Raw genomic sequence first — 50,024 nt, 5'->3', positions numbered from 1 at the left:
TATCTCATATTCACTTGTCAAAGACCAAAGAGCCAAAGAACTTAGCAGAAACTCTCATCCCCGCCAAGACTGCTTCGTCTCGGTGAAGCAGCTTCTATACCCCCAAACACCCACCCGTCAACACTACCCAACAAAAAAAATGAAACAAAATCATAACCTAATCAAAAAATCCCTGAAAACCGCCATATTCCATCTCAACCATTCCTCACGCAAAATAAAAACGGGCCCATAAGGCCCGTTCTTGGTTTGAAATATCTTATACGCTCAAGCGGTTAGGCGTGTTTGGGCTGCGCAAGTGGGAAGGTTGTCTGCCATCCCCCACCCAGCGCGTTATACAGGCGCACCAGATCGTCCGAGATGTTTGCCGTGCTTTCGGCCAGACTGGTCTCGGACGAGAGCAGCCTGCGCTGCGCGTCCAACACCTGGAGATAATTCTGCAATCCATGTTTGTACTGACTTTGCGCCAGATCCATGGAACGCCTGTCTGCTGCGACCTGATCGGTCAGGCGCTGGTTTTTTTTCTGTTCCGCCTGATAAGCCGTTAGGGCGTTATCCACCTCGCGCCATGCATTGAGCACCGTTTTGCGGTAGCTCAGGGCTGCGGCCCTCTGGGACGCCTTTTTCATCTGCAACTGCCCAGTCAGGCGGCCACCCTGAAAAATGGGAATGGTAATAGACGGCCCCACGTTCCACATGCGTGAGCTCCACATGCCCATATCGCGGAACGAGAAGGACTGGAGCCCAAAGCCTGCATCAATTGTGACCTTGGGGTAAAAATCAGCCATGGCCTGCCCCACTTCGGCCGTTGTGGCATGCAGTTCGGCTTCTGCCTCGCGGATGTCGGGGCGACGGTGCGCCAGTTCGGACGGCAGACCAATGGGCACGGTGGGCGGCACCAGTGGAATACCAGCCGTTTGGACCAGTTCGGTATTCAACCCGCCCGGGGGTGCCCCCATAAGCAGATTGATCGCGTTGATCTGCATGGCAATACGCTGCTCAAACTGGGGGATAAGCGCGCTGGTGTGCTGGAGTTCGGACTGCGCGCTATCCACATCCAGTTCACTGACCAGACCAGTTTTGTAGCGCGACTGGCTGAGTTGCAGCAGCTTGGCCGCCACATTGCGGCTGGCAACGGTAATGCGCAACTGTTCTTGCAAGCTACGCAGCACCATGTAATCGGACGCAAGCTCGGACTGGCGGGCGATCAGAATGCCGCGCCGTTCCTCCATGGTGGCATCTGTGTAGGATTTGGCAGCCTCGTACTGCCTACGCACACGCCCCCACAGATCAACCTCCCAGCTCGCCTGCACGCCATCCTGCCAGTTGTTCAACAGGGGAATGGTAGCCTCGGAAGACTGGCTGGTTAGCATATTGCCCAACTGGCTGCCTGCGGAGTGCTCGCCAATGCGCTCCACAATCCGCTGCAACTGCTTACTACTGTGCTGCACACGGCTATACGACCCGGAGGCCGTAAGATCTGGAAAACGCTCGGCGCCGGCCAGCAGCAACTGCCCACGACTGACAGCAAGCTGCTCGGATGCCTGCAACACATCCAGATTCTGTGCGGCCAGACGCTGTTCGAGCGATGTCAGCTCCGGGTCATGGAACACGGACCACCATTGCGCGTCCGGCTCCTGCTCCGTAGGCACGCTCAGAGCACTGGTGCGTTCCTGCGTTGCAGCCTTCTGCCACTGTGAGGGAGACCACGTCTGGGGCTTTTTATAGTCTGGCCCTACGGCACATCCTGCCAGAATAAAACCGACTGCCAGTGCGCCCGCCCGCCGTGCATTCCTTCTTGCCACCCGCTTACCCTCGTCGAAATTATGCGCCTGCTTTAATATGCGTTATAACCGCTACGCTGACCGACCAGTTCGGTCAGGGCATACCCTATCGTCTTTCCCTACCGCGTCAATCACCAGTCTCCAAAGCTCGAAAATCCATGGCTCCATCCTCCCTCCTCCCAACACCCTCCTGCTCCCCCTGCGCGGGCGAGTCCGAGCCCAAACGACAGCAGATTCTAACTGGTGCCAGCGCGGTGTTTGCCGAGCATGGCTACGAGGGGGCAAGCATGTCCGCCATTGCGCGGCAGGCCGCTGTATCCAAGGGAACGCTGTATAATTACTTTACCAACAAGGCTGATCTGTTTGCCGCTTTTGTGGAGCAGTGCTGCCGGGAAAAACTGCCCGTGGCTCTGGCCCCCGTGCAGGAGGATTCGCCCCCGCGTGAGACACTGACCGCCGTGGCCCGCGCCATGGTGCGCCTGATTACCCAGCCAGACAGCCTGATGCTCTACCGGATTATTGTCTCCGAGGCACCGCGCTTTCCCCAACTTGGGGCCGTGTTCTGGGAGAATGGTCCCCGAGTCGCTATTGCCACGCTGGCCAACTGGATACGCGAGCAGGAAGCACAGGGCGCATTACAGACCGAAGACCCGGTTTTTGCCGCCGAACAGTTTTTTGCACTCTGCCAGACACGCATCGCCCATATCAGGCGCTTTAACCTGAGTCAGGAAAACAGCACCGAGGACGAGGAAAAAGTGATCCACGCCGCGGTCAAGGTGTTCATGGCCGCCTACGGGCGCGAATAACCCCATGAAAAAGGCCCGCATACCACCGGGTATACGGGCCTTTTGAGCATGGATCAGTGGAGAGGCGCTTACTTTTTAAGCTCTTCCACCAGTTGCGGCACAACCTCGAACAGGTCGCCCACAATGCCGTAATCCGCCACCTGAAAAATAGGGGCTTCGGGGTCTTTGTTGACCGCTACGATCACGCGGCTGTCCTTCATGCCTGCCAGATGCTGGATCGCGCCGGAAATACCGAACGCCATATACAGTTCTGGCGCTACGATCTTGCCAGTCTGGCCGACCTGCAACTCGTTAGGCACAAAGCCGGAATCGACGGCCGCACGGGACGCACCAACAGCGGCACCCAGCGCGTCGGCCAACGGGTCGAGCGCGTGGAATTTTTCCTCGCTGCCCATACCGCGACCACCGGAAACCACAACGCGGGCCGATTCCAGATCGGGGCGTGCGGAGTCGGATAGCTGAACAGCCTCAAAGCGCGACACGTCCGGGCTGTCCACCACCGCCACAGCTTCGATCGGGGCACTGCCACCTTCAGCCGGTGCTGCATCGAACGATGCGCTGCGCACGGTCAGAACCTTTTTGGCATCGGAAGACCTTACGGTCGCCAGCGCGTTGCCTGCATAGATCGGGCGTACAAAGGTCTGCGCGTCCACAATGCTCACCACATCGGGGATGGGCTGCACATCCAGCAGGGCAGCGGCACGCGGCAGCACGTTTTTGCCCGTGGCACCGGCTGCGGCCACAATATGGTCGTAGCTACCAGCAAGCGAGACAAGCAGGGCTGCCAGAGGTTCAGCCAGTTCGTGCGCATAACGCGCATCGGCTGCATGCAGGACCTTGGACACACCAGCAATCTGGCTTGCGGCCTGTGCCAGAGCGGCATCGCCCGTGACCAGCACATGCACATCGCCCAGACGGGCAGCGGCGGTTACAGCAGAAAGGGCTGCCTTTCTGATCTGGCCGCCTTCATGATCCAGAAGAACAAGAGCGGTCATGTTCAGATCACCTTTGCTTCGTTACGCAGTTTTTCCACGAGCTCCGCAGCGGAGCCAACCTTGATGCCAGCCTTGCGTTCGGCCGGTTCGGCAACGGACACAATGGTCAGGCGCGGGGCCATGTCCACGCCAAGATCGGCGGCAGGAATGGTTTCCAGCGGCTTTTTCTTGGCTTTCATGATATTGGGCAAAGAGGCATAGCGCGGTTCGTTCAGGCGCAGATCGGCCGTGATAATGGCAGGCAGAGCAAGGGAGACCTGCTCCGTGCCGCCATCAATTTCACGGCTGACATTCACGCGGCCATCGACCACATCAACCTTGCTGGCAAAGGTACCCTGCCCCCAACCCAGCAGACCGGCCAGCATCTGGCCCGTTGCGTTCATGTCGTCATCAATGGCCTGTTTGCCCAGCACAACCAGCGAGGGGCCTTCTTTTTCGACCAGCGTTTTCAGCACCTTGGCAACAGCCAGAGGTTCGGGGCTTTCATCGGTCAGCACCAGAATGGCCCGGTCAGCGCCCATGGCCATGGCGGTACGCAGGGTATCTTGGGCCTGCTGCACACCAATGGACACAACAACGACTTCCGAAGCAGCACCTTTTTCACGCAGGCGCACGGCTTCTTCCACCGCAATTTCGTCAAACGGATTCATGGACATCTTGACGCCAGCGGTTTCCACTCCGCTGCCATCCGCCTTGACGCGCGGTTTGATGTTGTAATCAACAACCCGCTTTACAGGTACGAGTATCTTCATGACTTCTTTCGCTTGCAGACGCAGGATGGTTCGGACGGTTCTTTATCGTACTTTGACCGAAATTCACATACCAGCCGGATAATTGGGCCCACCACCCCCTTCTGGCGTGGTCCAGTCTATGTTCTGGGTGGGATCCTTGATGTCACACGTTTTGCAATGCACGCAGTTCTGGGCATTGATTTGCAGGTGTGGCGCGGTTTGTTCATCTGCCACTTCGTACACACCTGCGGGGCAGTAACGCGCCTCTGGTGCGTGGAACACATCCCAGTTGACCGTTTTCCACAAGGACGGGTTTTTAAGCCGCAGGTGGACCGGCTGGTCTTCCTCATGATTGGTCGCGGACAAAAACACGGAGGACAGGCGGTCAAATGTCAGCTTGCCATCGGGCTTGGGGTAAAACGGCTTTGTGCACAGGTCCGCTGGGCGCAGAGTTTCGTTATCCTGATGTTTGAAGTGCAGCGTCCACGGTGCGCGTCCACGCAGCAGCATGGCGTCCAGCCCCGCGTACACAGCGCCACCCATGGCGCCAAAACGTGCAAAGGCCGGGCGGATGTTGCGCGCGGTGCGCAGTTCCTGCCACAGCCAGGACTGCCGGACTTTTTGCGTAAAGGACCCCGGCTCCACACGATCGGTCTTTATGGCCTCCACCACGGCTTCGGCCGCCAGCATGCCCGACTTCATGGACGTATGTGTGCCCTTGATCTTGGGCACGTTCAAAAAGCCTGCCGAATCCCCGATCAGCGCGCCACCGGGGAAGGTCAGGCGCGGCACGGACTGCAACCCGCCTTCGGACAGGGCACGCGCACCGTAGGAAATGCGCCGCCCCCCTTCCAGATGATGGCGGAAAGCGGGATGCAACTTGACGCGCTGCATTTCCTCAAACGGGGAGAGCCATGTGTTGGCGTAGTCCAGCCCAACCACAAAACCGTAAGAGACAAGATTTTCACCAAAATGGTACAGCCATGCGCCACCATAGGTCTTGTCGTCCAAAGGCCAGCCAAAGCTGTGCTGTACCAGACCGGGGCGATGGTTCTCGGCCGGGATTTCCCATACTTCCTTAATGCCAAGGCCGTAGGTCTGCGGGTCCACGCCCTTGCGCAGGTCGTAATGGGCCATGACCTGCTTGGTCAGGGAGCCACGGCACCCTTCGGCGAACAGGGTGTAGCGCCCGCGCAGTTCCATGCCCGGCTGGTAGTTGGGGCCGGGTTTGCCGTCACGGCCAACGCCCATGTCCCCCGTGGCCACACCCACCACACGGTTACGCTCGATCAGCACTTCGGAGCCAGCAAAACCGGGGTAGATTTCCACACCCAGCTCCTCGGCCTGCACGGCCAGCCAGCGGCAGACCTCGCCCAGACTGACAATATAGTTCCCGTGGTTGGCCATGTGCGGCATGACCTTGTCCAGCATAGGCACACGGATACTGCCTGTTTCGGTCAGGTAGAGCATGTCTTCCGCCGTAACTGGCGTGTTCAGCGGTGCGCCGCGTTCACGCCAGTCTGGCAACAGTTCGGCCAGAGCGCGCGGCTCGATAACCGCACCAGACAGAATGTGCGCCCCGATCTCGCTCCCTTTTTCAATCAGGCAGACACTGGTCTGGGGCGAAAGCTGGCGCAGACGAATGGCAGCAGCCAGTCCGGCGGGACCACCGCCAACAATGACAACATCGAACTCCATCGACTCACGCACAGGTTCACTCATTCCCGTTTTATCCCCGTTGAAATTTCTGTAGCTTTCCTAAACCCGATTTGTCACAGAATTGCAAAAAACGGGCATCCCGGCCCGTTTTGCGCCATTTCCGCCAAACAGGAAAGGTCAGGACCGGGCCATACGTGGCCCAAAGGCCAGTTCGTGCACGGCACGCCAGTTTTTATCGACAAAATTGACAATCAGGGTGCGTCGCGTTCCCCTGATCGGGCGCTGGACAAAACCATGCCACGTCCTGTCAGACGGAATGAACAGCACCCCCGAATTGAACACCCCGGATGCACGGGCCACGGACTCGCCTTGCGGGGTCATCAGGTCCGTACCCCATTGCTCCGCCTCATCCCCGGTGGAAAGGGAGATCAGCAGGGTCAGCTTTTTGGCCCCGATATCCGTATGCGGCTCCAGCCAGAATCCATCCGTGTCCAGACACAGCTCCAGACGTAGGGCTGCTTCATCAAGCGGGGTTTCGCACACGCGTTCGAATGTTTCGCGCATGGAATCGGAGTCCAGCAACCGGGCCATACGGTCCAGCCGGGTATCCCTTGCACGCACCGCAGGGTCCACAAAAACGCGGAAGGCATTGCGCGTTTCCCGCCGCCCGCCAACATCCCCCGCTATGGCGGCCTCGCCCGGATTCCACGCCACCAGAGCATCGCAAGCAGGTCGTTCCAGCACGTCGTCCAGCATCCAGTGAGGGAACGGATGTGTGGCGGCAGGTGTGTGGGGCAGACGGTCTGGCAGGGTAAAATGTCCGGTCTGGCCGGGCAAAGGAGCATCAGGACGCATGATGTCCGATCCTTCCGCTGAAACAGAAAATATGGTGGAGAACCAGAGGTGCAGGGCTTTTTGCAGCATTGCCTCTGCGGTTCAGACGCTGTTCCTCAATGCGCCAAAACAACAGGATGATCAAGTTGCATGGCAGAAATGCCAATTTGAACGGTCTGTGTTTACAGCGCGCCGGAAAAACGGGGCGCTGGCGATTTGCCCGTGCTTGCCGCAGCCAGTTCTTTTTGGCGCGTATCAAAAACAGCGGCAACGTTACGCAGGAACGGACGCCCTTTTTCCGTTACCTCTATGCGGCTGTCAGTGCGCGTAATCAGCCCATCGCGCTCGAACAGGTGCAGGCTGGCCAGTTCCTCCACAAACCCGTCCATGCCCGGGTTGCCGGGAATATGGTGCGCGCTCAGGTCCACTGCCAGATCGCACATAATGCGTTCGATAATGGCCCCACGGTAACGGTCTTCTGCCGTGCAGGCAACGCCGCGCATGACCGGCAGTTCCGCCGAATCGGCCAGTGCGCGGGCATAGGTGGCAACGGTGGGAATGTTCTGGGCAAACCCTGCTGGCGCCATGGAAATGGCCGAGGCCCCCATACCCAGCAGAACCGGGCAGGAATCCGTTGTGTAACCCTGAAAATTACGATGCAGGGAGCCCGCGCGCGCGGCCTTGGCCAAGGCATCGTCCGGCAGGGCGTAATGGTCCAGCCCGATGGCCTGATACCCCGCCGCCTGCAACACCGCATCAATCTGCGCCCGCTGGGCCAGCCGTTCCGACGAACCCGGCAGAGCATCTTCAGGAATAAGCTTCTGGCGCTTCTGCTTCCACGGAATATGGGCATAGCCAAACACGGCCAGCCGGTCGGGGCGGAGCAGGGCAATCTGGCGCGCCGTCTCGCCCACGCTTTCCACCGTCTGGTAGGGAAGGCCGTAGATCAGGTCGATGTTCACACCCGTTACACCGGCTGCGCGCACCTGTTCAATACAGCTCCGGGTCTGCTCGAAGGACTGGTGGCGGCCACAGGCTTCCTGCACTTTTTCGTCCAGATCCTGCACACCAAGGCTGATGCGGTTGAACCCCAGAGCCCCCAGTAGCGCAGGGTAGCCTTCGGGCACATGCCGGGGGTCCATTTCCATGGCCAGTTCGGCATGATCGGCAAAACGGAAGAAAGTGCGCACAGCCCGCATAAGCTGGCGGAGCGATGCGGGGGGCAATGTGGTGGGCGTGCCACCGCCAAACTGGAGATGATGGACCGTACGCTGCTCGCCCGTTAGGGCTACAACCCGGCGCATTTCCTCGCGCAGCAGGTCGCCATAGGCCACGCGCCCGTCCTCATGCCGCATAACGGAGGTATTGCACCCGCAAAACCGGCAGAGCTCATCACAGAATGGAACATGAAAATAAAGCGAGACAGGCAGGTCTGCTGGCAGCGTACGCAGCCAGTTTTCCACGTCCTGAGACCCGACCGCATCTGAAAAACTCGCAGCGGTCGGGTAACTGGTGTAGCGCGGCAGATTCCCGCCGTAGCGGGAAATCAGGTCAGAGACGGGGTCCGCGCTCATCAGCTTAGATCAGAAGCGGTATGCAATACCGGCGGACACCACGGTGGGGTCCAAAGATTCATGAACGCGAACCTTCAGGCTTTCGTCCTTGTTTTCAGCCCATGCATGCATACGCACAAAGATCTGCTTGACGTCGGCGTTGAAGAACCAGTTACCAACCAGCTGATAGTCGAAGCCAACGTTCACAGCCGGGCCACCGGTGAAGCCGGAGTTCAGCTTGGTCAGACCACCGCCAACCTGCGGCAGAGCACCTGCACCACGCATGTTGTGGAACCACATGGCGGTTACACCCACACCCACATACGGGTTGAAGCGTTTGTGCGGACGGAAATGCCAAGCGAAGGTCAGGGTCGGGGGCAGCACCCAAGCGGAACCGATATCCAGCACGCGCGAACCACCGTTCAGGGGCTGCAGATCGCTACCGACAGCATTCACACGGTGGTGGGTGCTGGTGGCAATCAGGTCAACAGACAGGTTGTCGGTAAGGAAGTATTCAAGCGTCAGTTCCGGCATCGCCTGATTGGTGGTGGACAGATGCGTGTTGTTCAAGTGACCAAGGGCATTAACCCTCACGCTGCTGTCACGGTCCTGCGGCAGAACGCCAACGCCGGACAGACGGACCATGAAGTCACCTTTACCCAGACCAATTTTGGTGCTGGCGCAGGTTTCAAAAATCCCGCAGTGGCCAGAGCCTTTCTGCGCATCGGGGATACGGTTCATGACCGGGGCATTAACGTAGGCAGCATTGGGTTTTGCTGTCTGCGCCTGAGCAGCACCCGTCAGGGCGGCCACACCAGCCACTGCGGCTGTCAGAAAGGAACGGAACTTGACCATTGTGTTTTGTCTCTTCCACTGCACTGTAATTCTGTGCCGGAAAGACCACGCCCACGCCGTCGCAACCTTGATTTAGATCAAGTCTGCCCCATACTGGTTAAAGATGAGTCAAAACTGTGTCATTTTGAGCACAACCCCCGGTTTCGACTTTTTTGCAGTTCTGGCCTGCAATTAAAATAATCCCTTGGCATGATTGATTTATGTCAACAAAAGCTCAATGCTGCGGTGCGACCTTCTACTGCCCCAACCGTTATAACAAGCCGCAACTGGTTAATACTAAACGGTTTTCTGGATTTATCGCATGACATCTTCTCCGCAGACATCTGCCTTTGCGCATCCCGGCGGGGCCGCGTACGCCCCCAAAGCGGATGTGGATGTCATGCGTTGCCTTGTGTGTGACATCCGGAACAGGAGTCTATGCAACAGTATGGATGAGGAGGGACTGGCCGCCCTTGCCCATTCCTCCCGCCAGTTACTGCTGCCGCCGGGCACCACCATTGTTGAGGAAGGCGAGCCTGCGCTGGCGTTTTTCAATGTGACGCGCGGCACGGTCAAACTGTTCAAATCCCTCCCCGATGGCCGCAGGCAGATTACGGGCTTTGCCGATGCGGGGCAGTTTTTGGGCCTGAGCACGGCGCAGACCTACTCGTTTGGGGCGGAAACAGTGGATAACGTGCGCCTGTGCCGCTTCCTGCGCCCCCAGCTTGAGACATTACTGAGCGACTACCCAACATTTGAACGCCGCCTGCTGGCCGCCGTCACCGACAAACTGGCCGAAGCGCAGGAGCAGATGCTGCTACTGGGCCGCAAAACCGCGCGCGAAAAGGTTGCCACCTTTCTGCTGGACCGGATGAAAGCCTTCCACCAGACCGCGAACCGGCGGCAGGAGGCGGAAAATCTGGCCTCCGTGCCCATGACTCGGGTGGATATTGCCGATTATCTGGGCCTGACGATTGAAACCGTAAGCCGGACCATAAGCGCGTTCCGCCGCAGCCTGCTGATTGCCAGCGCGGAAAACCACCGGATTCGCATTCTGTCGGTTGCGACTCTGCTTAACATCGCCTCCGGGCAGAAGGCGGACTAAACCCGCGTTACCCCTACCCAAAAGCCGGCCAGATAGTGCTCAAAACAAAGGCCGACTCCATGGGAGCCGGCCTTTTGCCTTAGTCAAAACAGAACGACTTAGTTCTCATCATCATCCCCACCGCCAAGGCCGTTATCGGCAGGCAGACCCGCATTACTGCCATCTGGTGAAATAGCGATGAACAGGGACTGCCCGTCCCGCAGAATGCGCAGCAGCAATGGCTTTTTGGCCGTCATGGCAGCTTTGATCAGACCCACGGCCGTTTTGGGTGCATCCACCTGCTGGCTGCCCACAGCCTGAATAACATCCCCCGGACGAATACCAGCCTGATCGGCGGGAGACCCGGCCTCAACATCACTCACCACAACGCCATGTGCATCCTGCGGCAGACCAAGCTGCTGGCGTGTATCGCGGTTGAGGGGGGCAAGGGCTATGCCCAGATGCTGCCCGCCCACGGCACTCGCGGTTTTGCCCGCATCCCCCGAAGCACTGGCAAGGTTACCGATTTTAAGGTTGACCGTCTGCGCCTTGCCTGCACGCACAAAGCCAATTGTGACCTGCGTGCCCGGCGCTACCGCCGCCACACGTACGGCAAGGTCATGCGGGGTGGTGATCTTCTGGCCATTAAAGTCAGTAATCACATCCTCCGCCTTCAGCCCTGCTTTTTCGGCCGGGCTGTCCTGGCTCACACTGGCCACCAGCGCGCCCGCAGGCGGCGTACCGGCCACAGCCGGGGCGGGCAGATTGAGCGCACTGGCCATAACGGGGGAGATAATCTGCGCGTTGACCCCAAGGTAGCCACGCACCACGTGGCCGGTCTTGCGCAACTGGTCCACAACGCTGCGCACCGTATCGGAGGGAATGGCAAAGCCAATACCGATCGACCCCCCACCGGAGGGGGAGAGAATGGCGGTGTTCACACCCACCACCTTACCGTCCTGCGTAAACAGCGGGCCACCGGAGTTGCCGCGGTTAATGGGCGCGTCAACCTGAATGAAGTTGTCGTACGGGCCTTCGTTAATGTCACGCCCACGGGCGGAGACAATACCGGCGGTTACCGTGCCACCAAGCCCATACGGGTTGCCAACGGCAATCACCCATTCACCCGGCTGCACATCATCGGACTCGCCCAGTTCAATAAAGGGGAGCTTTTGCGTGGGCGTGACCTTGAGCAACGCCAGATCGGTCTTGCCGTCGCGGCCAACCACCTTGGCAGGCAGGGTCGTGCCATCATCAAGTGTGACCGTAACCTTGGTGGCCCCTTTGACCACATGGTTGTTGGTCACCACGTATCCATCAGCCGAGATGACAAAGCCCGACCCGCGCGCCTCGATCAGCTGCTTGGAGGGCTGGGGCATCATCTGGAACGGGAAGGGGAACGGGAAAGGCCCGCCACCGCCGCCCATGCCCATGCCACCGCCCTCACCTTCCATGGCGTCAGAGCGGATCATGGAGGTAATGGACACCACAGCCGGTTTGACCTGTTTGACCAGCTCCACAAAGTCGGGAATCCGCTGGGCGGGGCCACTGGGCTTGATCATGCTGGACGTATCCGCCCATGACGCGGTACCGGCCCATGGCCCGGCGGCGGAAACCAGCATGCAGCCAGCGAGCAGAGCCTTGGTCCAGTTGCGGCGGCTGCCACGCGTGCAAACGTTTGTCACAGATTTTTCCGACATCACGATCTTGACTGTTCCTTGTTTTACCCAAGCAGGACTCGTTTCGGGTGATCCGGGTCTGATCGGGTGGCCGCTTGAACCAAACAGCCACCACAACCTGCGACACCTTACGCCCTGAAGGCTAACATGGTTTCCTTTTCGGAAAAAAAAAGCCTTAATCTGGCCCTGCATGCAGGCTTTTATGCGAGGGGCGCAGGTCCCTTATCGCGCAGGGTACGAAAAAAGCTTTTCAGCATCTCTCCCGCCTCACGCTCGCGCACGCCGCCCACAATGTCGGGGCGGTGCAGGGTCTCGGCCCTGTAGGGTAGCCGGGGGCCATGCTCCACGGCGCCGCCCTTGGGGTCATACGCGCCAAAGACCAGCCGCCCGAGCCGAAAATGGGCCATGGCCGCAGCACACATGGGGCATGGTTCCAAGGACACGACCAAGGTGCAGTCGGCCAGCCTGCGCCCCTGCCGCTGGTGCACGGCCGCGCGCATGACCAGCATTTCCGCATGGGCGGAGGGGTCTTGCAGTTCTTCCACCCTGTTGCCCGCCTGCGCCAGCACCATGCCCTGCGCGTCCAGCAATACGGCACCAACCGGCACCTCGCCCCGACCAGCCGCCAGACGGGCCTGCTGCAAGGCCAGTTCCATGCCTCCACCCGGTTCCTTGCCAAGGTGGGGCGTGGCCGTATGACAAACCATTCCAACGCCTTTCATGACCCCTGCTCCCGCATCTGAACAATTCGGGGCCAGACACATCACATTTTTCTTGCAATCCAAACCGTAATTTTGTCATCCCGCCTTAAAGCCGCCACTATCCTTAATTCTTGCGCCACAAAGGTGCATCTGAAACCGGATTTTGGCCTGCTGGTCTCTCACTCTTGGCTGGAAAGGTCGGAACCATGCATACTCTGTCTTTCATTCTGGCCGCTGCTGCAATGGGGTTTGGTCTTGCTGTTGCGGACAGGCTTCCCAGCGAATCCTCCACCCCTGCAACGGCGCAGGCCAGCAGCCACATGATGCCACATGGCATCCCCTCGTTCCTGACCCGCTAGGTCGCCACACGGCGCGCTCGCACATACGGGCCAGACGGGAAAAGATGCAAAATTTCGGCACCTGTGGCACCTGACACGAAACAGTTCCAGTTTTCCTATGGCTTTTCGTGCAGGACCACAGGCTTATGGCAGCAGAGCGCCCCGTTATTGGCATTACCCTTGATCTGGAAGATGGCGGCGTGGAGCGTTACTCCCGCTTTGCGTGGTGTGCCCTGCGCGAAAATTATTTGAGCGCCGTAGCTACAGCCGGTGGCCTGCCGGTAGCCCTGCCCCTGTTCCCGCAACTGGGGCAGGAATACGTGGCCAAGCTGGACGGGCTGGTCATAACCGGTGGCGCGTTTGATATTGACCCCCTGCTGTATGGCGCAACCCAACGCCATGCCAGCGTAACCCTGCGCCCACGCCGCACACGGGCCGAGAGCATGCTGCTGGCAGCAGCGCTGCACCGCAACATACCCGTGCTGGGCATATGCGGTGGCATGCAGCTGATTGCCGTGGCCCTTGGGGCAACCCTTATCCAGCACCTGCCCGACACATACCCCACCGCCCTGCCGCATGAGCAGCCCAACCCACGGGATGAGGCAAGCCACGGTGTGGATATCCAGCCCGACACCCTTCTGGCCCGCATAACAGGCGGGGCCAGACGTATTGCCGTAAACTCCGCCCACCATCAGGCCGTCAGCACCCCCGGACGTGGCCGGGTGAATGCCATTGCCGAGGATGGCGTGATAGAAGGCATAGAAGATCCGGACCATCGTTTTTGCCTTGGGGTGCAATGGCACCCGGAATTTGGCATAGACCCGACAGACAGAACTCTTTTCAAGGCCTTCATACAGGCATCAGGAGAACAGGCGTGACGCAGGAAGCGCGGGGAGAACGCATTGCAAAGTGGCTGGCACGCTCAGGGGTGGCCAGCCGGCGCGATGCAGAGCGCATGATTGAGGAAGGGCGTGTGCGGCTGAACAGCCAGACCGTTACGCACCCGGCAACCTTTGTCACCGATGACGATATTGTTCTGGTGGATAACCAGCCGGTTTCCGCCCCCGAACGCACAAGGCTGTGGCGCTACCACAAGCCTGACGGGCTGGTAACAACCCACAAGGACCCGGAGGGACGGCCAACCGTCTTTTCCTCCCTGCCCGAAGGCATGCCCCGCGTGATCAGCGTTGGCAGGCTTGACCTGAACAGCGAAGGCCTTTTGCTGCTGACCAATGATGGCGAACTGGCCCGCAGACTGGAACTGCCCTCCAACGGCTGGCTGCGCCGTTACCGCGTGCGCGTGTTTGGCGTGGTGGACGAAGGGCGTCTGGCTTCCCTCGCCCAAGGCTCCGTGCTGGATGGCGTGCGCTACGGCCCCATTATTGCCGCCCTCGATTCGCGCAAGGGTGATAACGCGTGGCTCACCGTCTCGCTCAAGGAAGGCAAGAACCGTGAGATCCGCAAGGTCATGGCCGGGCTTAACCTGCATGTCAGCCGCCTGATCCGCACCAGCTACGGGCCGTTCCCCCTTGGCACGCTGCAAAAAGGCGAACTGGAGGAAATTCCCCCCCGCGTGCTGCGTGACCAGTTGCCCAAAATGCCGGAAAAAACCACGCAGTCGAACACCGCACTCCGCAACAAGGCCCGCTGATGGTGCGCATTATTGCGGGGGCGCGCAAAGGCCGGGTGCTGGCCGCCCCCACTGGTGGCACCACACGCCCCACGGCCGACCGCGTGCGCCAGGCCCTGTTTGACGTGCTGGCCCACGCCCCATGGGGTGGTGCACCCCTGCTGGAAGGCGCACACGTGCTGGACGCCTTTGCAGGCACGGGCGCACTTGGGCTGGAAGCCATGTCCCGCGGGGCGGAACATGCTGTTTTTTTTGAAACAGATCGCCCGGCCCTTGCCGCCCTGCGCGCCAACATTCATGCCTGCGGGTGGGATGAGCAGTGCCAGACCTACCCGCGCGATGTGACCAACCCGCCCGCCGCGCGCGTAACCCCTGCCTCCTTGCTGTTTTTGGACCCTCCCTACCATAAGGGCCTGCCCACCAGAGCGCTGGCAGCCCTGAAGGCAAAGGGATGGATTGCCCCCAACGCCGTGGCCGTGATTGAAACCGGGCGCGACGAACCCCTGCCCTTTACGGATGAGGCCGAGGGGGCTCCCCCCTGCCCGCATACCCTGCTGGCAGAGCGCCAGCACGGTGCGGCGCGCCTGTCCATCTGGCGGCTGGCATGGGACAAAGCGTAAAAAACACCGCATAATATCTGGATATCTGGTGACCATGAGCGCCTTGCTGCGCTACACAGACCAGAACAAAACGATTTTACAGGTTACAGAAGGCGAAGAGAAACATGGCTGGAAGCGTTAACAAGGTCATTTTGGTCGGCAATCTGGGCAAAGACCCCGAAGTCCGCACCAGCCAGAACGGGCAGAAAATCGTGTCCTTCTCCCTCGCCACCAGCGACACATGGAACGACCGCGCCTCGGGCGAAAAGCGTGAGCGCACGGAATGGCACCGTGTTGTTATTTTTAACGACCGGCTGGCCGACGTGGCAGAGCGGTTCCTGCGCAAGGGCCGCAAGGTTTACCTAGAAGGCTCGTTGCAGACCCGCAAATGGACCGATCAGGGCGGGCAGGAACGGTACACGACCGAAGTTGTCGTGGACCGCTTCCGTGGCGAACTGGTCCTGCTGGACAGCCGTAATGGTGGTGAAGGCGAAGGCGGCGGCGGCTTTGGTGGTGGCAACGGTGGCAGCAGCTACGGCGGCTACAACACCGGTGGCGGCAATGCGGACTACGGCAATGGTGGTGGCGGTGCTGGTGGCAGCGCTGGCTCCTCCCGCCTGCCTGCCCCGCAGCGTGGCGGCGGCGGTGCACCTTCTGGCGGGTGGGACGCCTCGGGCAGTGGCGATCTGGATGACGAAATTCCGTTCTGAGCACTCCATCTGCTCTGCCATGACCACAGGGGGCCGTTGCCATACGGCCCCTTTTTTTGTGGGTGGAATAAGGCCTCCGCCCCACCTGCCACCGTGGTCAGCCACCACACCAAAGCAAAAAACCGGCCCGAACGGGTTGGTGCATCACATCCGATTTTATTGAAATTTTAATAAAGTGATGTTTTCTGTTTATTACTTTTTCCAAATATCAGTTTTTCTTTATCTTACTGACCGATCATTCTGCTTTTCTTCATGCATTGGTGCATAAATTTCTTGGCGCATGGGCATGATGCCGCTATAAGCCGCGTCATTCTTTCAAGGCAGGTTTCCTGTCATTGCAAAGGCTGACGACAGACATGATTACTTTACCGCCAGATTATCGCCCGTCGGAAGACGAAGAGTTCATGAATCCTCTTCAGACGGAATACTTCCGGCAGAAACTGCTCAAATGGCGCGCCGATCTTTTGAAAGAGGCAGGGGACACTCTGGCCAGCCTTTCCGAAGGTGGCATTCATGAAGCCGATATTACCGACCGCGCAAGCGTGGAGACCGATCGTGCGCTGGAACTGCGTACCCGTGACCGCGCACGCAAGCTGATCGGCAAGATCAACCTTGCCCTCCAGCGGGTTGAAAACGGCAGTTACGGCTACTGTGAGGAAACAGGCGAGCCAATTGGCCTCAAACGTCTGGAAGCACGCCCCATCGCCACCTTGTCCATTGAGGCGCAGGAACAGCACGAGCGTATGGAAAAAACGCATCGGGACGATTAATTTTCGTCTTTTTTTGTTCCCCTCACTCTTGCGGTGTTCCGCCCAAACGGCTAGAACCCCGCAAGCAGTGCTGCTGTAGCTCAGTGGTAGAGCACTCCCTTGGTAAGGGAGAGGTCGACAGTTCAATCCTGTCCAGCAGCACCAGCAATCTTCCGTTCTTCAAAGGCGCTTAGGCGTCTGGTGTTTCTAGCACTTCAAACTAGACAGCACTGTCCGTATATCGGCAGGGTTTCTGGCTTGTAAGCTGCTTATGTTCCCGGCCTTCAAGGCACAAACGGACGTACAGAAGTGCCGTTGGGAACTATTGAATGCGTACTCCCCAAAAATAAATCTTGAGCCGAAAATACCTGTCATCCCGTTACATGATGGTCTGCACAACCGCATGTCATCGACCTTTGCCCAATAGGGCTTGGACAGTTCACTCCATAAAAAAAGACCCCGCACAATGGCGGGGTCTTTTGCAGGCAGGGCCGTAACAACCTGCATAGGCCAGTCAGAGCCGGAGCGGTTCAGCCACGCGGGCCGCCTTTGGAGCCACCCCCACCCGGACCACCACCGTGGCCGCCACCGGATGGGCCGCCTCCATGTCCGCCACCGCCACCACCGCCGGGGCGTTGTCCACCACCCCCACCGGGGCCACCGGACGCACCACCACCGCCAAAGCCACCACCGGGGCGGTTACCACCACCCGGTCGCCCTCCCATACTACCACCATTACCGCCCCCGCCGGGGCGGCCGGGGCCCATGCCGGGCCTGCCCATGGGCGGGCGTGGAGCCGGGCGGGACCAGCCACCACCGCTGTAATAACCGCCGCCATACCCGTAATAATCGTCATAGCGCATGGCGGAACCGGCATATCCGTATGGATAATACGGGCGTGGCCCCGGACCGCCGGGGCCAACACACCCCGCCAGAGTTGTTAAAGAACCCAATGCCGCCAGAGCGCACACAAGACGTTTCATAACAATGGCCTCCTGCTGGTGGTCAGCACTCAGGCGCCAACCTTCACCAGCACATGATGTTTTTTGCCAGCAGATAGCCTGATGGCGCCGTCCACACTATCGTGCTCCATAATCAGGCGATTTTCATCCGTGATCACGGCATTGTTGAGGCGCGCGCCACCACCGCGCACCAAACGCCGGGCCTCGCCATTGGTTTTGGCAAGCCCTGCCTCCACCAGCAGACGGAAAACGGGAATCCCCTGTGCAAGCTCTGGCTGGGCCACCTCATGCACAGGCAGGTCGGCAGCGGTTACCCGGCCTTCCTCAAAGGTCTGGCGGGCGGCCTCGGCGGCGGCCAGAGCAGCCTTGCGCCCATGGCACAGGGCCGTGGCCTCGGTTGCCAGCACTTTTTTGGCCTCGTTAATTTCCGCTCCCTGCAAGCCCTCAAGGCGTGCGCATTCCTCTAGCGGAAGGTCCGTGAACAGGCGCAGGAAACGCCCCACATCGGCATCTTCGGTGTTGCGCCAGAACTGCCAGTAATCAAACACAGGCAGACGCGTGGGGGAGAGCCACACGGCACCACTGGCCGTTTTGCCCATTTTGGCACCCGATGAGGTGGTCAGCAGGGGAGTGGTCAGGCCCATGACGGACTTCTGGTCCGTCCTGCGCACCAGTTCCACGCCCGAGATAATGTTGCCCCACTGGTCGGATCCGCCAAGCTGGAGCACCAGACCGTATTTGCGGCTCAGTTCGCGGAAGTCATAGGACTGAAGAATGGAGTAGTTGAACTCCAGGAACGTCAGTCCCTGCTCACGTTCCAGCCGGTTTTTGACGGAGTCGAACGCCAGCATGCGGTTGATGGAAAAATGTACCCCCACGTCCCGCAGCAGATCAATATAGGCCAGCTTGTCCAGCCAGTCGGCATTATTGACCAGCAGGGCATCGGACGCGCCCGTGCCAAAGGTCAGGAACTGGCGCAGGCACCCTTCGATCCCGGCAAGATTGGTCTGGATAATGTCATCCGTCATCAACCGCCGTGCTTCCTCGCGGAAAGAGGGGTCACCAATCCGCGCGGTGCCGCCGCCTACAAGGGCGATCGGGCGGTGGCCATGCTTTTGCAGTAGCCGGAGCATCATAATCTGGATCAGCCCACCCACATGCAGGCTGTCCGCCGTGGGGTCAAAGCCGATATAAGCCGAGATGGACTCCCGTTCCATAAGTGCGTCCAGCGCCTGCGCATCCGTGCACTGGAAAATGAAACCGCGTGCCGCGGCCTCGCGCATGAAAGAACTCTGAAATCCGCTCTCGACCATTTTCCTGTCCCTATCCTCCGGCCCGCATCAGGCGGGCAGAACCCAAGGCACACGCTCTAGCATGAGAGCGCGCGCAACAGGAACAGCCCACGCGCAGGCGTAATGCTCTGTGGCGTGTGCCCTCAGACTGTGCCACCCACGGTCAGCCCGGTCATTTTAAGGGTCGGCTGGCCCACGCCCACCGGCACGCCCTGCCCGGCCTTGCCGCAGGTGCCAATACCGGGGTCCAGCTCCAGATTACCCCCGATCATGGAGACCTGAGTCATGGCCTCCGCCCCGCTGCCAATCAGGGTTGCCCCCTTGACCGGGGCCGTAACGCGCCCGTTTTCGATCAGATAGGCTTCCGATGCGGCAAAAACGAACTTGCCCGAGGTAATATCCACCTGCCCGCCACCAAAATGCACGGCATACAGACCACGCTTGACTGAACGGATCATCTCCTCCGTGGTGGCGTTGCCTTCAAGCATAATGGTGTTGGTCATGCGCGGCAGGGGCATATGCGCGTAAGACTGGCGGCGGCCATTACCCGTAGGGGCCACCCCCATGAGCCGCGCGTTCAGCCGGTCCTGCAAATAGCCTTTGAGAATACCATCCTCGATCAGCACCGTGCGGCCCGTGGGTGTGCCTTCGTCATCTATGGTCAGGCTGCCGCGGCGGTCGGGCATGGAGCCATCATCAATAACCGTCACACCGGGGGAGGCCACGCGCGTGCCAATACGTCCGGCAAAAACGGACGTGCCCTTGCGGTTGAAGTCCCCTTCCAGCCCGTGGCCCACCGCCTCGTGCAGCAAAATACCGGGCCAGCCCGCACCAAGCACCACTTCCATTTCCCCCGCCGGGGCGGCCTGTGCCTCCAGCGCGACCAGCGCCTGCCGCAGGGCTTCGTCCACAGCGCCATGCCATGTTTCCGCGTTCAGCAGGCGGTTGATCTCGTAACGTCCGCCAAGGCCGTAGCTCCCGCTCTCGCGCTTGCCAGCATGTTCGACCACCACCGACACATTCAGCCGCACCAGTGGTCGCAGGTCGGCCACGCGCGCGCCATCGGCCCGGATAATCTGCACGGCCTGCCACTCGCCCGAGAGCGAGGCCATGACCTGCACCACGCGCGAATCCTTGGCCCGTGCATACGCATCTATGCTGGAGAGCAGGCCCGAACGGGCAGCAAAATCCGTATCCCCCAGCGGGTTGGCATCCGTGTACAGCCGCTGGTTGGTGGGCCGTGGGGGGGGCGCCATCTGCCCCGACCGGCCCGCGCGCACGGCACTGACCGCATCGGCCGCGCGCAGCAGGGAGGTACGGCTCATCTCGTCCGAATGGGCAAAGCCTGTTTCCTCGCCCAAAACCGCGCGCAGGCCAAAACCCGTGCTGGTGTTAAAGGAGGCGGAACGGATCACCCCGTCATCAAGTGCTATGGATTCGCTCTCGCGGTATTCAAGGAACAGTTCGCCGTCGTCCATGCCGTCCAGCGCCGTGCGGGTCAGCTTTTCGGCTTCATCGCGGTTGAGCTGGGCCTGCCCGTTGGTAAAAAACAACTGGTCTGTGGCGGCCAGCGCCCCGGCGTGTGAGGGAGAGAAAGACATGGACCAAAGCCCTCCGTCTGGAAAATATCCGTACTGGGAATAACAGCGACCCGCATGGGCCGCCGCCTGTTTTGCCTGAATGCCAGAAGCGGCGCGGGTCAGATACCCGGCAGCTCGTTAACCGTAACCACCCGCCAACCCGTATCCAGCCGTTCGAGAATGGTAAGCGAGAGATTCTGCACCGAAAAATGCAGTGCTGTCTCGGCGTGTATCCGCAACGCATGCGCAAGGGCTGCGCGAATAACCCCGCCATGGGCCACCGCCACAATGTTCCGCCCCGCATGCGTTCTGGCCAGCCGGTCCAGCAGGCGGCCGACGCGGCTACAGACCTCGATCACACTTTCGCCCTCGGGGGGGCAGTCGGTGGCGGCCACGGGCCAGAACGGGTGGGGGGCAGGGTCAGGTGCTCGGGCAGGGCGTGGTATTCCAGCCCCTGCCATGTGCCCAGATTCTGCTCGATCAGGTCTGGCTCCACCGTAAGCGGGCGGGGGCCATAGCCTGCCTCCTCAATGGCCTGCGCGGTGCGCCGTGTGCGTGAGAGCGGGCTGATGAACCACTTGGCATCCTGCGGCAGGCGTTCGGCCAGCGCGCGGTACATGGGTTTTTGGGCAATCAGGCTCTCGGGGCAGAGCGGCACGTCCATGCTGCCATACATGCGCATGCGGGCGTTCTCTTCTACCAAAGCGTGGCGGATCAGCCAGAAGCGGGTAATACCGGTTGGAAGTTCAGGCCCATCCAGAAAATGATCCTGAGAAGAGGATGAGGCTTTTTCGGCAGTCATGTGTTCGCTCATGCCTCTGTTGTGGAATCAGCTTTGCCGGAGCGCAAGAGCAGAAATGCCCTGCCTGCCCAGAGCATGAACCTGCCGGGGCACACCCGCCCCACCGGGCAGGCCGGCACTGGCCACACATGGGCCACAAGGCGGCGTGGCATGGGCAAGGTCTGCCCAATAGCGCAGGATCAGCCCTAGTTTGGCCAGCATCCATGCCACGGGATGGTCTGCCGCCGGGGTGCTCTCCGCCACAAGCAAACCAGCGGGCAGCGCTGCGGCATAGCCCCCCCCCGTGCCCGAAATATGCCGTGCCGAGGCCGAAACACGGAGCGCGCCCATGCCCGCCTCCACCCCACCGGGTGTGGTTATGGCAACAGGCTGCCCCACATGGCACGGCAGGGCCGCAAGGGCACGCTCCGCATCCCGCAGGCCAACGGGCAGATGGGGGGTAATATCGGCCAGCAACCAGCCATGCAGGTCTTTTGCCTGTTCAAAATCAAGTGCCTCGCCATCCACCAGCACAACAAACGCAAAAATGCTTGGCAGGCTGTCCCATGCATCCGCTTCTGGCTGGGTGGAAAGTGCGACCGAGGGCAGAAGGCGCACAAACGGGCAGGCATTCAGCGCTGCCATGGCTCCTTGCATAAACTGGTGCAGCCGGTCCTTTTTTTGCACATCCGGCACGGCGGCAAAGGCCGCCATTTCGGCCCGAGCGCCACTCCAGCGCAGGAACAGGCCTGCGTTCAGGCCCAAGGGCAGGGTACGGGCTGCGGGCAGGTCCGGCCATTCGGCCCGCGTGGCATAGGCCGCCAGACCAGCAGGCAGGCGGCTCTGGCGCAGGCGGTCCAGCCAGCTATCGGGCAGGAACAGCGCGCCGCTAAAGGGTGGTCCGGTAAAAAACTTGGACCCCGTAACCATAACCGCCCAGCCCCAGCCCACGTACTGGCGCACGGGTTCTGGCCGCAGTCGGGCCTGACACGCATCCACCAGAACATCCACCTTGCCGGGGTAAAGCGCGCACAAGGCCCGCACCCTGCTGGCGGGCAGCACCAACTGCCCGGTTTTGGAAACATGCAGCACATACAAAAGTACGCGCCGCCCGGCTTTGACCGCGCGGGCTATATGCTGCTGGCAGGCCGCAAACAGATCATCATCTGGCACACGCTCGCCGCCATCTCGGCGCAATGGCAGGGCAACATGCTCCGCATCGCGCACAAACCCGTCTATGGGCGCGCCCTTCTGCACGTCCTGCCCACGCGCGGTGCGGTTTGCAAAGTGGCGGCCACATGTGGCCAGCGGCACACCGCTGCCTGTTTCCTCCACTCCGGGCAAAATGGTAGTGAGGGGGGCATCCAGCAGACCCATGAGCCCTGTGGCGGCCAGAGCGCAGTCGGTCCCTGATGGGGCCAGCACGACCCGTCCGGTGCTGTCCAGATGGTAAAAGGCGGCCAAAAACGCCTTGACCTCCTCCACGGCGGCCTCTCCCGCCTGACCGTCCACCGCAAGACGGATCAGTCTGGCACAGGCCTGATGAATGGCCTGTGCCGCAGCCAGTGTGGGCGTGGAGGCTGTGGAGGAGGAAAAATCCAGCTCCCCATACCGGGGGAAGGGCTGACACCCATACCGGTTAAGCCCGGTCTGGGCTCCGGGGTCCAGCCGTTCATCCCCCCCCTGCACCACCAGCCATTCCGCTGGCTGCAAGACCGGCCATGCCGTGCAGGCCCACCCGTGCAGAGCCTGTGCATCCACTGTATGCGGGCGGAGCGCGGGGGCCACAAAAAACGCCATATCCGCAACACACCGGGCCAGTTGGGCGGCATCCGGCACAGCCGCGCCCGCAAGCGCGTTCCCCCATGACCATGGCATGTTCGCTGCCACCCTGCCCGGCGGGCAGAATGGCCCGGTACGCCATGCGCAGGCCGTAACCCGTGCCGCAGCCAGCAGGATGCGCGCCATCCGCTGCCCATCCACCGCCTCCTGCGCGTGGTGGGGGGGAGCGTTTACAAGGACTGACAGTTCCGCTGCCAGACGGGCACAAAACCACGCCTGCGCAGGCCCGACCCGCTCCGGGCCGCACAGAATGGTCCCATCGGGCTGAACACACACGGGGCGCTCAAACGTGGATTGTTGCACAACCGAGCCGGGTGCCAGCATATGCCGCAGGATGGAGGAGGACTGCATATGCTGGAAAACATCGGTCAAATTACTTGCGTCCATTCACTCGGCACACCCTGGAGCGGAAGATAAACAAAAACAGACATCCGCCATTCCGCCGGGCCTGCGCACCCTGATTCTTTTTTACGTCCACCACAGCCCCGCCCCTGACTGCATGGTCCCATGCACCACGCGCCCCACCCCGGTAAAGGCGGGAACACCCATTAAGCCCGCATGGTGGCCATGCTGCCCCTTATATTGTCGATCCCCCGCGTCTGAACAAGCGGAACACGCCACTGCCGCCCATGTCCACCACGCCGGGTGGCCATGCTCCACCCCCCGATGCCCCCGGCCAGCCTGGCACACATGCCGCCCGCCTCTGGCCGTAATCTTGTGCAAAGGATGCGGTTCGCAATACTCGGCAGGGCTGCTAAGAAGAACGCAGTCACCCTTTACAACCACCCGCGCCCGCGATTCCTGCCCACGGCAGGGAGCAGGTGCGGCCTCTGGAGTCAGGACCGGCACCCTTGGCGCGCACAAGCCCTTTAAATACCACCAACGCCCCCGTTCCCCACAAAAGTGGCCTGCGCCTGCGCATGGAGGAAGGGGGCGGCGTTGCGCTATGCATTCTGGCCTGTGCCCTGCTGGCCGCCCTGCTGACCTATAATCCGACCGATCCGTCCTTTAACACCGCGACAAACCAGCCGCCAACCAACCTGCTGGGCACAACAGGCGCGTTTGTAGCCGATACGCTGCTGCAGGGAATCGGGCTTGGGGCCACCGTGCCCGTGCTTATTCTCATGGCATGGGGGTGGCGCTTTATGAGCCACCGCCTGCTCGGGCATGAAACATGGATGATCTTTGGCATGCGGGTGGCAGCCATTTTGTGCCTGCTTCCTGTTTCTGGCGCACTTCTTGCAGCCATTCCGCTCCTGTTTACCGCACTCCCCACCGTTGAATGGCCAACACAGGCGGGTATTGGCGGGGGCGTTGGCCATTCCATTGCCCAGACCTCCATTGCCGCGGGCATGGCCGCCATCGGGCCTGCGGGGGGAATGGTCATCTGGCTGTTAGGCGGCCTGCTTGCGGGGCTTCTGCTCGCACTGGGCACCGGTCTGCGGCGGGAGGAATGGTTTGCCATCTGGCGGGCGTTTGTTTTTGTGATCTGCCTGCCCGGCAGGCTGGGCAGACGGTTTGTGCGCTACTACGCCAGCCACAAACCACAACCCGCCCCCTCCACCACCGCGCAGCCCACCGCCTACACGCCCCCGGCCCAGCCAGCGGCAGACCCGTTTTATGGCAGCACCCTGCCCTCCGGCGCATTGTTTGATGATGAGGAGGACGAGCACGCCCCCACCCCTTACCACCCAGCACAAGCCTCTTCCGCCCAGACTACAGGCACGGCACTGGTGCTGCACGGCGCGCAGGATCACACGCACCCCACCGGCCACACCCTTGTGCCCACGCCACTGGATACACCACCGAACAGTGCTGCACGGGCAGCCGCCATAACCCCGCTGCCTGCCACAAAGGCCGAAGCTACCTTTACGCTGCCCACGGCGACAACACCGCACCCAGCACCAGAAAAACCCGCCAAAAGCGGGCTGCTTGGCCGCCTGTTCTCCGGCTCCAGCCAGCCTGAGAGCACAAGCACCACCCCCGAGCGCAACCCCACCGCCACCCGCAAGGGTGGGTGGGAACTCCCCCCCATGAGCCTGCTGCGCGCAGCCCCCAGCAACGCCCATACCGGCCCCTCGCCCGAACTCCTGAACGCCACCGCCCGCATGCTGGAACAGGTTCTGGCCGATTACGGCGTGCAGGGCCGCATTGTGGGCATGAGCGCTGGCCCCGTGGTCACACTGTATGAGCTTGAACCCGCACCGGGTATTCGCTCTGCCCGCATTATCGGGCTGGCGGACGATGTGGCGCGCTCGCTGTCCGTGCTGAGCGTGCGCATTGCCACCGTGCCGGGGCGCAATGTGATGGGGATTGAAGTTCCCAACCAGACGCGTGAGACGGTTTATCTGTCCGAACTGCTCAACCAGCCCACATGGCGCGAGGATACCGGCCAGCTCCCCCTTGCCCTTGGCAAGGACATTGCGGGCGAACCCATGTTCTCCGACCTTGCGCGTATGCCCCACCTACTGGTGGCGGGCACCACCGGGTCGGGTAAGTCGGTTGGTGTGAACGCCATGATCCTCTCCCTGCTCTACCGGCATTCGCCCGATGAATGCAGGCTGATCATGATTGACCCCAAGGTGCTCGAACTCTCCATTTACGATGGTATTCCCCACCTGCTGACCCCGGTTGTGACCGAACCACCCAAGGCCGTAAACGCGCTCAAATGGGTCGTGCGCGAGATGGACCGCCGCTACCGCACCATGGCCCACCTGCAGGTACGCAACATTGCAGGTTACAACGCCCGCGCGGCCGAAGCCCGCGCGGATGGGGAGGTGGTGGTCCGCCGCGTGCAGACCGGCTTTGACCCCGAAACCGGCAACCCGGTGTTTGAGGAACAGTCCGTCGCCCTCGACCCCATGCCCTATATTGTGGTCATTATTGACGAAATGGCCGACCTGATGATGACCGCAGGCAAGGAAATTGACGCCTGCGTGCAACGTCTGGCGCAAAAGGCGCGTGCTGCGGGTATTCACGTTATCATGGCAACGCAGCGCCCTTCGGTGGATGTGATTACCGGCACCATCAAGGCCAACTTCCCCACCCGTATTTCGTTCCAGGTGATCAGCAAGTTCGACAGCCGCACCATTCTGGGCGAGCAGGGAGCCGAGCAGTTGCTGGGTCAGGGGGACATGCTGTTCATGCAGGGTGGTGGCCGCATTACCCGCGTACACGGCCCGTTTGTGGCCGACAGCGAGGTGGAGCAGGTCGTCAACTTCCTTAAAGAACAGGGCGAGCCGATTTATGATGAGGACGTGCTGGCCGAACCCATGGAGGAGAACACATCCTCCAGCGGCAGCAGCCGCTCTGGCGGGAACGAAAACGCCGAAGCCGACATGTACACCGAGGCCGTGAACATTGTCACGCGGGAGGGCAAGGCTTCCACCTCCTTTATCCAGCGCCACCTGTCCATTGGCTACAACCGCGCGGCCAAACTGATCGAACAGATGGAAAAGGAAGGCATTATCAGCCGGGCGGACAATGTAGGCCGCCGCAAGGTGCTGGTTGGCTCCGCGCGAGAAGAAGACTAGCCCCCTCATGCTCCCGGCCCTGCCCCCCCTGCTCTACCAGAGCAGCCATGTGGTGATCCTTGATAAACCCGCGGGCCTGCCCGTGCATACCGGCCCCGGCGGTGGAGCCTGTGTGGAGGACTGGTTCCCCCAACTCTCCCGCCGCAAGGATGGACCTTGGCTTGCCCACCGGCTGGATGCCGATACATCGGGCTGCCTGACCATAGCCCTGCGCAAACAGCCATTACTGGCCATGCAGCAGGCCTTTGCCAGCAAAACCGCGCGCAAGACCTACTGGGCTGTAGTGGAAGGTGGGCCACAGGCCACAACCGGGCGCATTGACCTGCCCCTGCTCAAAACCACCACCAAGGCGGGCTGGTCCATGCAGGTGGCCGATGGTGGCGCACCTTCGGCCACAACATGGCGGGTACTGGGCCGGAGCGGGGCCACAAGCTGGCTGGAACTGGAGCTGGAAACCGGGCGCACCCATCAGGCCCGCGTGCATTGCGCCGCCATGGGCTGGCCCATTGTAGGGGACGCCCTTTACGGCAAACCTGACCCGTCTGGCCTGCACCTGCTTGCCAGAAGCCTGTTCCTGCCCATTGATAACGGCATTACCGCAACCGCCCCCCCACGCGCGGGCATGCGGCCCGCCCTAAGCACCTGCGGATGGGACAAAACCGGGCAGGACTGAACGCCCCACCCCCGCGCAAGCACCAAAGACCACACTCCGCGGGAACACCAGCGGGAGCCTGCCCCAAAACCAGCAACAGGCCCGCACCCATGGGAGGGGGCGACCGGAGCAACAACCCGGCAACCCGCAAGAACCGCCCCAACGCCCAGAACCTAAGCCTGCCCGAGTAGCCCCACATCTGGCCAGCACCGCACAAGTTGTGCGTGCAGACTCTGGCGCTGGGGGCGCAGGACAGCACTGTCGAACATCTGTGCCCGCGCCCGGCCCGCCTGCCCCATGCGGGTGCGCAGAGCGGTGTCGGACATCAGGCGGTCGAGCGCCTCCACCAGAGCAGGCAGGTCATCAGGGTTGGCGTAAAGGGCGGCCTGCCCCGCAACATCGGGTAGGCCACCTTTGGGGGATGTTACCAGTGCGGCCCCACACCCCATGGCCTCCAGTGCCGCCATGCCAAAAGGTTCGGCCCACCGGCTGGGAACCGCCACAATGGCGGCATGGCTCATGGCCTGCAAAACCTGCGCATGGGGCTGGTAGCCTGCCATATGCACCCCCGCAGCCCGTGCCTGCTCCTGCACCTTGGCCAAAACCGCCGTTTGTGGGGAGGCCGGGCCAAACCTGTCCGCCCCTATAATTGTGGCACGCCATGTGGGGTGGCTGGGCAGCAGGGCGGCACAGGCCTGCACAAAGGCATCTACCCCCTTGTCCGCCACAACACGGCCCGCAAACAGCACAAGATTGTCCCGCACAGGGGCGGGCGCTGGCAGCGCGGCAAGGTCCAGCCCATTGGGCAGAACAGTAACGTGCCCCTGCACCCCCTGCGCCACAAACCGCTCGCGCACCCAGCCCGACACCGCCACAACCGCCATGTTGCGCGCAAGCTCCGTGCGCTCCTGTGCGGTTTTGCCACCACGCATGCCACACGGGTCGTTATGCAGGACCAGCACCAGCGGAATATGGGGAAAGCGCTGCCCAATGGCTCGCGCCAGATCTGGCCGGTTATGCACTTCCACCAGATCGGGGCGGATGGTGTGGATCAGCCGTGCCACTCCGGCGCGGTAACGCCCCATGTTGCCCAGCGCGAACAGGACGGAGGGCACAGGGGTAAACGACACATCGCCATAAGGGGGCGTTACGGGCGGGCTGCCCACCACCACCTCGCCAGCACCTGCCATGCGGTGCACCAGCAACGCTATGGCCCCTGCCTCGCCGGGGGCAAAGCGTTCACGCGGCGGCAGGACGGTCATGACCCGCAAAGGTGGTAGGGCATTTGCAGCAGGCACAACGCCTACGGAGCTGGCCATACTCATGCTGGCACGCAGCGGACCGTCATGGCGTGATCAGGCCAGAGTTTCGTACATATCCAAGTGCCATTCCACCGGCTCCCGCGCAGCAGCGGCGTACCACTCCACCATAAGCGGGTGGTGGCGCACCGCCTGCATGTAAGCCTGCGCCGTGCTGGACAGGCCCGGTACATCATAGGACAGAAAGCGGCAGACAACAGGGGCGAACATGGCATCCACGTTGCCCATGCCCGGCCCACACAGGAACGGGCCACCCCGGCCAGCCCCTTCGGTCCAGATTGCGTTAATGCGCGCAATATCCTTGTGCACATCCTCCGCCAGAGGCGCAGCCAACGGGCGGTTACGGCCCAGATTCATGGGCAGGGCGGAGCGCACGGCCCGGAAGCCGGAATGCATTTCGGCCGCAACCGAGCGCGCCCATGCCCGCATAGCCCGGTCCGTGGGCCACAAAAACCCGTGGAGTTCGGCGCAGTATTCCGCAATGGAGAGCGAGTCCCACACCACAGCGCCCTTATGCTCCAAGTAAGGCACACACCCGTTGGGCGAGAGGGTTTTGAGCGCCATGGTCTGGCCCGCACCGGCCAGCGGCACAACCTCCACCCCCACATCCAGCCCTGCCAGCCGCACGCTCAGCCAGCCCCGCAAGGACCATGACGAATAACGCTGTGTGCCAATAACCAGACGACCTTCCGCCATGCGCGTACTCTCCCTATTTTTAAGCCGTGGCCTGCTGTTCCGTCCGGCGGATAAACCCGCCACCCAGAATACGGCTGCCCTGATAAAACACGCAGGCCTGACCGGGGGCGGGCATGGCTGGTTCTTCCAGCAGCACCGAGGCCCCATCGGGTGTTGGCACCACGCGGGCGGTGCGCGGTTCTTCACGCGCGCGCATCTGCACCTTGCAGACAATCCCTTCCGGCGGAGCGTCCACCAGCCAGTTCACATCCCGCACGGACAGGGTGCTGACAAACGCATGCGCGCGCGGGCCAATAATCACACGTTTGCGCCCCGGCTCCACCCCCACCACCATCTGGCGTTCGCCTTGCAGGCGGGCGGCGTTACCCAGGCGTTTGCTCTGCCCCACAGTAAAGCGCATGACGCCCTCATGCTCGCCCACAACATGGCCGGACTGATCCACAATCTCGCCCGGGCCTGCCATTTCGGGGTGCATGCGCTCCACCAGATCCACGTAGGACCCATCGCTGACAAAGCACAGATCCTGACTGTCGGGTTTACCTGCCACAACCAGCCCGAACCGCTCGGCCTCCTGCCGTACGGCGGCCTTGTCGGGCATGTCGCCCAGCGGGAAGCGTAAAAAATCCAGTTGCGCGCGCGTGGTGGCGAACAGGAACCAGCTCTGGTCGCGGGCCTCGTCCACCGGGCGGTGCAGTTCCGCCCCCTGCGGACCTTCCACACGACGCACGTAATGGCCGGTGGCCATGGCATCGGCCCCGATTTCCTTCGCCAGTCCCAACAGGTCGGTAAATTTGACGCCCTGATTGCACGCAACGCAGGGGACCGGGGTTTCGCCCGCCGCATAGGCATCGGCAAAGCGTTCAATCACACTGTCCTGAAAACGGCGTTCGGCATCAATAACGTAATGCGGGAACCCCAGACGGTCGGCCACGGCGCGGGCATCGCGGATGTCCTGCCCTGCGCAACACGCCCCTTTTTTGGCCGCCCCTCTGGAGTCGTAGAGTTGAAGGGTCGCACCCACAACCTCGTGCCCTTCCTCCAAAAGACGGGCAGCCACCACGGAACTGTCCACCCCTCCGGACATGGCAACAAGAATACGCATGGGCGGGCTATCCTTCCCCTTATTAAATGTCAGGCCTTGCTGGGCAGGCGCACGACCAGACCATCGAGTGCTTCGGTCATCACAATCTGGCAGCCAAGGCGCGAGGTTTTTTCCAGCCCGAAAGCGAGGTCGAGCATATCTTCCTCATCATCGGTCGGGGCGGTCAGCTTGTCCGCCCATGCGGGGTCCACCACCACGTGGCATGTGGCGCAGGCCAGCGAGCCTTCGCACGCGCCTTCAAGGTCCACATCGTGCTTATGGGCAATTTCCAGCACGGACAGGCCTACCGGGGCATCGACCGTGCGTTCTGTTCCGTCCTGCTCAACAAACGTCATCTGGGGCATTGGTTTCCATCCTGCCAAAAAATATCATGGCGGCGGCGGCCTGTAGGGTCGGGCCTTAGGCTGCTGGCGTGGGCCGCCGGGGTGTGGCCCGCACCTGTAGGGCAGCCTGTGCCAGACTGTCCGCCGCGCGTTCTGCTTCGGCGGTGGAGGTAAAACGTCCGGGGGACAGACGCAAGCTTCTTCCTGCCTCATCAAAGCTCAGGCCCATGGCCTCCAGCACGTAGGACGGGGCCAGCTCGGCCGAGGAACAGGCCGAACCGAGGGAAACCTCAAGCCCCGGCATGGCCGCCAGCACGTCCGCTGCGCGCAGGTCGGATGGTAAGCGCAGGCTGAAAATACCCGGCAGGCGCGCAGCCCCCTCCGCATTGACCACACAACCCGGCAGGCGGGTGGACAGGTGGTCCAGAAAGCGGGTCTGCACCTCGGCCAGATGCGTGGCATCACGCGCCATATCCGCTCTGGCTATTTTACAGGCCTCCCCAAAACCTGCCAGCAAAAAGCCCGGCAGGGTGCCAGAACGCAACCCCCGCTCCTGCCCACCGCCAGAGAACAGGGGGGTCAGGCGCACACGTGGGCGGCGGCGTACAAACAGCGCACCCGCACCCTTTGGCCCATACAGCTTGTGGCTGGAGACTGAGGCAAGTGCGACCGGCAGGGCGTGCAGGTCCAGCGCGATCTTGCCTGCCGCCTGCGCCAGATCGGTATGGAGCAGCGCACCAGCCTGCGCGACCAGCGCGCCCAAGGCGGCAAGGTCCTGCAAGACCCCGGTCTCGTTATTGGCCGCGGCAATGGAGACCACTGCCGTAGGGGCGTCCGCCAGAGCGCGGGCCAGCACATCCGGCTCCAGTTGCCCTTGAGCGTTAACCGGCAGAATAACCGGCTCAAACCCTTCCCCGGCCAGGTCCTCCACACTTTGCAACACGCATTTATGCTCGGTCGCCACGGTTATTACCCGGCGGCGGGGGCTCCCCTGCGCTGCCAGATGCCGTGCGGCCCCCTTGATGGCAAGGTTATTGGACTCGGTCGCACCAGAGGTAAACACAACCTCGCGCCCCTCCACCCCAAGCAGGGCGGCAACCTCCGCGCGGGCGTGTTCCACCATCTGGGCCGCGCGGGTGCCGCTGGCATGGGTGGTGCTGTGCGGGTTGCCATTTTCCTCCGCCAGAGCGCGCAGCAGAACAGCCTGCACGCGCGGGTCGCATGGTGTGGTTGCCGCGTGGTCAAAATACAATGCCGCCATGCCTGCCCCTTACCGCGCCAGCGCCAGACCGGCCCCGGCCGCCATGCGTGTATAACTTTGCACAAACCGCTCCACGTCCGCCTCGCACACGGTCCATGGCAGAGACACGCGTATGGCCTGCCCTGCCAGTTCCCCCAACCCCATGGCGTCCAGCACATGGGAGAACGCAACCTTGCCAGATGAACACGCCGACCCTGCGGACACACAGACCCCGTCCAGGTCCAGCCGCATAAGCTGCCCCTGCGCGCGCCGACCGGGCAGGGCCAGAGACGCCGTGTTGCCCAACCGGGGAGCATCCGCCGCGCACACCACCGCTCCGGCGGCGCGGGCGGCCTGTTCGATCCGGTTGCGCAAGGGTGCCAGATCACGCGGGTTATCCAGCCCGTCACACAAAGCTGCGGCAAGCCCGGCTATGGCGGGTAGAGGCTGGGTGCCACCCCGGCGGCCCTGCTCCTGTCCGCCGCCATCAAACAGGGGGGTCAGTGGTCTTGGGGCCGGTCCGCGCAGGAGCAGGGCACCCGCGCCCTTGGGGCCACCCATTTTGTGGCCCGAACAGGCCAGACTATCGGCCCCCAGTTCTTCCACATTCACATCCATACGGCCTGCGGCCTGCACCGCATCCACATGCAGATGCGCGCCATACTGGCGGCAAAGGCGGGCGACCTCGCCAAGCGGATGGAGCACGCCTGTCTCGTTATTGGCCAGCATAAGGCAGACAAAGGCGGGGGCACCGGGAGCCTGCAAGGCGGCCTCCAGCAGGTCCAGCCGGACCTGCCCGTTGGTATCCACCTCCAGCCATGCCACATCCGCCCCGTCTGGCGCGCCTTTGCGCACGGCGTCATGCTCGGTGCGGCCGAGCAGAAAACGCCGCCCCTGCCCAAGCCCGTGCATGGCCAGTACGTTGGCCTCTGTCCCGCCCGAGGTAAACACGCAGTTGAGCGGCGCCACACCCATGCGGCGGGCCACCGTATTGCGCGCATCCTCCAGCACGGCACGCGCCCGGCGGCCCGCGTAATGCACGGAAGATGGATTCCCCGTAAGGTCCGCCGCCTCCAGCATGGCCGCGCGGGCGGCCGGGCGCAGGGGTTCGGTCGCGTTGGCATCCAGATAGACGGGTTGGGAAAAACCCTTTGCCCTATCGTCTGTTTTATCGTTCATGCTTTTTATCTATCCGTAACCATACCAGAACTGCGCTTTTTGCAGGCCGAACAGAACAGCCAATAGCACGATTTATGTGGAAATTCTGGCCCCCAAGCCGCTATAGAGTGCCACATGGTCAGCACCACAGGGCACAACGAAGACGGCAGGCAGGAAACGTGTTTTCCCGCATACGCGGCATTCACGGACAACACCGCGCATGATTATGCCTGCGTTTTGCACAAGGTCAACGCCAGAGTGTGCCTTACCCCCTTTTCAGGTCGTGGGACGGACACCATGTGTCTGAATGCGCTCCTTTTTCCGTTTTCCCCCAGAAGCGGAAAAAGGAGACATGCTGACTGAGAGTTCAAGCTTGCGGGCCTTTACCTGCCCGCATGTTCCGACCCGGAACGTGGCATCGTTCCCCGCCGGGGCAGTTTATCAAACCCGGAAGCGTCATGCCCGTGGACGCCTTTCCCAGATCAAGCGGAACCTACATGCCTGAGGTTATGTTTGCCGGCCCGGATGGACGTCTTGAAGGACGTTATCACCACTCAAACGAGCCCAACGCCCCGCTTGCCCTCGTGCTGCACCCCCACCCGCTGCACGGCGGCACCATGAACAACCGGATTACGTACGCCCTGTACCGCACGTTTGAAAACATGGGCTTTTCCGTCATGCGCTATAATTCCCGTGGGGTTGGCCGCTCGCAGGGGCGGTTTGACGGGGGCATTGGCGAAATTTCGGACGCAGCCGCAGCCCTTGACTGGATGCAGATGATCAACCCCAACGCCAGCGGTCTGTGGATTGCCGGGTATTCGTTCGGGGCGTTCGTGGGCATGCAGTTGCTGATGCGCCGGCCAGAAATTACCGGCTGGATCAGCATTGCCCCGCCTGCGGCACATTATGACTTTGGCTTTCTGGCCCCCTGCCCGTGCGGTGGGCTGATGATTGCCGGTGGCAAGGATGACATGGCCCCCGAGCCCGCCATCCACAAACTGGTGGACAAGCTGAACACCCAGAAGGGTGTTGCGGTGGACTACCGCGTTTACCCCGAAGCGGATCATATTTTTGCCAAACAAGCAGACAAGATTACCGCGGCGGTGGAAGACCACGTAACCCGCGCCATGGGTCAGCAGCACATGGCTCTTGCCGCGGACTAAACGCCTATAGTGCCTCTGCCGCACCTGAGCGGCAGAGGACCAGCAACCCCCGACCCGCATGTTCTGCACGGATCGGGGGCCTGCCGCCCACACGGGCACACACCACCATCACCCAGACTCCACACCCGTCATGGCGCACCATGACCGGCTGGCAGCCTAGTCCTCCGCGCGGCGGGGGTGGGCAAGTTCGCGCACAACACCATGCAGGGTCCGCAGTTCCTGCTCGGTGACCTCACCACGGGTAAAAAAGTGGCGCAGATTACGGACCATGCCGGGGCGTTTTTGCTCATTCCGCAAAAAGCCGCAGCCATCCAGTTCGCGCACAAGGTGGCTCACAAAGTTTTCAAGCTCACCCTTGGTCGCCACATGGGTCTCGTTGGTCATGAGCGTGCGGGGTGGGGTAGCGTCTGCTGCCATCCACCATTCATACGCCATGATCATGACCGCCTGCGCCAGATTGAGCGACATAAAGGTGGGGTTAAGCGGGTAGCGGATCAACGCATCCGCGCGCGCCATATCCTCATTATCCAGCCCCGCGCGCTCGGGGCCGAACATCAGCCCGACCTTGAGCCCCCGCTCGGTTGCCGCGCGCAGTTCAGCCGCACCACCCCGCGCGGTCATGACTGTTTTTACAATATGACGCGGCCGTGGGCAGGTAGCGTACACATGGTGCAGGTCGGCTATGGCATCGTCCACGCTCTCATGCACCGTGGCGGCTTCCAGAATCCTGTCCGCCCCCGAGGCCGTACGCCATGCCCTGTCCTGCGGCCAACCGTCCCTCGGGCTGACAAGCCTTAGGTGGAACAGACCACCATTGGCCATGGCGCGGGCCGTGGTGCCAATGTTCTCGGCCATTTGCGGCCGCACCAGAATAACAACAGGTGTGTTGCCCAAAGGCTCCAGCGGTGCCCCGCCATCCCGCCCGGTCATGCGCGCCTCCAGCTTGTTCCGTCTTTTGTATCTTCAAGCACAATACCCTGTGCCTGAAGCTGATCGCGCAGGGCATCGGCCTTTGCAAAATCCCGCGCTTTTTTGGCGGCCAGCCGCTGGGCAATAAGCGCCTCGATTGCGCAATCCTCCTCAGCCGAGGCGCCACCTTTAAACCACTGTGCCGGGTCATCGTGCAAAATACCCAGCAGGGCGCCACCAGCGCGGAGTGCGCCTGCGGCCTGCCTGTCCCCCCCCATGGCCTGACTGGCCAGCACATGCAGCTCGGCAATGGCTTTGGGGGTGTTCAGGTCTTCCTCCAGTGCGGCCCGCACTGTTTGTGGCACGGGGGCGTCGGGCACATCTGGCACACTGGAGAGCGCGCGGTAGAAGCGGTCCAGCGTCTTGCGCGCCTCGTTCAGCCCGGCCTGCGTGTAATTGAGTGTGGAGCGGTAATGCGCGCCTAGCAGCAGCAGGCGCAGCGCCTCCGCCGGAGCCTGCGCCAGCACATCGCGGATAGTCAGGAAATTGCCCAGTGACTTGGACATTTTCTCGCCTTCCACCAAAAGCATGGCGTTATGCACCCAGTAATTGGCAAACTGGCTATGCGGAAAGCAGCACAGGCTTTGCGCGCGTTCGTTCTCATGGTGTGGGAACAGCAGGTCCGAGCCACCGCCATGAATATCAAAACTGTCGCCCAGATAACGGTGCGACATGGCCGAGCATTCAATATGCCACCCCGGACGGCCCCTGCCCCACGGGCTTTCCCACCCCGGCTGGTCCGCATCCGATGGCTTCCACAACACAAAATCGCCCGGTGCCTTTTTGTACGGAGCCACTTCCACCCGCGCCCCGGCTTCCAGTTCATCCGGATTACGGCCCGAGAGTGCGCCATAAGACGGAAACGACCCGACCGAGAACAGCACATGGCCCTGTGCCTCATACGCGTGCCCGTTTTCAATCAGGCGGGCGATCATGGCCTGCATCTCGCCAATATTGTGGGTCGCGCGGGGTTCTATGTCTGGCGGCAGCACACCAAGGGAGGCCAGGTCCTGATGGAATTCATGCGTGGTGCGCTGGGTGAGCGCGCCAATATCTTCCCCGTTTGCGCGCGCGCGGGCGGTTATCTTGTCGTCCACATCGGTAATATTGCGCACAAAGGTCACACGCGGGTACAGGGTGCGCAGGAGCCTGACCAGCACATCCGCCGTAAGCATGGCGCGCAGGTTACCAATATGGGCCAGATCATACACTGTGGGACCACAGTAATAGACCTTGATATGGGCCGGATCGAGCGGCTGGAACGGCACGGTCGCGCGGCGTTGGCTATCGTGCAGAAACAGGGCGGGAGCGGGGCTTGGGGAAACGTGCGGCATGTCCGCCTAGATGCGCCACCCACGAAAACGATGCAATATGTGTATGGGCCAAAAAAACCGCGATTATTCCAAAAAACAGGACTTGACGCTCTTACCCTTTTATCGCTTATAGTCCGGCCTTAGCGCAGAATATGTGCATGTGCCCTTATAGCTCAGTGGTAGAGCAACCGCCTTGTAACTTACGCAACTACGGCACCACCTTGACGCTAACTAATTGTTATTACTGAAAATAATTAGGCGTTGCCCTCCCCAAAACACGGCTTTACGCTAATACAAAGCTAATACAATGCGGGGCAGCAACAGCATGACAGTGCATTACGATAGCGTAACGCCTTATCGCCTCTTCAAAAGAGGTACGACTTATTGGGTAAGGTTCTCAATAAGGGGCCAGGGCCAGATCATTAAATCGCTAGGTACGAGAGACGAACGAGAAGCCGCAAAACTAGCCTTCGAATTCTACGCGCAAGCTGTCCACAATGATAAACTTGGTATCAAGGCAAAGCCTAAGTCCTTCAATGAATGCTTGGATTCATACCTTCGCTATCAACGCAAGCAGATGGAAAACGGCATAATTTCCGAGAAGAAATTTAAGAACCTCTACGGCATCACGAATCGATACATTCGTGAGTTTTTTGAGAAAGAAAGCGTCACACATATAACAAGTACCAAAGTCGATAGATATTGGGACTGGCGCAATGTCTATTGGACTGAGGGGCCGGGTCGAGACATTAAAACAATCCCTTATGTTCGTGATGGTAAAACGATAACAAGACCCGTCAGTCAAAGGTCACGTAAACCGCCGAGTGGATCAACTAAGGCTGATGAAGCCATGGCCTTGCGATCCTTCTTCACATGGCTTCGTCGTGAAGGCTTTATAAACGAAGTCATTGAGGTCAACTCTCAACCCATCAAGCCCAATCCCAGACCGAGTTTTACATGGGAGGAATACGGAAGACTTAATATCGTAGCGACTCGTAGAGCAGTAGGCGACGAGTTTTTACACCCAAGAGTCAGAAGAGATCGGCTAAGGCTCCGTGCTTATGTTGAATTAATGGCTTTTACGGGAATGAGACCACCAGAAGCAGCAAACCTTCTGTGGAAAGACATTCTTCATTTTAAACCCAATATCGACAGTAGCAGTGACGATGCCCGTTTGGCTTGCGGGAAACGGATTCGCTTACAAGTCCACGGCAAGGACAAAAACAGAACCATCGTACCGATGCCAGAGGTCTATTGGTCAATCCAACACTTATGGGATTTGTGCAGAGAAGAGCTTGGCAGAAACCCCTTACCTACCGAGTCGCCATTCATAAACAGCAGAGGGAATGTTCAAAGATCATTCCGAAATGGACTCGATGCCTTATTGGAAGAAGCTGGCCTTTTATATGACTACACAGGAGCAAAGCGTTCCGCTTATTCCCTACGGCACTTCTTCGCCACACAGATGATTATCGCTAAGGTACCATTTTACGCTTTGGCTCATAATATGGGCACGAGTCCCAAAATGCTCCAAGAGTTCTATGTTGACGCAACATCAGAACAACTCGCAGAACAGCTACAACCTGAATGGAAGATGTACGCTTCCGAACTGGCAGTTAGAATTAGTGATGATGATTGAGTGTGTAGCCCGGCCATAAAGGCCGGGGTCACATGGTGCTGGTTGTGGGACTCGAACTCACGACCTACCGCTTACCTTCCCACTTCGACTTTCGCCGCCAGACAAATGTCTGTTCGTGGTCTGGACTATACCTTCACCATAAGCCGAAGCCGTTAGGTGCGAACCGTCTAGTCTCTACACGTTCCTAGTTTCCTAGGCTTCGCTCGGTATTAGCATGGGATTACTCCCTAAGCCTTCACCGAATTTGGCTCGTTCTACTCCAAGGGTTTCCCCTTAGGCACTCGTAATTCAAGGCGGTTGCTCTACCAACTGAGCTAAACCAGCATTGCCTGCGCTCTTACCCAAGCAGCAAAGGGCTGTCAACACCCAATAATATCAGTAATACCCTATAAGCCCCGCTCGTAAGGGCTAAGGTGTTTTTGCTCCAATGTAGCGTGCAAAGGCTCAGAAGCTCTATAGAGGACTCTGAGGGCTTTTGCAGGAGTTTCGAGATGGACCCAGTTGTTAGATTGATAGTTCAGGCGAGAGTTATGTTTTTATTTCATGAGCCGGAAATAGGAAATCTATTAACGCCACTAACTCTCGTAGAAGTCGATGACGATATCTGTATGGAAACAGACGGCAAGAACCTGTTCTACAATCGTGAGGTTATTAAGGGATTGTCGGAAACGCAGCTAATGGATCGATTGAGAGCGCTCGTCTCATTTGTGGGTTAAGGGGTTGCCTGTTTGGCCACTTCCTCTACGACGATCTGTGTATCAGAGTTCATCTTTCTTGGCTTACGGACACCCTAACTATGACGACCTCTGGAAAAGCCCCTTTCACTGTTTATCAACCTACCAATACGAAAAATTGGTATGTGAGATTCTCTGTAAAGGGGCAGGGGCAGAAGCGCATTGCTCTTGGAACAGACGACAAACATGCAGCAGAACAGATAGCTGTCGATATTTGGCGCAGCGCCAATAATATAAAAATCCCAAAAGAACAAAAAACAGTCCGTGACATCGCAACAGAACAAATAAAAGCGGGCACACTCACTCAGTCTCAACAATCCATATTAACTCGTTATATCGTTGGGTTTTGGGGAGAAGAGTTACCTACACATATTACGCAGACTGAAATTGACAAGTATCGTCTTTGGAGGAAAACGTATTGGACAGAAGGGCCGGGTCGCAACATTAATTACATAGAGTTCGAACGTAATGGAACACTTATAAAACGCAAAGTCATAAGAGCCGAACCATCAGCTTCTACACTAAGGGCCGATTATAGTGTTCTAAAAAGTTTTTTGAAATTCTGTCGAGATAAGCATTACATTACGACAAGCCCTGAAATAAAATCGACAAAAATCACCCAGAGAAAAAAAATATCAAGTTTCAAACGCGAAGAAATTAGACAGGTGTTTCTATATCTACAAAAAGATTGGGAGGATCACCAAGATAAAACATCGAAGTCATTCGAAAAGCAATATGCTCATTCACAGCTTATGATATTGCTTTTCTTTCTGTTGCTTACTCATACGGGTATGACTGTCGAGGAATGCACAAACCTAAGATGGTCAGATATGATTGGTATTTATCTAGACGGTAGATCAATTGATAAACCAGATCAGATTTTCATAAAAATTCGACATAGGACAAAACCAAGAACTGTAGTGCCACTTATTGGACTGGCTACTCTCTTCAACGTATTAATCTGTATTCAATTACTGATGAAATTAGATTTTCGCGAAAAAGACCACATTTGGCGCAATGCTAAAGGTCAGCACATCAAGAACGTGGCTGATAAGGTTTTAGACGGAATTAAAAAATGTAACCTGATCGATGACGAGGACGGTGAGCCACGAACGCTCGCTGCTATCAGAACATTTTATGTCCATAGTGTCATCAAGAGCATTGGCTATAACAGTATGGTAGCCGAAAACGTTGGAATGAGTCTCTACCAGTTAGAAAAAGTGTATGGAATTCAGCATAATCAAGCAGATGAAGCCCTTAAGGCTCTCCGTTCAACAAGCATTTTCTGATTTTCTAAGCCATATCGATGCCAATCCCTATGCTAAAAACCTAGCATAGGGATTTTTTCTACATTCATGTTTTCCGCAGAAAACAGCCATTTCCAGAAAACATATCATTGTTTATTCGGAGTTACTCAATATCCGAATTTGTGGCGACAAAATATAAACATGGTAAAACCAAATAATCAAAGGCAGACAATGCTGAATGATCTTGGATAAACCAAGTAATTGTTAAACACAAGCAAGGAGGCCATTATGGCTAAAGTAAACTCTCATGCAAACAGCATGTCTATTGGTAATACTCATACGAAACCCTACCGCCTTTTTGAAGGCATCGTAGGACGTTCTGATGTCGCGGAATATCGCAACATCGCCTACTCGGACCTCATGCAGGCCGGTGTTCAGGGCATCAAGGACATCCATCTCGGTATCGAGACAGTGCGAAAAGGCTGGCTACAGACCGTGGCGGTCTGTGTGGTTCTGATGGATCGCCAGTTCGAAGCGGCAATCCGTACTGCTTTGATCGAACATCAGAGCGATCAGTTCAAAAATAGTTTGAAGAAGAAGGCGGATCGGCCCCTTGATCCGGCTCATATCACGATTGCCCTTAATGCCGTGTTGAAGAAGGGTTCGTCGCAGGAAATCACGGGCTCCGCGAAGACTCGGCTCAATAAGGCAGTCGAGTATATTCAGAAGCTCGGATACACTCTCGATGAGCGTTTGGCGCGTTTAGATGAGTTCCAGTCGTTCAATGAACTTCAGAAGGCCATCAAAGGCGACGTCGCAGGAGCGGTAAATGTCTCACAAGAGGCTATCAATATCGTTGATGCGACTGCGAAGTTCAAAGAACGAGCCAGTTCCTACTTTGCTAAGACCGACAATGTCTTTGCGACATTTAAAGTTGATCCGCTGTCGCAACCCGTCAGTAAAGAGGGTTTCTACGTAGCACTCTGTCGTGCCAAGGGTGATACCCTTGAGGTCGTCGGCTTGAATCGTCAGCCGGAGATCATTAGTGCGGTCATCAATACTGCCGCCGCTAAAGACTCTTTGCTGAAAAGCCAGATTGCCGCTGAAGACGCTGAAATGGCGTCAGAAAGGGAGATGGTCTGATGGTCGCGATTGCAAAACCAGTGGGGGTGGGGGACTTAGTGTTCCCCACTACCGCCGCAGAGCATTGGTGTAAGGCGTTTGTGGATGGCAATATCCATTGGCTCTTGCTCTATGGTCCCCCAGGCACAGGCAAGTCTACGGCTGCTGAAACATTGTTAAAAAGTCGTATTCTAGACATTAACTGGTCTTTTGATGCGGTTACGTTCAATGCAGCGGCTTCACGGGACATCTCTTCCCTGAGGTCGGTTATCGACGCGTTGAAACTGGTGGGCAATAACTCCCAAGATCAAAGGGTCATGATTATTGATGAGGTGGACTGCTTGTCCGTCGATTCCATGAAGGTACTCAAAGGTCTGTTGGACCAGCTACCGGATGGGACGCCTATCATCATGACGACGAACCACAAGGACAAGTTGGACAACGCTCTTTTGAGCCGGTTCCAAGAAGTTCAGTGGTCTACGCTGTCTCCCGACAAACTAGTCAAATGGGCTGAGGTTCAATGTGCTGCAAAAAGCCGGAAACTCACATCGGTGGAGTTGAGCAGAATCAGGAACCATGCGACTGATTACCGTCAAATGCTCAGGTTACTAGCTACCCTGTGAATGGGTAGGTAGAGAGCAAGTCGCAAACACAACGGATATTGGTGGGTATAGAGATGCCCACCAATATCCGCTTCAAAAGCAGACACCCGGAACGCTTCGTCTGATAGGGGAAGAAGCGTTATAAGCTCTGATCCCACACATAAGAGAACTGCTCAGTTAGGCCATTGGCCTTCGTTACAATGATGTCCGCTCCGATGTTTCTCTTCGTGGTATCTGTGAAATAAGCACTGGCAGATACCGACTGAGCGATACCATCATCAACAAGCCATTGAAGGGCTTCTTCGCAATAGGCTTTTGTTCTTAATAGATACTCATTCGGATCATCAACGCTCATAAGTTCCAGTTGCCAGATACGAGAACCGATTGGTTGCTCTCTATAGGCATCAGCCCACCAGCCCCTCTGATCAATGCTCAGTGTCCAGTCTGTGTCAGCTACTCGATCAGTCATCAGGGATATCATGCAGGCAGTTGAGAGGTCGTAACCTGTCTGCACATCAACAGTGATGTTCGTTCCCAAGAGGCTTTCAAGGTCGATATCAGCCCTCTGCTGTTGATTGTCGTAGGTCATTCTGATGTCAGCCATCACATTCCCCTTCATTTCCGAGAGGTGAATTGTGCGCGATGACCAGCATGAAGAGATCATCACCAGTTAAAATATGCTCTTCATATGCGGCTTTTAGCTCTTTGATCTTGTCGTCAATGACAGAATTTTCCCTCTCGGCTTCATGGGTATGTATCCTCATTTTATCAGTAAGCTCATTCTGCTTTTCCGTGAGGTATTGCCACGGGTCACTGACGATATTCTCTGATGTCTCGGCGTGACATGCTTCATAGTGGTCACGTAGAATGTCATTGTTCAGTCTATTGGCCTGATGCTCGTTATCGAGTTGCTCTAATACGAGCTTACCTATCTCTGTTGCGAGGTCATTTCTTTCCATTTGTTGATTCCTCAATGTTTTTAATGGCTTGAAGCTTGTCCCGGCAGTCATCACCGGCATTGCTTAAATCGAGAATGTAATAGGCCAGGTCTTTATCCGTGGGGTTATTTGGTACTTGTGGAGCTGCCTGACAGAGAAGCATGTTTGAGGGAATTGTCAGTGGGGCTTGCTGTGGAATTGTGGTCGCGCAACCCGTTAAGAACATTCCTAATGGCAGGGCTAGAAGCGCATGAATTTGTTTCTTTTGCATTGGCGATACTCTTTACGATAGTAATGGTTTTGGCTTGCCTTGATTGCTCCTGCTTCAAGAGTGCTGTTTGTTGCTCTTGATATTTCGCGTAATCAGATTTCATCTGCGTGATGGTCTGTTGGGATTGAGCAAGTTCGGTTTCTTTTTGCCTGCTATCAAGTTGGTAGTGTCGCCCCCATAAAAAGAGACCAACAATCACACCAATGATAGCAATCCATTTTCCAAACTTTTCCAGTATGGGTAATAGGATTGCTGCCATTATTAACCGCCGGTTTTCACGTCAGCGATAACTGCTTGCGCAGTTGCTTTGATTTTCTTGCGATAAAAAATAACTGCCACGATTGCAGCGATATTTAGAACTTCGGTAATGCCAAAAGTTGTAAGAATTGTGGTCATGATAACCTCCAAAAGTTGTTACCATGTATTTATTTTATCTATGGGATGGAAAGAACTTCCATCAAAATATCCACGCTATTATCTTCTTCATATCGCTCTTTTATGTCGCAGAGCAAAGTGTATCTCTTCAAAGATTGTCCAATCCTAGCTTCATCGTCCTCTGTTATGATTCCCATATCTTCGACAAGCTCATTATGTTCTTCGAAAACTGCGTCTATCTTCTCACAGAGCATTTCGTATGGTGTCTTCAGTTCTTCGGTGCTTTTTAGGCAAAACTCCGTGAAGTCCTTTGCAGTATCTTCGAGTAGTTGTATTCCTTCTTTGAGCTTATCCATGTCCCTGCTCCTGATCTTGTGGCTCTGGAAACAATGAAGCCATCAATGCCTTCATATATTCATCACTTGGTATATTGCCGTTATCAATACTCGATAAAACAGACTTCAAATTTATGATGTTTATCAATATGTTTTTTGTTAAACGGCCTTGAACGTACAGGCCCAATATATCTGAGTTGTTCATGGTATTAACCCTTTAATCTGTTTTACCGTATTGCGACTGATATTATATTTTCGTCCTATGGCATTGAAATCGTCAGTGTCATTTATAATTGCGGTTTTATCGCTGGGTGAGAGCGGAGCCTTAGGTCTAGCTTTTCTATCTGCCGCATTATCTTTTTGTGTACCCACTCTTAAATGGTGTGGCTCAACACACGAACGCCTGTCACACGCATGAAGCACCAGCATATCTTTTGGTATAGGGCCATGATGGATTTCGTATGACGCGCGATGTGCTAATTTAAGTTGGCCATTATCTCGAACCCAACCATATCCAACATCTGAATATCCACCGAGATAATCCAAGCAGTGATGTCCATTGATCATGGGTGTGTTGGTATTAATTTCTGTCTTAGCCTTCAATGAATCCTTGGCTGTTATTTTTTTCTTTGGCATTTTAATTCTCCTTTGAAATGCGGAAAGCTATACAACGCTTTCTTCATTTCTATTTATGCGGGAGACGCCAAAACACCGTTATTAGCTCTAAAATTGTTATTTTTATCTCAATAAATATTCGACGATCGTATATTTTATTGAGGTATTACTTATGACAGTTAGTCCAGTGGGCAGTTTTCGTGGAGTGCCATTTCATATTCGGGATTTCTCAGATAGCGGCATGAACCGCTCATTCATCGTGCATGAATTTCCCTATCAAACCACCCCATATATTGAAGACCTCGGAGCCAACACGTTAAGGTTTCGCTTCTCTGCTTTTATAAGCAATGACTCAAACCTCTATATGAGCCGAGACCTTCTTGAAGCAGCTCTACGTGTCAAAGGCATTGGGGAATTACTTCATCCAAGTCGCGGTATGTATCGAGCAGCGTGTATTTTTTCTGAATTTTCGGAGAAGATGAATGAGAAGGGCATCATCCAAGTTGAAATGGAATTTGTTGCCGCAACACTCTTGCCACAAGTTCCCATAACGCCCCTTGGTCTTCTGGATACCGCTGGTGATCTGCTCAGTGAAGCAATGGGAGGTCTTGATGACTTTGATTTTGGCTTTGGTGATACCGCGAACAGTCTCTTGAATGGGGCCGTTGGTATGGCGACCACTGCGGTTACGACGACCGCAATATCCGGTATCGACTCAGTGATGAGCCATTCAACGCTTGGTCGATATGCTCAGAACCCATTCTCAACAACAGGCACTATAAAGAGCAAGGTTACAGGCGCTACTGACGCACAGAAATTCAACAGCGCCCAATCTCTGACAATCACAACAACCAATACCGCAAAGCAGAATTTAAGCACGTCACTTGCTGCCGCGAATGCTGAGTTAGGAGCATAACATGGCAGAAAATGGGACATTTATAACCAGAGTAGAATTAGTCGATCAGGCCACAGCAAAGCTCAAAACACTCAATAAGGAGTTCAGGGCCGCACAAGCACCAATGCGGGCGTATCAGAAGGAACTAGCCCAATACAATAAGCTGTCTGGCTATGACGCGGCGATGAAAGCCCGCAAGAAGCACCTAGACGATATGAAGAAGGGCTTCACATCGCTCAAGGGTCATATCAGTCAGGTCACTTCACCACTCATGGGTATGACCAAGGCGCTCGCTGGTGTCATTGGTGTGGGTTCGGTGATGGGTGTTGTTAAGCTCACACAGAACTTTGCAAATTGGGGTCAGGAAATACGCAATGCGTCTGCGCTCTTGGGTGTCGCAGGTGACAAGATTGTCCAGTTAAACCAGATGTCCAAGCTCACAGGCTTGGATCAGATTGGCGGTCTCAAGAATTACCAAGATACACAAGCACAAGCTGGTTCGGGCATGAACGCACAAGCGCAGTTCGCGGACAATATGTTGGGCATCAAACCCAATATGAAATTCGAAGATGCCCAAGTCAAAGCCATTGCTCGTGTTCAGCAACTCATCAAGAGCGGGACTGTCAATCAAGCTGGTGGTCGTAACCTCTTGAGTGCTGCTGGCCTTGATCCTGCGCTTATGGATCAAGATTTGGCTCGCTTCAAACGTCTGCAAAAGGCTTCGCAGGACAATGCCCGCGATATGGCTCCGTTCGTCAAGCAAGCAGAAGACCTATCCGATAAGTTCAAAATGGCAGGTGGTCGAGCAGGTGTGCTGACTACCAAGTTGGAATCCGCTCTCGCACCCGCAGTCAATTCCCTTTTGGACTCATTCATCAACTGGTCGAATGACGGCAAGAACGTCGATAGCATTATGGCCGACATCAAGAGTGTCGCAGATGATGTCGCGGCAGCAATCAAGAACATTGACTGGAAGGCCGTTAGCGATGGTGTGCGGTCATTCTTTGGTGAGGCTAAGAAGCTATATAATCTTCTCGGTGGTGCCACGGGCCTCGTAGGTATCTTCCTCGCTATCAAGGCTATTAGCTTTACGTCATGGGCGGTTGGGGTGGTCGCAGATATTGCGATGATCACCAAGGCATTCTCAGGCATGAGAACAGCGGCTGTTGCTGCTGAAGCTGCCAAGCTCGGTGGAGCGGCTGTCGGTGGTGCTGTTGCGCCTGTTCTCGCTTTAGGTGCTGCTGCGGGTGTGGCCGGGTATGCGGGCTATAGTCTCTACAAGGAACTCAAATACGACCGCTCAGACACTGGTATCGTGGCTAATCGCCAAAAGCAGATGTCTATGGATCGTAGGTATCATTCATCCGGCAGATATTCACCTCTAGAGCAGCAACAGCGTAAAATGGAAATGATGGACTTTCTGGTCAAACAGAGAGGACTCAAGCCAGAGCAAGCCGCCGCGATGGTCGGTAGTGTTCAACAGGAATCAGGCTTCAATGAGAAAGCCATTGGTGATCACGGTCATGCTGTTGGAATCCTGCAAGAGCAGCGACCGCGCGAAAAAGCCATACAGAAGCAGTTCGGCAAGCGTCTTGACCAGATGTCATGGCAAGAACAGCTAGACGCGAACCTATGGGAAATGAAGACCAGCGAGAAGAAGGCCGGTGGCGAGTTCTACGGGGCTTCAACACTGGAAAATGCCAATAAGGGCTTTCTCGATGGCGAACGCCCAAAGGAATACCTGGATAACGGTGTGGGGGGTAGGGAATATGCCACTCGCCTGAGCAATGCCAGGGCAACGCTGTCGCAATACCAGCAATACAGTGGCAGCACACCTAAGGGTCAGGCCGCATCCACTCCCGCAAATGCCAATGTCTCGGGTGACATGACGATTAACCTCAATGTCAATCATGAGGGCAAAGTCACCAGTGCGACAATGGGTTCCCATACATTACCGGTAAATCCGAAAATTGGAGACGTTAAAACCAGAACTACATCACAGCCACGTATTGGAGGCCGATAATGCAAAGCATCATTGATATTATGGACAACATCACAGACTTATACCCAGACCCGGTTCAACGTCTGTCAGTTTTTATCGGCATGATGGAAAGAGTTGGATATGATCCAACGAGTAGAACATTAGTACCGACAATGAATGAGACCACGGCGACAAGCCTAAGGATCGTGATCCTCAGTTATATAGGCGCAGCGGTCAGTCAGATTGAGTTTGATTCCTCGTCTCAAGCAGAGAGCATACTCACTGGATTGAAGCCACTCTTTGAGGCTCAAATGGGTGATAGCAATTTGGACTCTCAGGCGTTTAATCGCTTAAAGCGCCTCTATACCAAGACCATCGCGGATATCAGCACACGTGGTTCGGTATTGCCGCAGGTTGTGGAATTCTATGTCGATCCCACTGACATGATACCTTTGCCTGTGCTGGCCCAATATATCTACCAAGATGGGTCGATGGCCGATGATATCTTGCTCCGCAATAACAGCAAGATCATTCACCCCCTGTTCGTCAATACGACACTTGAGGTGATTAACAATGGCTGAGAAAATTAGGTGTTCATCGACACAGAGGAACTATCATTACAACCGCACTCACAGGAACATGCGAACAGAAAAGTATGATAGTACATGGCGTGAGTTTTCAGAGAATTATCGGAAGAGAAACCCGTTCTGTGTGATGTGTTGGGATGAGGGGAATTACAACACCCAACATATTCATGTTGATCATATCGTGCCATTGGATAAGGCACCTGATCGTAAATATGACCTTGAGAATGTCCGTAGCTTGTGCCGAAGCCATCATGGGTTGGTGACACGTAACTACCTGAATACCGGGGTCAATGAGTTACCAGTAACCCCGGAAAAGACAGACGGGCCTATTGAGCTTTAGTCTTACCAGCACGACGAGCTTTAACTGCTGCGTGAAGACGGCTGATTTCCTTATCAAGCTCGCCTTTGATGGCTGCTTCTTTGACCTGACCCAAGAATGCAATCAAGCCGGGAATACCGCCGGTGACTTTGATGCTCTTACCTTTTTTGCCGGGAATTTCGATTTTCATACCCGCGAAGCGAAGGTCACCAATGAAGTTCTCATTGTCGGTGCTTGAAAACCACAAACGAACTTCACGTGTCTTTTTGCCAGTCGTGACGGAATGTTTTTTCCCTTCAGCAGAGCTTTCATAGCTCTTAATCTGCTGATCAACATTGGCAATGAATTTGTCTCTCGGAGATGCCCCTTTAGGCTTTTCTTTTTCATCAACAAATTCAACGCCGGATAAGAAAGAGAATGACATTATGACCTCATCTCAAGGGAATGATAAACACATATCCGGGTCTATTACCAAATGTGTCAAATGACAATGATATTGAGGTGGCTGGCTATGATGGCTCGGAATTTGGCTTCACATCTTTCCAATACGACATCAAAGAGAGGTCGGGCTTTCACGTGATGTCCATGACGAACTGATCCAGCAAACAAGGCAGTCGCATATCTAGCGTCTGCCCTTGCTACCAAGGATAGCACGGAGCCTTTCTGCCTGACTGTCCATTTTAGGTGACTGGCTAGATAACCAGTTTCTGTGTGGGGTAAGTTATCTCCGTGTTGGTTGAGCAGTAAACGGGCCTCTCTGACGAAGACCCGACCACACTCTTTAAATGCCAGTTTTAATGCGTCTTGGTCTAATGCCAAGGTAGGTACTATGATATCCATGTTGCACTCCAAAACAATATTTATGGTGCTTTTCATGGAGTTCATGAGACAGGAAATGATGAAATATCTATAATTTTTATAAATGGTACATTTTATTCATTTTCTTGCCTAATAGCATCTAGAGACTTGCCTTTGAACGTCCAGAACCTTGGGCCAGATAACTGCCGGGCTTTGTAACCTTGAGCTATACTGACCCGCTTTGCCGCATCAGAGAGAGTCATAACTTCCCCTTCATATTCAACTAGGTTCTTTTCGTCATTCACTCGACAACTAATTTCAGGCGTTCTGTAACAATGTAGCTCATCACCGGGCGTTATTCCGATCATACTAAAACGGAAGTTCTCACGCCTTTTTTGCTCTCGTTCAAATGCGTCAACGTCATCTGCCGTAATTTCATTTTCATTATCTTCTGGATTAGCTGGAGATGGAGTAGGCTCTTTTTCATCGGCCACTTCTTCACCTTCTATGAGATCTAAAAGAATTCTTATTTTTTCAGGGTCAATACGAAAGAACTCTCTTTTCTGATTTATTCTATTATCCTCAAAAATCTCATGAATCTTTCTTTCTACATTGTGATACTCGTTCACTCGTTTGGCGTAATAGCACTCAAACGGAACCGGGATGCTCGTATTATATAACTGCTTAAGTCGAGCTTCTATGGGTTGGTCTGTTTTGCCAATCTTCACAACACCGGGCATCACGGGATTGGTAAGAACGTAAATTATACCGCTTATATTATCCATCATGAGCAAGAATATTGCATAATTTACCCTAATGAACAATTCATCACAAGCGATGCTGCCCTGCCTCTTTGTATAAAGAAAATATACTACCAGACACTCATGACTGTCATTATTCATGTAAAAATGTATATGAGCACCGTCAAAATGTATATCAAATGCTCAAAATGTATATG

The 50,024-nt window shown here is 57.4% G+C and carries 52 protein-coding genes, 1 tRNA gene and 1 pseudogene; 21 read left to right on the top strand and 33 right to left on the bottom strand.

What is annotated here, in order from left to right; all coding sequences use genetic code 11:
• Positions 1-272: 272 nt before the first annotated feature.
• Positions 273-1,802 carry an efflux transporter outer membrane subunit gene (locus GOB86_RS09785; RefSeq protein WP_253544123.1) on the bottom strand — a complete coding sequence of 510 codons (1,530 nt, stop codon included), beginning with the start codon at positions 1,800-1,802 and terminating at the stop codon, positions 273-275.
• 137 nt (positions 1,803-1,939) lie between these two features.
• Here GOB86_RS09785 and GOB86_RS09780 point away from each other — a divergent pair, with 137 nt between their 5' ends.
• Positions 1,940-2,587, top strand: a complete 648-nt coding sequence (locus GOB86_RS09780) for a TetR/AcrR family transcriptional regulator (RefSeq protein WP_165992145.1) — start codon at positions 1,940-1,942, stop codon at positions 2,585-2,587.
• Between the two features lie 68 nt (positions 2,588-2,655).
• Here the strand turns inward: GOB86_RS09780 and GOB86_RS09775 are convergent, their stop codons facing one another.
• From GOB86_RS09775 to GOB86_RS09750, 6 genes are all read right to left on the bottom strand, one after another.
• Positions 2,656-3,582 (bottom strand): FAD-binding protein, encoded by a 927-nt coding sequence (locus GOB86_RS09775; protein WP_165992144.1) that lies wholly within the window; start codon positions 3,580-3,582, stop codon positions 2,656-2,658.
• Positions 3,583-3,584: 2 nt separating this feature from the next.
• Positions 3,585-4,334 (bottom strand): electron transfer flavoprotein subunit beta/FixA family protein, encoded by a 750-nt coding sequence (locus GOB86_RS09770; protein WP_165992143.1) that lies wholly within the window; start codon positions 4,332-4,334, stop codon positions 3,585-3,587.
• 63 nt (positions 4,335-4,397) lie between these two features.
• Positions 4,398-6,035 (bottom strand): electron transfer flavoprotein-ubiquinone oxidoreductase, encoded by a 1,638-nt coding sequence (locus GOB86_RS09765; protein WP_165992142.1) that lies wholly within the window; start codon positions 6,033-6,035, stop codon positions 4,398-4,400.
• Between the two features lie 114 nt (positions 6,036-6,149).
• Positions 6,150-6,827 (bottom strand): 2OG-Fe(II) oxygenase, encoded by a 678-nt coding sequence (locus GOB86_RS09760; RefSeq protein ID WP_165992141.1) that lies wholly within the window; start codon positions 6,825-6,827, stop codon positions 6,150-6,152.
• 161 nt (positions 6,828-6,988) lie between these two features.
• Positions 6,989-8,380: an oxygen-independent coproporphyrinogen III oxidase gene (gene hemN / locus GOB86_RS09755; protein ID WP_165992140.1), complete on the bottom strand. Its 1,392-nt coding sequence runs from the start codon at positions 8,378-8,380 to the stop codon at positions 6,989-6,991.
• A 9-nt stretch (positions 8,381-8,389) separates the two neighbouring features.
• A complete protein-coding gene (locus GOB86_RS09750; RefSeq protein ID WP_165992139.1) occupies positions 8,390-9,214 on the bottom strand; it encodes an OmpW/AlkL family protein in 825 nt (274 codons plus the stop codon).
• Positions 9,215-9,515: 301 nt separating this feature from the next.
• Here GOB86_RS09750 and GOB86_RS09745 point away from each other — a divergent pair, with 301 nt between their 5' ends.
• Positions 9,516-10,298 (top strand): Crp/Fnr family transcriptional regulator, encoded by a 783-nt coding sequence (locus tag GOB86_RS09745; protein WP_242012587.1) that lies wholly within the window; start codon positions 9,516-9,518, stop codon positions 10,296-10,298.
• A 98-nt stretch (positions 10,299-10,396) separates the two neighbouring features.
• On the opposite strand, the gene GOB86_RS09740 is transcribed toward GOB86_RS09745, so the two are convergent.
• Complete coding sequence (locus tag GOB86_RS09740) at positions 10,397-11,977, bottom strand: Do family serine endopeptidase (protein ID WP_165992138.1); 1,581 nt, start codon at positions 11,975-11,977, stop codon at positions 10,397-10,399.
• Between the two features lie 179 nt (positions 11,978-12,156).
• Positions 12,157-12,612 (bottom strand): nucleoside deaminase, encoded by a 456-nt coding sequence (locus tag GOB86_RS09735; protein ID WP_408737364.1) that lies wholly within the window; start codon positions 12,610-12,612, stop codon positions 12,157-12,159.
• Positions 12,613-12,863: 251 nt separating this feature from the next.
• Here GOB86_RS09735 and GOB86_RS09730 point away from each other — a divergent pair, with 251 nt between their 5' ends.
• The 7 genes from GOB86_RS09730 to GOB86_RS09700 all read left to right on the top strand — a co-directional run bounded on the left by GOB86_RS09730 (position 12,864) and on the right by GOB86_RS09700 (position 16,848).
• Positions 12,864-13,016, top strand: a complete 153-nt coding sequence (locus tag GOB86_RS09730; RefSeq protein ID WP_165992137.1) for a hypothetical protein — start codon at positions 12,864-12,866, stop codon at positions 13,014-13,016.
• A 125-nt stretch (positions 13,017-13,141) separates the two neighbouring features.
• Positions 13,142-13,873, top strand: a complete 732-nt coding sequence (locus tag GOB86_RS09725; protein ID WP_165992136.1) for a gamma-glutamyl-gamma-aminobutyrate hydrolase family protein — start codon at positions 13,142-13,144, stop codon at positions 13,871-13,873.
• Positions 13,870-14,646 carry a pseudouridine synthase gene (locus tag GOB86_RS09720; RefSeq protein WP_165992135.1) on the top strand — a complete coding sequence of 259 codons (777 nt, stop codon included), beginning with the start codon at positions 13,870-13,872 and terminating at the stop codon, positions 14,644-14,646. Before GOB86_RS09725 ends, GOB86_RS09720 begins: the two co-directional genes overlap by 4 nt.
• Positions 14,646-15,245, top strand: a complete 600-nt coding sequence (rsmD, locus tag GOB86_RS09715) for a 16S rRNA (guanine(966)-N(2))-methyltransferase RsmD (protein ID WP_194301154.1) — start codon at positions 14,646-14,648, stop codon at positions 15,243-15,245. Before GOB86_RS09720 ends, rsmD begins: the two co-directional genes overlap by 1 nt.
• 104 nt (positions 15,246-15,349) lie before the next feature.
• Positions 15,350-15,934, top strand: coding sequence for a single-stranded DNA-binding protein (gene ssb / locus GOB86_RS09710; protein ID WP_165992134.1), 585 nt, complete (start codon positions 15,350-15,352; stop codon positions 15,932-15,934).
• Between the two features lie 356 nt (positions 15,935-16,290).
• Positions 16,291-16,704 carry an RNA polymerase-binding protein DksA gene (gene dksA, locus GOB86_RS09705; protein ID WP_025828648.1) on the top strand — a complete coding sequence of 138 codons (414 nt, stop codon included), beginning with the start codon at positions 16,291-16,293 and terminating at the stop codon, positions 16,702-16,704.
• Positions 16,705-16,773: 69 nt separating this feature from the next.
• Positions 16,774-16,848 (top strand) — tRNA-Thr (locus GOB86_RS09700).
• Positions 16,849-17,213: 365 nt separating this feature from the next.
• Here GOB86_RS09700 and GOB86_RS09695 read toward each other — a convergent pair.
• From GOB86_RS09695 to GOB86_RS09670, 6 genes and pseudogenes are all read right to left on the bottom strand, one after another.
• A complete protein-coding gene (locus GOB86_RS09695) occupies positions 17,214-17,666 on the bottom strand; it encodes a hypothetical protein (RefSeq protein WP_165992133.1) in 453 nt (150 codons plus the stop codon).
• Positions 17,667-17,695: 29 nt separating this feature from the next.
• Complete coding sequence (gene tyrS, locus GOB86_RS09690) at positions 17,696-18,958, bottom strand: tyrosine--tRNA ligase (protein WP_165992132.1); 1,263 nt, start codon at positions 18,956-18,958, stop codon at positions 17,696-17,698.
• 122 nt (positions 18,959-19,080) lie between these two features.
• Positions 19,081-20,538: a metalloprotease TldD gene (tldD, locus tag GOB86_RS09685; protein ID WP_165992131.1), complete on the bottom strand. Its 1,458-nt coding sequence runs from the start codon at positions 20,536-20,538 to the stop codon at positions 19,081-19,083.
• 98 nt (positions 20,539-20,636) lie between these two features.
• Positions 20,637-21,331 (bottom strand): annotated as a pseudogene (locus tag GOB86_RS09680) (histidine phosphatase family protein).
• A gap of 15 nt (positions 21,332-21,346) precedes the next feature.
• Entirely contained in the window at positions 21,347-23,512 is a 2,166-nt protein-coding gene (locus tag GOB86_RS09675; protein WP_165992130.1) for a GMP reductase, read from the bottom strand.
• A gap of 96 nt (positions 23,513-23,608) precedes the next feature.
• The gene (locus tag GOB86_RS09670) at positions 23,609-23,989 is read right to left on the bottom strand and encodes a hypothetical protein (RefSeq protein WP_165992129.1); all 381 of its coding nucleotides are present in this window, start codon (positions 23,987-23,989) and stop codon (positions 23,609-23,611) included.
• A gap of 2 nt (positions 23,990-23,991) precedes the next feature.
• Between GOB86_RS09670 and GOB86_RS09665 the strand changes: the two genes are divergently transcribed.
• The 3 genes from GOB86_RS09665 to GOB86_RS09655 are packed head-to-tail and all read left to right on the top strand — an operon-like array spanning position 23,992 to position 27,516.
• A complete protein-coding gene (locus tag GOB86_RS09665) occupies positions 23,992-26,673 on the top strand; it encodes a DNA translocase FtsK (protein ID WP_277875469.1) in 2,682 nt (893 codons plus the stop codon).
• Between the two features lie 7 nt (positions 26,674-26,680).
• A complete protein-coding gene (locus tag GOB86_RS09660; protein ID WP_165992128.1) occupies positions 26,681-27,346 on the top strand; it encodes an RluA family pseudouridine synthase in 666 nt (221 codons plus the stop codon).
• Complete coding sequence (locus GOB86_RS09655) at positions 27,322-27,516, top strand: hypothetical protein (RefSeq protein WP_165992127.1); 195 nt, start codon at positions 27,322-27,324, stop codon at positions 27,514-27,516. The genes GOB86_RS09660 and GOB86_RS09655 overlap by 25 nt, the downstream gene beginning before the upstream one ends.
• On the opposite strand, the gene GOB86_RS09650 is transcribed toward GOB86_RS09655, so the two are convergent.
• From GOB86_RS09650 to GOB86_RS09625, 6 genes are read right to left on the bottom strand one after another with little or no spacing between them, the layout of a single operon-like run.
• On the bottom strand, positions 27,499-28,650 hold the full coding sequence (locus tag GOB86_RS09650; RefSeq protein WP_242012586.1) for a glycosyltransferase family 4 protein: 1,152 nt from the start codon (positions 28,648-28,650) through the stop codon (positions 27,499-27,501). The genes GOB86_RS09655 and GOB86_RS09650 overlap by 18 nt on opposite strands.
• Positions 28,651-28,680: 30 nt before the next feature.
• On the bottom strand, positions 28,681-29,340 hold the full coding sequence (locus GOB86_RS09645) for a glutathione S-transferase (RefSeq protein WP_165992126.1): 660 nt from the start codon (positions 29,338-29,340) through the stop codon (positions 28,681-28,683).
• 19 nt (positions 29,341-29,359) lie between these two features.
• Positions 29,360-30,442, bottom strand: a complete 1,083-nt coding sequence (gene mnmA / locus GOB86_RS09640; RefSeq protein ID WP_165992125.1) for a tRNA 2-thiouridine(34) synthase MnmA — start codon at positions 30,440-30,442, stop codon at positions 29,360-29,362.
• 29 nt (positions 30,443-30,471) lie between these two features.
• Positions 30,472-30,786, bottom strand: coding sequence for a ferredoxin family 2Fe-2S iron-sulfur cluster binding protein (locus tag GOB86_RS09635; RefSeq protein ID WP_048855055.1), 315 nt, complete (start codon positions 30,784-30,786; stop codon positions 30,472-30,474).
• Between the two features lie 55 nt (positions 30,787-30,841).
• Positions 30,842-32,026 (bottom strand): cysteine desulfurase family protein, encoded by a 1,185-nt coding sequence (locus GOB86_RS09630; RefSeq protein ID WP_165992124.1) that lies wholly within the window; start codon positions 32,024-32,026, stop codon positions 30,842-30,844.
• Positions 32,027-32,035: 9 nt separating this feature from the next.
• Positions 32,036-33,184: a cysteine desulfurase family protein gene (locus tag GOB86_RS09625; protein WP_165992123.1), complete on the bottom strand. Its 1,149-nt coding sequence runs from the start codon at positions 33,182-33,184 to the stop codon at positions 32,036-32,038.
• Positions 33,185-33,660: 476 nt separating this feature from the next.
• Between GOB86_RS09625 and GOB86_RS09620 the strand changes: the two genes are divergently transcribed.
• On the top strand, positions 33,661-34,326 hold the full coding sequence (locus GOB86_RS09620) for an alpha/beta hydrolase (RefSeq protein WP_165992122.1): 666 nt from the start codon (positions 33,661-33,663) through the stop codon (positions 34,324-34,326).
• 156 nt (positions 34,327-34,482) lie between these two features.
• Here GOB86_RS09620 and GOB86_RS09615 read toward each other — a convergent pair whose 3' ends face one another.
• Both GOB86_RS09615 and cysS read right to left on the bottom strand, forming a co-directional pair.
• Positions 34,483-35,256 (bottom strand): RNA methyltransferase, encoded by a 774-nt coding sequence (locus GOB86_RS09615; RefSeq protein ID WP_194301153.1) that lies wholly within the window; start codon positions 35,254-35,256, stop codon positions 34,483-34,485.
• Complete coding sequence (gene cysS, locus GOB86_RS09610) at positions 35,253-36,629, bottom strand: cysteine--tRNA ligase (protein ID WP_165992121.1); 1,377 nt, start codon at positions 36,627-36,629, stop codon at positions 35,253-35,255. The genes GOB86_RS09615 and cysS overlap by 4 nt, the downstream gene beginning before the upstream one ends.
• 304 nt (positions 36,630-36,933) lie before the next feature.
• On the opposite strand from cysS, the gene GOB86_RS09605 reads away from it, so the two are divergent.
• The 4 genes from GOB86_RS09605 to GOB86_RS09590 all read left to right on the top strand — a co-directional run bounded on the left by GOB86_RS09605 (position 36,934) and on the right by GOB86_RS09590 (position 41,973).
• Entirely contained in the window at positions 36,934-38,247 is a 1,314-nt protein-coding gene (locus tag GOB86_RS09605; protein ID WP_165992120.1) for a site-specific integrase, read from the top strand.
• A gap of 796 nt (positions 38,248-39,043) precedes the next feature.
• Positions 39,044-40,270 (top strand): hypothetical protein, encoded by a 1,227-nt coding sequence (locus GOB86_RS09600; protein WP_165992119.1) that lies wholly within the window; start codon positions 39,044-39,046, stop codon positions 40,268-40,270.
• 246 nt (positions 40,271-40,516) lie between these two features.
• Positions 40,517-41,371 carry a hypothetical protein gene (locus tag GOB86_RS09595; protein WP_165992118.1) on the top strand — a complete coding sequence of 285 codons (855 nt, stop codon included), beginning with the start codon at positions 40,517-40,519 and terminating at the stop codon, positions 41,369-41,371.
• Positions 41,371-41,973, top strand: coding sequence for an ATP-binding protein (locus tag GOB86_RS09590; protein ID WP_165992117.1), 603 nt, complete (start codon positions 41,371-41,373; stop codon positions 41,971-41,973). Before GOB86_RS09595 ends, GOB86_RS09590 begins: the two co-directional genes overlap by 1 nt.
• 118 nt (positions 41,974-42,091) lie before the next feature.
• Here GOB86_RS09590 and GOB86_RS09585 read toward each other — a convergent pair whose 3' ends face one another.
• Genes GOB86_RS09585 through GOB86_RS09560 form a run of 8 tightly spaced genes read right to left on the bottom strand, consistent with a single transcriptional unit; the run spans position 42,092 to position 44,507 of the window.
• Entirely contained in the window at positions 42,092-42,556 is a 465-nt protein-coding gene (locus tag GOB86_RS09585; RefSeq protein ID WP_165992116.1) for a phage GP46 family protein, read from the bottom strand.
• Positions 42,549-42,962: a hypothetical protein gene (locus GOB86_RS09580; protein ID WP_165992115.1), complete on the bottom strand. Its 414-nt coding sequence runs from the start codon at positions 42,960-42,962 to the stop codon at positions 42,549-42,551. Before GOB86_RS09580 ends, GOB86_RS09585 begins: the two co-directional genes overlap by 8 nt.
• Positions 42,898-43,116, bottom strand: a complete 219-nt coding sequence (gene lysC / locus GOB86_RS16700; protein ID WP_456304164.1) for an Rz1-like lysis system protein LysC — start codon at positions 43,114-43,116, stop codon at positions 42,898-42,900. Before lysC ends, GOB86_RS09580 begins: the two co-directional genes overlap by 65 nt.
• Positions 43,016-43,420 carry a hypothetical protein gene (locus GOB86_RS09575; protein WP_165992114.1) on the bottom strand — a complete coding sequence of 135 codons (405 nt, stop codon included), beginning with the start codon at positions 43,418-43,420 and terminating at the stop codon, positions 43,016-43,018. The genes lysC and GOB86_RS09575 overlap by 101 nt, the downstream gene beginning before the upstream one ends.
• 2 nt (positions 43,421-43,422) lie before the next feature.
• Positions 43,423-43,557 (bottom strand): hypothetical protein, encoded by a 135-nt coding sequence (locus tag GOB86_RS16380; protein WP_277875468.1) that lies wholly within the window; start codon positions 43,555-43,557, stop codon positions 43,423-43,425.
• Between the two features lie 38 nt (positions 43,558-43,595).
• Positions 43,596-43,892, bottom strand: coding sequence for a hypothetical protein (locus GOB86_RS09570; RefSeq protein ID WP_165992113.1), 297 nt, complete (start codon positions 43,890-43,892; stop codon positions 43,596-43,598).
• Positions 43,885-44,076 carry a hypothetical protein gene (locus GOB86_RS09565; RefSeq protein ID WP_165992112.1) on the bottom strand — a complete coding sequence of 64 codons (192 nt, stop codon included), beginning with the start codon at positions 44,074-44,076 and terminating at the stop codon, positions 43,885-43,887. Before GOB86_RS09565 ends, GOB86_RS09570 begins: the two co-directional genes overlap by 8 nt.
• A complete protein-coding gene (locus tag GOB86_RS09560) occupies positions 44,073-44,507 on the bottom strand; it encodes an HNH endonuclease signature motif containing protein (RefSeq protein ID WP_165992111.1) in 435 nt (144 codons plus the stop codon). Before GOB86_RS09560 ends, GOB86_RS09565 begins: the two co-directional genes overlap by 4 nt.
• A 151-nt stretch (positions 44,508-44,658) precedes the next feature.
• On the opposite strand from GOB86_RS09560, the gene GOB86_RS09555 reads away from it, so the two are divergent.
• Genes GOB86_RS09555 through GOB86_RS16600 form a run of 4 tightly spaced genes read left to right on the top strand, consistent with a single transcriptional unit; the run spans position 44,659 to position 48,289 of the window.
• Complete coding sequence (locus GOB86_RS09555) at positions 44,659-45,402, top strand: DNA circularization N-terminal domain-containing protein (RefSeq protein ID WP_165992110.1); 744 nt, start codon at positions 44,659-44,661, stop codon at positions 45,400-45,402.
• Between the two features lies 1 nt (position 45,403).
• On the top strand, positions 45,404-47,404 hold the full coding sequence (locus GOB86_RS09550) for a phage tail tip lysozyme (RefSeq protein ID WP_165992109.1): 2,001 nt from the start codon (positions 45,404-45,406) through the stop codon (positions 47,402-47,404).
• Complete coding sequence (locus tag GOB86_RS09545; RefSeq protein WP_165992108.1) at positions 47,404-47,943, top strand: hypothetical protein; 540 nt, start codon at positions 47,404-47,406, stop codon at positions 47,941-47,943. Before GOB86_RS09550 ends, GOB86_RS09545 begins: the two co-directional genes overlap by 1 nt.
• Entirely contained in the window at positions 47,936-48,289 is a 354-nt protein-coding gene (locus GOB86_RS16600; RefSeq protein ID WP_165992107.1) for an HNH endonuclease, read from the top strand. The genes GOB86_RS09545 and GOB86_RS16600 overlap by 8 nt, the downstream gene beginning before the upstream one ends.
• Here the strand turns inward: GOB86_RS16600 and GOB86_RS09535 are convergent.
• Together GOB86_RS09535 and GOB86_RS09530 are read right to left on the bottom strand one after the other, a co-directional pair.
• Entirely contained in the window at positions 48,276-48,692 is a 417-nt protein-coding gene (locus GOB86_RS09535) for a hypothetical protein (protein ID WP_165992106.1), read from the bottom strand. The two genes, GOB86_RS16600 and GOB86_RS09535, sit on opposite strands and share 14 nt — an antisense overlap.
• 508 nt (positions 48,693-49,200) lie before the next feature.
• Positions 49,201-49,968 carry a GIY-YIG nuclease family protein gene (locus GOB86_RS09530; protein WP_165992105.1) on the bottom strand — a complete coding sequence of 256 codons (768 nt, stop codon included), beginning with the start codon at positions 49,966-49,968 and terminating at the stop codon, positions 49,201-49,203.
• Between the last annotated feature and the right edge of the window lie 56 nt (positions 49,969-50,024).

This window comes from Acetobacter lambici, assembly GCF_011516885.1.
Lineage (GTDB): Bacteria > Pseudomonadota > Alphaproteobacteria > Acetobacterales > Acetobacteraceae > Acetobacter > Acetobacter lambici.
This window is presented reverse-complemented; position numbering and strand designations above follow the sequence as displayed.

Excerpts from the sequence above, each read along its gene's own strand:
- GOB86_RS09780 (WP_165992145.1), top strand. The coding sequence starts at position 1,940 with ATGGCTCCATCCTCCCTCCTCCCAACACCCTCCTGCTCCCCCTGCGCG.
- GOB86_RS09775 (WP_165992144.1), bottom strand. The coding sequence starts at position 3,582 with ATGACCGCTCTTGTTCTTCTGGATCATGAAGGCGGCCAGATCAGAAAG.
- GOB86_RS09770 (WP_165992143.1), bottom strand. The coding sequence starts at position 4,334 with ATGAAGATACTCGTACCTGTAAAGCGGGTTGTTGATTACAACATCAAA.
- GOB86_RS09765 (WP_165992142.1), bottom strand. The coding sequence starts at position 6,035 with ATGAGTGAACCTGTGCGTGAGTCGATGGAGTTCGATGTTGTCATTGTT.
- GOB86_RS09760 (WP_165992141.1), bottom strand. The coding sequence starts at position 6,827 with ATGCGTCCTGATGCTCCTTTGCCCGGCCAGACCGGACATTTTACCCTG.
- hemN (WP_165992140.1), bottom strand. The coding sequence starts at position 8,380 with ATGAGCGCGGACCCCGTCTCTGACCTGATTTCCCGCTACGGCGGGAAT.
- GOB86_RS09750 (WP_165992139.1), bottom strand. The coding sequence starts at position 9,214 with ATGGTCAAGTTCCGTTCCTTTCTGACAGCCGCAGTGGCTGGTGTGGCC.
- GOB86_RS09745 (WP_242012587.1), top strand. The coding sequence starts at position 9,516 with ATGACATCTTCTCCGCAGACATCTGCCTTTGCGCATCCCGGCGGGGCC.
- GOB86_RS09740 (WP_165992138.1), bottom strand. The coding sequence starts at position 11,977 with ATGTCGGAAAAATCTGTGACAAACGTTTGCACGCGTGGCAGCCGCCGC.
- GOB86_RS09735 (WP_408737364.1), bottom strand. The coding sequence starts at position 12,612 with ATGGAACTGGCCTTGCAGCAGGCCCGTCTGGCGGCTGGTCGGGGCGAG.
- GOB86_RS09730 (WP_165992137.1), top strand. The coding sequence starts at position 12,864 with ATGCATACTCTGTCTTTCATTCTGGCCGCTGCTGCAATGGGGTTTGGT.
- GOB86_RS09725 (WP_165992136.1), top strand. The coding sequence starts at position 13,142 with ATGGCAGCAGAGCGCCCCGTTATTGGCATTACCCTTGATCTGGAAGAT.
- rsmD (WP_194301154.1), top strand. The coding sequence starts at position 14,646 with ATGGTGCGCATTATTGCGGGGGCGCGCAAAGGCCGGGTGCTGGCCGCC.
- ssb (WP_165992134.1), top strand. The coding sequence starts at position 15,350 with ATGGCTGGAAGCGTTAACAAGGTCATTTTGGTCGGCAATCTGGGCAAA.
- dksA (WP_025828648.1), top strand. The coding sequence starts at position 16,291 with ATGATTACTTTACCGCCAGATTATCGCCCGTCGGAAGACGAAGAGTTC.
- GOB86_RS09695 (WP_165992133.1), bottom strand. The coding sequence starts at position 17,666 with ATGAAACGTCTTGTGTGCGCTCTGGCGGCATTGGGTTCTTTAACAACT.
- tyrS (WP_165992132.1), bottom strand. The coding sequence starts at position 18,958 with ATGGTCGAGAGCGGATTTCAGAGTTCTTTCATGCGCGAGGCCGCGGCA.
- tldD (WP_165992131.1), bottom strand. The coding sequence starts at position 20,538 with ATGTCTTTCTCTCCCTCACACGCCGGGGCGCTGGCCGCCACAGACCAG.
- GOB86_RS09660 (WP_165992128.1), top strand. The coding sequence starts at position 26,681 with ATGCTCCCGGCCCTGCCCCCCCTGCTCTACCAGAGCAGCCATGTGGTG.
- GOB86_RS09655 (WP_165992127.1), top strand. The coding sequence starts at position 27,322 with ATGGGACAAAACCGGGCAGGACTGAACGCCCCACCCCCGCGCAAGCAC.
- GOB86_RS09650 (WP_242012586.1), bottom strand. The coding sequence starts at position 28,650 with ATGAGTATGGCCAGCTCCGTAGGCGTTGTGCCTGCTGCAAATGCCCTA.
- GOB86_RS09645 (WP_165992126.1), bottom strand. The coding sequence starts at position 29,340 with ATGGCGGAAGGTCGTCTGGTTATTGGCACACAGCGTTATTCGTCATGG.
- mnmA (WP_165992125.1), bottom strand. The coding sequence starts at position 30,442 with ATGCGTATTCTTGTTGCCATGTCCGGAGGGGTGGACAGTTCCGTGGTG.
- GOB86_RS09635 (WP_048855055.1), bottom strand. The coding sequence starts at position 30,786 with ATGCCCCAGATGACGTTTGTTGAGCAGGACGGAACAGAACGCACGGTC.
- GOB86_RS09630 (WP_165992124.1), bottom strand. The coding sequence starts at position 32,026 with ATGGCGGCATTGTATTTTGACCACGCGGCAACCACACCATGCGACCCG.
- GOB86_RS09625 (WP_165992123.1), bottom strand. The coding sequence starts at position 33,184 with ATGAACGATAAAACAGACGATAGGGCAAAGGGTTTTTCCCAACCCGTC.
- GOB86_RS09620 (WP_165992122.1), top strand. The coding sequence starts at position 33,661 with ATGCCTGAGGTTATGTTTGCCGGCCCGGATGGACGTCTTGAAGGACGT.
- GOB86_RS09615 (WP_194301153.1), bottom strand. The coding sequence starts at position 35,256 with ATGACCGGGCGGGATGGCGGGGCACCGCTGGAGCCTTTGGGCAACACA.
- cysS (WP_165992121.1), bottom strand. The coding sequence starts at position 36,629 with ATGCCGCACGTTTCCCCAAGCCCCGCTCCCGCCCTGTTTCTGCACGAT.
- GOB86_RS09605 (WP_165992120.1), top strand. The coding sequence starts at position 36,934 with ATGACAGTGCATTACGATAGCGTAACGCCTTATCGCCTCTTCAAAAGA.
- GOB86_RS09600 (WP_165992119.1), top strand. The coding sequence starts at position 39,044 with ATGACGACCTCTGGAAAAGCCCCTTTCACTGTTTATCAACCTACCAAT.
- GOB86_RS09595 (WP_165992118.1), top strand. The coding sequence starts at position 40,517 with ATGGCTAAAGTAAACTCTCATGCAAACAGCATGTCTATTGGTAATACT.
- GOB86_RS09590 (WP_165992117.1), top strand. The coding sequence starts at position 41,371 with ATGGTCGCGATTGCAAAACCAGTGGGGGTGGGGGACTTAGTGTTCCCC.
- GOB86_RS09585 (WP_165992116.1), bottom strand. The coding sequence starts at position 42,556 with ATGGCTGACATCAGAATGACCTACGACAATCAACAGCAGAGGGCTGAT.
- GOB86_RS09580 (WP_165992115.1), bottom strand. The coding sequence starts at position 42,962 with ATGACTGCCGGGACAAGCTTCAAGCCATTAAAAACATTGAGGAATCAA.
- lysC (WP_456304164.1), bottom strand. The coding sequence starts at position 43,116 with ATGTTCTTAACGGGTTGCGCGACCACAATTCCACAGCAAGCCCCACTG.
- GOB86_RS09575 (WP_165992114.1), bottom strand. The coding sequence starts at position 43,420 with ATGGCAGCAATCCTATTACCCATACTGGAAAAGTTTGGAAAATGGATT.
- GOB86_RS16380 (WP_277875468.1), bottom strand. The coding sequence starts at position 43,557 with ATGACCACAATTCTTACAACTTTTGGCATTACCGAAGTTCTAAATATC.
- GOB86_RS09570 (WP_165992113.1), bottom strand. The coding sequence starts at position 43,892 with ATGGATAAGCTCAAAGAAGGAATACAACTACTCGAAGATACTGCAAAG.
- GOB86_RS09565 (WP_165992112.1), bottom strand. The coding sequence starts at position 44,076 with ATGAACAACTCAGATATATTGGGCCTGTACGTTCAAGGCCGTTTAACA.
- GOB86_RS09560 (WP_165992111.1), bottom strand. The coding sequence starts at position 44,507 with ATGCCAAAGAAAAAAATAACAGCCAAGGATTCATTGAAGGCTAAGACA.
- GOB86_RS09555 (WP_165992110.1), top strand. The coding sequence starts at position 44,659 with ATGACAGTTAGTCCAGTGGGCAGTTTTCGTGGAGTGCCATTTCATATT.
- GOB86_RS09550 (WP_165992109.1), top strand. The coding sequence starts at position 45,404 with ATGGCAGAAAATGGGACATTTATAACCAGAGTAGAATTAGTCGATCAG.
- GOB86_RS09545 (WP_165992108.1), top strand. The coding sequence starts at position 47,404 with ATGCAAAGCATCATTGATATTATGGACAACATCACAGACTTATACCCA.
- GOB86_RS16600 (WP_165992107.1), top strand. The coding sequence starts at position 47,936 with ATGGCTGAGAAAATTAGGTGTTCATCGACACAGAGGAACTATCATTAC.
- GOB86_RS09535 (WP_165992106.1), bottom strand. The coding sequence starts at position 48,692 with ATGTCATTCTCTTTCTTATCCGGCGTTGAATTTGTTGATGAAAAAGAA.
- GOB86_RS09530 (WP_165992105.1), bottom strand. The coding sequence starts at position 49,968 with ATGAATAATGACAGTCATGAGTGTCTGGTAGTATATTTTCTTTATACA.